This window comes from Binatus sp. (SeqCode) (assembly GCF_049584895.1).
In the GTDB taxonomy this organism is placed as follows: domain Bacteria; phylum Desulfobacterota; class Binatia; order Binatales; family Binataceae; genus Binatus.
Map to the genome: position 1 here is coordinate 1 of NZ_JBAUYR010000106.1, position 41,122 is coordinate 41,122.

33 protein-coding genes and 1 tRNA gene are annotated in these 41,122 nt (G+C 58.8%); 24 read left to right on the plus strand and 10 right to left on the minus strand.

What is annotated here, in order from left to right; genetic code table 11:
• The 5 genes from WB650_RS18670 to WB650_RS18690 all read left to right on the plus strand — a co-directional run.
• Positions 1 to 1,241 (plus strand): acyl-CoA dehydrogenase family protein (locus WB650_RS18670; RefSeq protein ID WP_422301398.1); only part of this gene is annotated, 1,241 nt, incomplete at its 5' end.
• 30 nt (positions 1,242 to 1,271) lie between these two features.
• Positions 1,272 to 2,276: a phosphotransferase family protein gene (locus WB650_RS18675; RefSeq protein ID WP_422301400.1), complete on the plus strand. Its 1,005-nt coding sequence runs from the start codon at positions 1,272 to 1,274 to the stop codon at positions 2,274 to 2,276.
• Positions 2,277 to 2,303: 27 nt separating this feature from the next.
• The gene (locus WB650_RS18680) at positions 2,304 to 2,660 is read left to right on the plus strand and encodes a DUF6285 domain-containing protein (protein WP_422301401.1); all 357 of its coding nucleotides are present in this window, start codon (positions 2,304 to 2,306) and stop codon (positions 2,658 to 2,660) included.
• Complete coding sequence (locus tag WB650_RS18685; protein WP_422301403.1) at positions 2,645 to 3,079, plus strand: hypothetical protein; 435 nt, start codon at positions 2,645 to 2,647, stop codon at positions 3,077 to 3,079. Before WB650_RS18680 ends, WB650_RS18685 begins: the two co-directional genes overlap by 16 nt.
• Before the next feature lie 48 nt (positions 3,080 to 3,127).
• Positions 3,128 to 3,505: a YidH family protein gene (locus WB650_RS18690; RefSeq protein ID WP_422301405.1), complete on the plus strand. Its 378-nt coding sequence runs from the start codon at positions 3,128 to 3,130 to the stop codon at positions 3,503 to 3,505.
• Between the two features lie 498 nt (positions 3,506 to 4,003).
• Here WB650_RS18690 and WB650_RS18695 read toward each other — a convergent pair whose 3' ends face one another.
• Together WB650_RS18695 and WB650_RS18700 are read right to left on the minus strand one after the other, a co-directional pair.
• Positions 4,004 to 5,260 carry a DUF4034 domain-containing protein gene (locus WB650_RS18695; RefSeq protein WP_423961580.1) on the minus strand — a complete coding sequence of 419 codons (1,257 nt, stop codon included), beginning with the start codon at positions 5,258 to 5,260 and terminating at the stop codon, positions 4,004 to 4,006.
• On the minus strand, positions 5,190 to 6,005 hold the full coding sequence (locus WB650_RS18700) for a YbhB/YbcL family Raf kinase inhibitor-like protein (RefSeq protein ID WP_423961582.1): 816 nt from the start codon (positions 6,003 to 6,005) through the stop codon (positions 5,190 to 5,192). The genes WB650_RS18695 and WB650_RS18700 overlap by 71 nt, the downstream gene beginning before the upstream one ends.
• Positions 6,006 to 6,138: 133 nt before the next feature.
• On the opposite strand from WB650_RS18700, the gene WB650_RS18705 reads away from it, so the two are divergent.
• From WB650_RS18705 to WB650_RS18715, 3 genes are read left to right on the plus strand one after another with little or no spacing between them, the layout of a single operon-like run.
• Positions 6,139 to 6,963 (plus strand): FAD binding domain-containing protein, encoded by an 825-nt coding sequence (locus WB650_RS18705; protein WP_422301411.1) that lies wholly within the window; start codon positions 6,139 to 6,141, stop codon positions 6,961 to 6,963.
• Positions 6,960 to 9,689 (plus strand): molybdopterin-dependent oxidoreductase, encoded by a 2,730-nt coding sequence (locus WB650_RS18710; protein ID WP_423961584.1) that lies wholly within the window; start codon positions 6,960 to 6,962, stop codon positions 9,687 to 9,689. The genes WB650_RS18705 and WB650_RS18710 overlap by 4 nt, the downstream gene beginning before the upstream one ends.
• A 7-nt stretch (positions 9,690 to 9,696) precedes the next feature.
• The gene (locus tag WB650_RS18715) at positions 9,697 to 11,076 is read left to right on the plus strand and encodes a carbohydrate porin (protein ID WP_422303350.1); all 1,380 of its coding nucleotides are present in this window, start codon (positions 9,697 to 9,699) and stop codon (positions 11,074 to 11,076) included.
• 9 nt (positions 11,077 to 11,085) lie between these two features.
• Here WB650_RS18715 and WB650_RS18720 read toward each other — a convergent pair whose 3' ends face one another.
• Positions 11,086 to 12,210 carry a hypothetical protein gene (locus WB650_RS18720; protein ID WP_422303351.1) on the minus strand — a complete coding sequence of 375 codons (1,125 nt, stop codon included), beginning with the start codon at positions 12,208 to 12,210 and terminating at the stop codon, positions 11,086 to 11,088.
• An 83-nt stretch (positions 12,211 to 12,293) separates the two neighbouring features.
• Positions 12,294 to 13,256, minus strand: coding sequence for an antibiotic biosynthesis monooxygenase (locus WB650_RS18725; RefSeq protein ID WP_422303352.1), 963 nt, complete (start codon positions 13,254 to 13,256; stop codon positions 12,294 to 12,296).
• 1,158 nt (positions 13,257 to 14,414) lie between these two features.
• Between WB650_RS18725 and WB650_RS18730 the strand changes: the two genes are divergently transcribed.
• Entirely contained in the window at positions 14,415 to 15,380 is a 966-nt protein-coding gene (locus WB650_RS18730) for an LLM class flavin-dependent oxidoreductase (protein WP_422306142.1), read from the plus strand.
• Between the two features lie 50 nt (positions 15,381 to 15,430).
• Here the strand turns inward: WB650_RS18730 and WB650_RS18735 are convergent, their stop codons facing one another.
• The gene (locus WB650_RS18735; protein ID WP_423961587.1) at positions 15,431 to 15,832 is read right to left on the minus strand and encodes a hypothetical protein; all 402 of its coding nucleotides are present in this window, start codon (positions 15,830 to 15,832) and stop codon (positions 15,431 to 15,433) included.
• 43 nt (positions 15,833 to 15,875) lie between these two features.
• Entirely contained in the window at positions 15,876 to 16,280 is a 405-nt protein-coding gene (locus WB650_RS18740; RefSeq protein WP_422306146.1) for a hypothetical protein, read from the minus strand.
• A gap of 765 nt (positions 16,281 to 17,045) precedes the next feature.
• Here WB650_RS18740 and WB650_RS18745 point away from each other — a divergent pair.
• From WB650_RS18745 to WB650_RS18780, 8 genes are all read left to right on the plus strand, one after another.
• Entirely contained in the window at positions 17,046 to 18,329 is a 1,284-nt protein-coding gene (locus WB650_RS18745; RefSeq protein ID WP_422306148.1) for an outer membrane lipoprotein-sorting protein, read from the plus strand.
• A gap of 136 nt (positions 18,330 to 18,465) precedes the next feature.
• Positions 18,466 to 20,940, plus strand: a complete 2,475-nt coding sequence (locus WB650_RS18750) for an efflux RND transporter permease subunit (RefSeq protein ID WP_423961589.1) — start codon at positions 18,466 to 18,468, stop codon at positions 20,938 to 20,940.
• 131 nt (positions 20,941 to 21,071) lie between these two features.
• Entirely contained in the window at positions 21,072 to 22,568 is a 1,497-nt protein-coding gene (locus WB650_RS18755; protein WP_423961591.1) for a DUF1302 family protein, read from the plus strand.
• A 739-nt stretch (positions 22,569 to 23,307) separates the two neighbouring features.
• Positions 23,308 to 23,670 carry a hypothetical protein gene (locus tag WB650_RS18760; RefSeq protein ID WP_422306154.1) on the plus strand — a complete coding sequence of 121 codons (363 nt, stop codon included), beginning with the start codon at positions 23,308 to 23,310 and terminating at the stop codon, positions 23,668 to 23,670.
• A gap of 254 nt (positions 23,671 to 23,924) precedes the next feature.
• Entirely contained in the window at positions 23,925 to 24,380 is a 456-nt protein-coding gene (locus WB650_RS18765) for an alpha/beta fold hydrolase (RefSeq protein ID WP_422306155.1), read from the plus strand.
• Positions 24,352 to 24,891, plus strand: a complete 540-nt coding sequence (locus WB650_RS18770; protein ID WP_422306157.1) for an alpha/beta fold hydrolase — start codon at positions 24,352 to 24,354, stop codon at positions 24,889 to 24,891. Before WB650_RS18765 ends, WB650_RS18770 begins: the two co-directional genes overlap by 29 nt.
• Positions 24,892 to 25,277: 386 nt before the next feature.
• The gene (locus WB650_RS18775; protein ID WP_422306159.1) at positions 25,278 to 26,504 is read left to right on the plus strand and encodes a CaiB/BaiF CoA transferase family protein; all 1,227 of its coding nucleotides are present in this window, start codon (positions 25,278 to 25,280) and stop codon (positions 26,502 to 26,504) included.
• Positions 26,505 to 26,532: 28 nt separating this feature from the next.
• A complete protein-coding gene (locus WB650_RS18780) occupies positions 26,533 to 26,991 on the plus strand; it encodes a nuclear transport factor 2 family protein (protein WP_422306161.1) in 459 nt (152 codons plus the stop codon).
• Positions 26,992 to 28,381: 1,390 nt separating this feature from the next.
• Here the strand turns inward: WB650_RS18780 and WB650_RS18785 are convergent.
• Both WB650_RS18785 and WB650_RS18790 read right to left on the minus strand, forming a co-directional pair.
• Positions 28,382 to 28,456, minus strand: a tRNA-Val gene (locus WB650_RS18785).
• Between the two features lie 241 nt (positions 28,457 to 28,697).
• Positions 28,698 to 30,185 (minus strand): CHASE3 domain-containing protein, encoded by a 1,488-nt coding sequence (locus WB650_RS18790; protein WP_422301597.1) that lies wholly within the window; start codon positions 30,183 to 30,185, stop codon positions 28,698 to 28,700.
• Positions 30,186 to 30,480: 295 nt separating this feature from the next.
• On the opposite strand from WB650_RS18790, the gene WB650_RS18795 reads away from it, so the two are divergent.
• From WB650_RS18795 to WB650_RS18825, 7 genes are read left to right on the plus strand one after another with little or no spacing between them, the layout of a single operon-like run.
• Entirely contained in the window at positions 30,481 to 30,960 is a 480-nt protein-coding gene (locus tag WB650_RS18795; RefSeq protein WP_423961593.1) for a chemotaxis protein CheW, read from the plus strand.
• Positions 30,957 to 32,135 carry a CheR family methyltransferase gene (locus WB650_RS18800; protein ID WP_422301601.1) on the plus strand — a complete coding sequence of 393 codons (1,179 nt, stop codon included), beginning with the start codon at positions 30,957 to 30,959 and terminating at the stop codon, positions 32,133 to 32,135. The genes WB650_RS18795 and WB650_RS18800 overlap by 4 nt, the downstream gene beginning before the upstream one ends.
• A gap of 39 nt (positions 32,136 to 32,174) precedes the next feature.
• Positions 32,175 to 32,501 (plus strand): hypothetical protein, encoded by a 327-nt coding sequence (locus WB650_RS18805; RefSeq protein ID WP_422301603.1) that lies wholly within the window; start codon positions 32,175 to 32,177, stop codon positions 32,499 to 32,501.
• The gene (locus WB650_RS18810; RefSeq protein WP_422301605.1) at positions 32,498 to 33,043 is read left to right on the plus strand and encodes a chemotaxis protein CheW; all 546 of its coding nucleotides are present in this window, start codon (positions 32,498 to 32,500) and stop codon (positions 33,041 to 33,043) included. The genes WB650_RS18805 and WB650_RS18810 overlap by 4 nt, the downstream gene beginning before the upstream one ends.
• A 6-nt stretch (positions 33,044 to 33,049) precedes the next feature.
• The gene (locus tag WB650_RS18815) at positions 33,050 to 35,074 is read left to right on the plus strand and encodes a hybrid sensor histidine kinase/response regulator (RefSeq protein WP_423961595.1); all 2,025 of its coding nucleotides are present in this window, start codon (positions 33,050 to 33,052) and stop codon (positions 35,072 to 35,074) included.
• 5 nt (positions 35,075 to 35,079) lie between these two features.
• On the plus strand, positions 35,080 to 36,162 hold the full coding sequence (cheB, locus tag WB650_RS18820; RefSeq protein ID WP_422301609.1) for a chemotaxis-specific protein-glutamate methyltransferase CheB: 1,083 nt from the start codon (positions 35,080 to 35,082) through the stop codon (positions 36,160 to 36,162).
• 2 nt (positions 36,163 to 36,164) lie between these two features.
• Entirely contained in the window at positions 36,165 to 39,104 is a 2,940-nt protein-coding gene (locus tag WB650_RS18825; RefSeq protein WP_422301611.1) for a response regulator, read from the plus strand.
• Between the two features lie 150 nt (positions 39,105 to 39,254).
• On the opposite strand, the gene WB650_RS18830 is transcribed toward WB650_RS18825, so the two are convergent.
• Positions 39,255 to 39,575 (minus strand): HU family DNA-binding protein, encoded by a 321-nt coding sequence (locus WB650_RS18830; protein ID WP_422292564.1) that lies wholly within the window; start codon positions 39,573 to 39,575, stop codon positions 39,255 to 39,257.
• 92 nt (positions 39,576 to 39,667) lie between these two features.
• The coding region (gene lon / locus WB650_RS18835) for an endopeptidase La (protein WP_423961598.1) at positions 39,668 to 41,122 on the minus strand (1,455 nt) is incomplete at its 5' end.

Here is a 41,122-nt window from a genome sequence, read left to right on the forward strand (position 1 = left end):
ATTTAAAAGAGCTCGACGCGTTCATCGAGAAAGAAATCAAACCGCTCGAGCGCGAGAACGACAACATCCGCTTTTTCGACCATCGTCGCGAATGGGCGCGCACCGACTTCGAGCGTGACGGTCTGCCGCGTCACGAATGGGAAGCCCTGCTCGGCGAGATGCGCCGGCGCGCCGACAAGGCCGGCCACTATCGCTACGCGCTGCCGAAAGAATACGGCGGCAAGGACGGCACCAACCTCGCGATGGCGATCATCCGCGAATACCTCGCGGCCAAGGGCCTCGGCCTGCACAATGATTTGCAGAACGAAAGCTCAATCGTCGGCAATCTGCCGACCGTGCTGATGTTCCGCGACTTCGGCAACGAGCAGCAGAAAAAAGAATTCATTCCAAAGCTGCTCGACGGCTCGATGCGAATCGCGTTCGGACTAACCGAGCCCAATCACGGCTCCGACGCGACCTGGATGGAGACGCGCGGCGTGCGCGACGGCGATCACTGGCGAATCACCGGCGCAAAAATGTGGAACACCGGCCTGCACGTCGCCACCCACGATTTCGTTTTCGCGCGCACCAGCGGCAACGACGGCAGCCCGCGCGGCATCACCTGCTTCATCGTCCCGACCAAAAGCGCGGGCTTCAAGGTTGAGGAGTACTTGTGGACGTTCAACATGCCGACTGACCATCCGCGCGTCTCGCTGACTGACGTCGCGGTTCCCGCCGACTCGATTCTAGGCGATCCGGAAAACGGACTCGCGGTCGCGCAGCATTTCGTCCACGAGAATCGCATCCGGCAGGCGGCCGGCTCGCTGGGCGCGGCCCAATATTGCATCAACGAGAGCGTGAAGTACTCCAAGCAGCGCAAGCCGTTCGGTAAACCGCTCGCGAGCAACCAGGCCGTTCAATGGCCGCTGGTCGAGCTGCACACCGAAGCCGAGATGATTCGAAATCTCATTCACAAGACCGCGTGGCAGATGGATCAGATGTCGAAGCCGGAGGTCGCGCTCAAACTCTCCGACAAGGTCGCGATGTGCAACTATCGCGCGAACCGGCTTGTGTGCGAAGCGGCGGATCGCGCGATGCAGGTGCACGGCGCAATTGGCTACTCGCGGCACAAGCCGTTCGAGCACATTTTCCGGCATCACCGGCGCTACCGCATCACAGAGGGCTCGGAAGAAATCCAGATGCGGCGCGTCGCGCAATACCTGTTCGGATTTTTCAAGGACCGAAAGGTGGCGGAGGAATAGAGCAGTGAAAAACCAGCGCGCGACACAAACATGAGCAGTGAAGATTTCGCCGCGCGCCTGCAAGCGGCAATCGCGCGTCACGTCGGGACGCCGGGAACAATCCACGATCTTCAACGACTGACCGGAGGCGCCAACAAAACCACGTGGTCGTTCGACGCCGACGTCGCGAACACTCGCGCGCAGCTCATTCTGCAACTCGCCAGCCCGCGCGCCAACGACGAGAGCAATCCGCTGGCTGGCGTCTCGCCGCATCTGATCGCAGACGAAGACGCGCGCCTGATGATCGCGGCGGTCAAAGCCGGCGTCCCCGCTCCTCGCGTCCGCGCGATTCTCAAGCCCGACGACGGCCTCGGCGCAGGCTACGTAACCGAGAGAGTCGCTGGCGAGACGCTCGCGACGAAAATCCTGCGCGAAGAGCGCTTCGCCACCGCGCGCGCGTCGATGGCAAAACAGTGCGGCACAATCTTAGCGGCCATCCATCGCATCCCCCTCGCCGAAGTTCCGTTTCTGATGAAGCTGACGCCCGCGGAGCATATCGCGGCCCAGCGGCGCATTATCGAGTTCTACGGATTTCATTCGCCGGCCCTCGAGCTCGGTCTAAAATGGGCGGAGCAGCACGCTCCCCGAAACACCCGCCACACCGTCGTACACGGCGATTTTCGCGCGGGCAATTTCATCATTGGCGAGGAAGGAATCCGCTGCGTGCTGGATTGGGAAATAGGACAGAGCGGCGACCCGATGCAGGATCTCGGCTGGGTATGCGTCAAAACGTGGCGCTTCGGCGGTAAGAAACCGGTCGGCGGCTTCGGCACGCGCGACGACCTGTTCGAAGCCTACGAGAAAGCCAGCGGACACTCCGTCGATCCCGCACACGTGCGCTTCTGGGAGGCCTACGGCAGCGTGCGCTGGGGAATAGGATGCTTCAGCATGGGCACTCGCGGCACCGAAGAAGTGGGAATCGAGCGATGCGCGATCGGTCGCCGAGTCGAGGAGCCGCTGTGGGACTTTCTGAATCTAATCGAAGGCCGTGACTGACTATTCGATTGAGTATAGGACTGACTAATGCCACAAAGCACTCCGAAGGCCACAACTCTGCTCGAGGCAGCCGTCAAATACCTGGAAACCGAACTGATGCCGACGCTCGACGGCTACCATCGTTTCCAGACCCGCGTCACCGTCAACGTGCTTAATACGGTTCGCCGCGAGCTTGAACTGCGCGGCGCGCAGGCGGAAGTCGAGCACGGGCGCCTGGTCGCGATCCTCGGCCACGACGGCGAGGTCGAGGCATTGAGTGTTGAACTTGCGGAAAAGATTCGTGCGGGCGTGATTTCGATCGACGATCCCGCGCTGCGCGCTCACGTACGCCAGTCACTTGCCGATGCGGTCGCGATCAACAATCCCAAATGGCTGACCCGCTGATGGCCGCGGACGTCGTCCGCTGGCCGCGCGACCTTCAGATCTTCGCCGGCCTCTGCGTCGTGTGGTCAGCAGTTCTGCTGGCGCGCGCGCTCTTCAACCTGTCCGCCGGAGGTGTCCCGATCGAGGACGTGATTTTCGGCGTGAAGTTCCATGGCGACCGGGCGCGCGTCACGATGGCTCTGCAAGCGGTCGTCATTGCCGCCTTCGGAATCGGAATCCTGATGCGTCGGAGCTGGGGACTAATCCTCGCGCTGCTCTACATGGCGCAAGTCGTCGCAGGGCACATAATCTTCATCACGTCGAATCTCGGTATCGAGTCCCAGCGCATTCACGTAAAGATCGCATCAATCGAGAGTCCCGTCGTCCTGTTGATCGCGCTGTACGTATTGTACCGGGCCCGCCCGCTCCTGGTCACCTGAGCCCGGGCGTTTCACCAGGACAGCCGCGAGCGAGGACGAATCAAAGCGATGCCGGAGAACCGCAGCGCCTCTCCCAGTGACTACCTGGCCGCGGAACGAACTTTTCTCGCGTGGATCCGGACCGGTCTTGCGCTGATGGGTTTCGGCTTCGTTGTCGCGCGCTTCGGCCTGTTTTTGCGCGAGATCGCGACGACCACCCACTCGCACTCGCCCGAGTCCACCGGCGTCTCGCTCTGGATCGGAACCACGCTTCTGATTGTCGGAGCAGCCGTCAACGTAGCCGCATCGATCAATCACGTCCGCTTAATCAGAAAGCTCAACCGCGGGGAGGATATCGGGCAACCGTCCTCTGTCGCGATCGCAGTGGCGCTGATCCTGGCAACCATTGGATTAGCTCTCGCCGTGTACCTCGTACTGATGAGATAGCGAGGCGCCATGGGGTGCCTGATAGCGACGCCGGCTTAATCGTTACCGGTTCTGTTCTGCCCGCGCTCCCGGTCAAGGAACGTTGATGTGGGCTTGAGCGGCAGGAGCTATTGCTTCTGCTCGCGAGCCCGTCGCCGTGCCCGCCCGATCATAATCGCTGCCACGACCATTAATGTGGTTGCGATCACTGTCTGCAAAATCTGCATAGTCTGGTTCATCGGTGGTCGTTGTGCGCCTCTGATTTATAACGCCATCATCGCTAACGTTGCCGCCAGCGCTTCTTCACTAAAGCATAGGGTCCCGGCGTTCTCCTTGACCCTTATCGGAGCGGCTCTTCAATTGACACTAGACGGTCCTGATGGAAAAGCGACCCGTGACTCAAGCTTGAGACGATCCGGTCGCTCGCGCGGCACGTCAGTTGAATCAAGAAGCTCGACCGCGGCGAGTCCACACTGATCCCGCCCGCTTTTGTGCCGGACCCTATACCCATAGGCCTTTCTAGTGCTGCTCCCTGCTCGCCTTAACAGCCCAGTCGTGAAGCTGATTTGAGTCGGCGTTTGGCGCCTCGAAAACGTTGACAAATTGCAGGTCTGCGAGAACCTCTTTCGGCCTGCCAAGTCGCGCCAGCACGTCGGCGCGCAGAATCAGCAGTTCAGGATCTTGTGGAAACAGTTCGTTGGCACGATTGAAATCCTCGAGTCCTTTCTCAAATGAACTGGAATGCACGTAGCTCTCGCCGCGGATGAAATAGAACCCTGAGTAGTCGCCGCCTTTCTGGATTGCCCGCGTTAAAGTGACGATCGACTGATCTAGTTGACCGCTAATTCCCTGGGTCTCTCCCTCGTCCGCGTCGATGAAGCCAAGCAGCCAATGCAAGAGGGGGTTTTCCTTCACGAAGGCCTGCGACTGTTGAGCGAAGTCTGCCATCGTTTCGTGGTCTCCACCCCAGCGGGGGTATCGGGATTTCATAACCTCCTCCCGGATCACGAAACTGGCGGGCAGCTCTCGAAGCGCGTCGCCTTCCAACGATTGGTGAATCGCGTGATTGCTCTCTCCGCGTGCCTCACCCAGCAGGACGGCGTACGCAATGCTGAGTCTCGGCTTAATCTTCAGCGCCAACCGGGTTTCGGTATCGCTCTGGGCGAAAAATTTGTTCATTTTTTCGAACTGCGCGGCTTGAGTGTCATCCGCAAACGCGGGTCCTCGTGTATGCCAACCTCTCCACGAAAAATAGGAACCCATCGCCATGTGCGCGGCAAATGAATTTGGCCGGGCTATTATCCACTCTTCGATCAGATCGCCGACTGACGGGTCGTCCGTAGCAAACGAATCGAACGCCAGCTTTTCGTTGAGCTCTGCGGCCGGAGTCTTCTCAAACGCCTGCTGGTACTGATCGAATTCCGAATCCAGTCCCGTGAAGTTTTTTTGACGCAAGCTTGCGAGGATTGAAAGTTTGTTAGCGGTAAAGGGTGGGGCAAGCCGCACCAGTGGCGCGAGGTTCGGTGCCAGCGTCTGCGCCCGCAATGACGACCCCACCGTGGTTGCCAGCGCCATGCAGAATGCGGCCAGAATTACGCACTCCTTCATCTTGTCTATGAGTGGGCGGTGCAGGTTTTCGAGCCTGCGAGCCCGGCTATCGCTTCGGTATCCACTTGGGGGTTCGACGTATCGACAACGTCCAAAATCATTGCTGAGACGGTGCAAGTTTCCCTTTCCCGTAGCCTTGATGCCAAACCCCGGAAACATCATTCCCATGGAAGGGCTTTCCAGAAAATGGCGACTCAGACGTGTATATCGCTATAAAGAAGTTGGAAGCTTTAGGATCTCCTAACTGATAAGTGTCGAGGAAGGTCGCGTAGTCGAAATTCGTTATAGGTCCCATCACCGCCGCGAAGTCGATCCTCCTGGTCTGTTCGAACAAGTAGATGCCGTATCGATCCGAAACCACTGGAATGTGGGGCGCGCGATACGGTTGCAGGACTGAGATCTTATCAGTTCCTGGATCGCCGGTGGACTCCATGTAGCCAATGCCGCGGAGTAGATCGCCGGGAATGTTGCCGACCATCCAATGCCGCACGGTGGCGTTCTCGCCAGCAGGGACCGGGTCCGGCCATGATCCGGTGGCGTTCCCGTCGAAGTCCAACATCAACAGGGTGTAGAGCCTGGTCGGGTCCGCGCCTTTCCATCGGACCATCGGAGCGGTGGGTATGTCCGATTGCAAAAATAAATTTCCGCAACTCACCGCACCATTGTAATGATGATCAGTGACCGCGAAGGTCAGCTCGATTGGCGGCGTCGAGCAGGCATAGTCCAATTCTCTTGCGGAAGCGCGATGAGTGATTCCGATCAGCGCGCAAAGAACAACGGTTGCTAGTAGCGATGCTTGCCTGTTCATCTGAGTTGCGGGCGACTGCGATTCCCTGTGATAATCATCTCGATTCTGGAGCGAATCCTCTGTCGCATCAACCGTTGGACCTCTCCGACTGTTTCTGAGCTTCATTCTCGCTTCCTCAATCGCGCCTCGTTGATTGCGACGACAGGGCGCTGTACTTAAAGATGACGCGCCGTCAACTCACTGGGACTAAATCCTGACAGGAAGTTAGCGCGCTCGAAACGGCCTTAGAGGGGATTGCGTGGATTTAAACACCATCGGGGAGATTGCGCGTCCGAAACCTGGCGACGGAATGATCGATTGGCGCGACGGCGACGCATGGCTCGCCGGAGGCACGTGGCTGTTCTCGGAGCCGCAGCCGCAATTGCGCCGGCTGATCGATCTGCACGGCCTCGGTTGGGCGCCATTGACCGTGAGCGCTCGAGGCCTGGAAATAGCGGCGACTTGCGAGATTGCCAAGCTGGTAGAGTTATCCGCGCCCGCGGATTGGACCGCAGCGCCGCTGATTGGCGAGTGCTGCCGCGCCTTTCTCTCGTCATTCAAAATCTGGAACACGGCAACCGTCGGCGGCAACGTATGCATGTCGTTGCCGGCGGGTCCGATGATTTCATTAACGGTCGCGCTCGAAGGCATCTGCAGGATTCTGAATCGCGACGGCAGCGAGCGACGCCTGCCGGTCGAGGACTTCGTCACCGGCAACCATAAGAACGTGTTGCAGCCGGGCGATTTGCTCAGAACTATCGAGTTGCCGGCTTCGGCGTTGCGCAAGCGGGCGAGCTTCCGCCGAATGTCGCTGACACACCTCGGGCGATCGAGTGCGCTACTGGCCGGGACGCTCGATCCGCGCGACGGAGTCTTCATGCTGATGGTCTCCGCGTCGACCGAGCGGCCGCATCGGCTCCAGTTTACGAAACTTCCCAATCCCGGCGATCTGCGCGCGCGCCTCGAGCGCGAAATTCCGAAATTTTTCGACGACGTTCATGGCACGCCGGAGTATCGCCGCCACATGACTTTTCATTTCGCCGAAGAGATCAGGCGCGAACTATCGGGCAAGGTGCAGTCGTGAGTTACCTGGTCAACGGCAAAACTTTCTCGGAAGAGCCGCGCCCGGGACAGTGCCTGCGAACTTTCCTGCGCGAGATGGGATGGTTCGGGGTCAAGAAAGGTTGCGACGCGGGCGATTGCGGCGCGTGCACGGTGTGGCTCGACGGAGTCCCGGTTCATAGCTGTCTGATTCCTGCCTTTCGCGCCGACGGTCATAAGGTCACGACTATCGAAGGCCTCGCACAGAATGGCGATCTGCATCCGATGCAAAACGCGTTCATGCAGGCGGCGGGCTTTCAGTGCGGTTTCTGCACGGCCGGCATGATCATGACCGCAGCGACGTTGAGCGAAAAACAGATTGAGAACCTGCCGCGGTACCTTAAGGGCAATCTTTGTCGATGCACCGGATATCACTCGATCGAAAACGCGATTCACGGCGTCACGTCGATCGAGGAAGATCAGCCGGGTAATTCTTGCGGCGCTGGACTGCTGGCGCCCGCTGCCGAAGCTATCGTAACCGGCAAGGTCCGCTACACCCTCGACACTGCGATGGACGGCATGCTGCATCTGAAACTGCTCAGGTCGCCGCACGCCCATGCGCGCATCAAGGCGATACGCAAGGATGCCGCCCTGGCGGTTGCGGGCGTCCGCGGCGTTTACACCTGGGAAGACGTTCCGCGGATACTGTACACGTCCGCGACGCACGATGACTATCACGTAGATCCCAATGACACTTACCTGCTCGACAACGTCGTGCGGTTTGTCGGGCAACGGGTCGCGGCAGTCGTCGCGGAAACCGAAGGCGCGGCGGAAGAAGGGTGCCGCAAGATCGAAATCGATTACGAGATACTGCCCGCGGTGTTTGATCCCGAAGAAGCCATGAGCAAGGGCGCGCCCGTCATTCACGACAAGGGCGCGGAGTCACGCATCCGGCGCCCCGGACAGAATATCCTGCTCGAAATTCACGGCAACGTCGGCGACGTCGAGACCGGCTTCAAAGCGGCCGACGTAATCCACGAGGCCAGCTACACCACGCATCGCGTCCAACACGCGCATCTCGAAACGCATTGCTCGATTACATGGCTCGACAACGGTCGCCTCAACGTTCGCACCAGCAGCCAGACGCCGCACATCACCAAGCAAAAGCTTTGTTACATCTTCGACCTGATGCCCGAGAGCGTTCGGGTCTTTTGCGAGCGCGTGGGCGGCGGCTTCGGCGGCAAGCAGGAGGTGCTGACCGAGGACATCTGCGCGTTCGCCACTTTGAAGACCGGCCGTCCGGTGATGATCGAATTCACTCGCGAAGAGGAATTTATCGCGGCGACCACGCGCCATCCGATGAACGTCAGGATGAAGGTCGGCGCCAGGCGCGACGGCACTCTGACGGCGATGGAGGTGCGGGTCGTTTCCAATACCGGCGCCTACGGCAATCACGGCGGCGAAACTTTGTACGCGGCGTGCGGCGAGGCGGTCGCGGTCTACAAATGCGCCAACAAGAAAGTCGACGGTTACACGGTTTACACCAACATGGTGCCGGCCGGCGCGATTCGCGGCTACGGAATGACGCAGACGATTTTCGCGGTCGAGTGCGCGATGGACGAACTCGCGCGCAGCCTCAAGATGGACCCGTACGAATTTCGCCGCATCAATGTCGTCAAGCCGGACGATCAGATGATTGCCGAGAGCACCGACGCGACCGACACCGAGTTCGGCAGCTACGGCCTCGATCAGTGTATCGACCTGGTGGAGACGGCAATGAAGCGCGGCAACGGCGTCAAGCGTCCGCCGGGGGCGGACTGGCTCGAAGGTCAAGGCATGGCGATTTCGATGCATGGATCGGTGCCGCCGACGGAGCATCGTTCGGAAGCGCGGATCGCCCTCGGCGAGGACGGCAACTATCACCTCGCGATCGGCACCGCCGAATTCGGCAACGGGACGACGACGGTTCATCAGCAAATCGTGTCGAGCGTGCTCAACAGCACTGCGTCGCGCGTGCGGGTGGTCCAATCCGACACCGACAAAACCGGCTATGACACCGGAGCGTTTGCCAGCGCGGGCACCGTTGTGTCTGGGAACGCAGTGCGGCTCGCGGCCGAAGCGCTGCGAGACAGGATGCTGACCTTCGCTTCCAAAAACTACGCCGTCGGCCGTGACGCCTGCCGGATCGAGCACGACGCCATCTTCTACAACGACACGCGCGTTCCGCTGGCGGATTTTTTCGCGGCGTCGCGCCAGGCTGGACGTCAGCTCGAAACTGTGCGCAAGGCCTACGGCACTCCGCGCAGCGTCACGTTCCAAGTGCAGGCATTTCGCATCGCAGTTAATCGCATCACCGGCGAGATCGTCATTCTGCAGAGCGTCCACGGCTGTGACGGCGGCGTGATCATCAATCCGATGCAGTGTCGCGCGCAGGTTGAGGGCGCGGTCGCGCAGGGAGTCGGCTGGACGCTTCAGGAAAAGATGGTCTTCGACGAGACCGGCCGCATGATCAATCCGACCTTTCGCAACTATCGCATTCCGGCATATGCCGACGTGCTCGAGCGCACCGAGATCTACTTCGCCGACACGCACGACGCGTTCGGTCCGCTCGGCGCCAAGTCGATGAGCGAGGCGCCGATCTATCCAATCGCGCCGGCGCTCGCCAACGCGCTGACCAACGCCACCGGCATCCGCTTCCACGATTCATCGCTTACACCCGATCGCATTTACCGGCGGATTTTCGAGAGTACTGAGAAGAAGAGCGCGTGAGTGTCAGATGAAGCGGTATCTCAGCCGGCGTGTTCTCGCCACGGCGGCGATGCTGTGCGCGATCGGCGTGCTGTCGTCATTGCCGAATGATGTGTCCTGCGCCGACCCTGTCCCGCAGCCTGTTTCGTCATTGACTCCGTCGGCTTCCAGCACGCCGTCGTCGCCGATCGCACAAGTGCTAAGCGCGAACGTCCAGCCGATCAGTGCGAACCCCGGCGCCTCGAACCTCATTCCCGGCACAGGTTTGCTCGGTCATCTGATCGGACTCGAGCACCTTCCGGGCGTTCGCGTCGGCGGTTTGTGGATCGGCAACGCCGACTACCTGTTCACCGGCGGAGTGAAGCCGCGGACGTGGGGCTTCAACAGCGCGCTCTTTCTGAACTTGAACATCGACTTGCAAAAGCTGGCGAGCATTCCCGGCGCTTCGATGGACGCGGAACTGATGCAATTCAACGGCGAGGACAGCAACGGCAAGGCCGGTGTCATCACCGCATACGACGGCTTGTCAGGACCGAAGCCGTTCGTTCGCACCGAACTGTACGAGCTTTGGTGGCGGCAGACTCTGTTCGCCGACAAGCTCATCATTCGAGCCGGCAAGACTACGCCGACCGCCGACTTCAACAACGTCATTCGCGCGGTTCCCACCTCGGACACCAGTCTCCAGGTTCCTGCCGTCTCGGGACTCATCTACACCCCGATCTTCAAAAACCCGACGCTGATTGGCGTCTCCCCAGGATACTACAACACTGCGTATGGAATCACCGCGAATTTCGCGCCGACCAGGAATTTCTATCTTACTTACGCCTTCTATGACGGCGCGTTGGGTACAGGCATACAGACCGGCCTGCGCGAGGGCCCGGTCTTCAATGGACACTATTTCACGATCGGCGAGGCCGGCTACGCCTGGACTTTCGGTGAGCACAAATTGATCGGAATAATGGCCGCAGGCGGATGGGCGCAAACCGGCGAACTGTACGCTCCCGGAACCAGTCAAAATGGATCCGAGGGCTTCTACACGTTCGGATCGCAGCGTCTATGGAGGCGTCACGAAGGCATCGACAATAGCGGCATCTCGGGCTTCTTCCAGTTCGGCATCAACGACTCGCGCACGATGATCGCCAACGAATATTTCGGCGCCGGATTCACCGGCTTCGGCCTGGTTCCACACCGGCCGGTGGATTCAATCGGCACCGGCCTCGCGTGGTCATGGCTGAATCGTGCATACGGCTTCCGCAGCAACGAGGCCATCATCCAGACCTACTATCAGATGCATCTGATAAGTACGTCATTCTTCGAACCCGTCCTCAGCTACATCCCCAATCCCGGCGAGAGTCGTCGCACGCAAGGCGCCGTCGCGATGACCGCGCAGGTCACGGTCCTGTTCTAGACCCGACGCCTACTTGATCTCCTGGATGGTCGCCGGACCTTCGCCCTGGCTTGGATCGATTCTGAAGGGCCACTCGTTGGAATGGAACGGCACCGCGGGCGGCAGGAACACCGGTATGCCATATTTCTTATCTTCTTCTGCTATCGCCGTGCGCCCATCACCACCCATCAGCTCGTAATCCATCAGATAGTAGTTACCGAAAAACACCTGACCTACCGAGCGATCGGCGACCGTCCGAATGAGCACGTCCAACATCTGATCGGGAGTGGTGACGAACTGCGACGTCTCGAACAGGAACAGGCGCGTATTCATCGCGTCCTTGCCGAAGAACTGCGCCATCGTGCTGAAGATGACGTTATTCTGACGCGCGACGTAGAGTGTATTACTGACACCGTAAGTCTTGTCCCAATCCGGACCCAGCATCTCCTTCCAACCCTTGAGCACTCCCATCCAGTGCTCGACCTGGGTTGATGCGCCCAGCCAGACATTGCGCGCCAGGAAAGGTTTCACTTGGTTTGCGTATTGCTGGATGTCCGCGAACGTATAGCTGCCGTTGCTGAGGCACGCGTCCATGAACTTGTTATTGCTCGAGAGGATTTTGCGTTGATTCTCACGCGCGTCGGTATCCAGATCGAGCGCGTCAAGGCTGTCGATTGCGCTCTGACTGGTCGTGCGAAAAGCGCGCATCGGGCCGACCCACGATTGGTCGGAAACGGTGCCGAGGTGAGATCCCACTAGCTCGAACAGCGCCAGGGCCGAGTGTCCCACGGACTTATAGATCTGGTAGCGAATCGGAACTTGCGGAGCTTCCAACGGAGCCTTGCCCGGCCGATAGAGCGTGAGCTTGCCGCCCTGGTTGCTGAACAGACCCATGATCACAGGGTGCTCGGCGAGGAAATTTTTCTGAAATTTCGCCTGCGCCTCGTCGTACAGACCGAACATTGCGATGTCGAGGGCGAGCACATTTTGTTCGGCGACCTGCGACTTCGACGCGGGCGCGCCCTTGCCGACGATCACATCCATGTAGTCGGGCAGGTCGCCTCCGCTTTGGGCGTTGGCGCGAGCACAGACCGCGAAGTTGACAACCAGTGAACTTACGAGCAGGACCGAAAAGCGAAATTTAGTTTTGCGCATCGATATTTCATACAGTGAAAACCGGCGAGTTCACAACCGAACGCCGTAATAAATGTTACGCCGGTGACAAATTTCAAAATCGTTCACAGCACCTGGAATATAAGAACGAAGAGGATCAGCCCGATCGCGACCGTCGACAAGCCGAGCGCCTCCTTTTTCCAGTCGCGCGTCGGAGCCTCGAGCCAGAAACTCAGAAATTGGCTCACCCGTGGCATGACCAGGTACGTAAGCAGGCTCACCGAAAGAAAATTGCCAATCAGCATCGATTCAGCGAGCGACAAATTGTGCCAAAGTGGATTGAGAAACGTCAGAACCATCACCGTCGGATAAAGCGCGAACAGTACCGCCAACGCCTGCTTCCATCGTGGCGGTACGCCGACCGTCGCGCCGGGCTCGCGATTCAGCGCGAACCACCCCTCGAGCCCAGTCAACGGATGCGCGTGCATGCTCTCGACGATCGGCTCGAGTTCCTTGAGCAGCGACTGCCGCTCTTCCGATTCCATCCAACGATTGAGATCGTCGACGCTGCGGTAGCGCACGATATCCACCCACTCGTTCTGAAACGTGCCGTGCGGCCTGAAAAATTCCGTCGCGAGATAGCCGGGGTAATGCGCTTGCGCTGCGATCGCCTTGCGCCGCCACTCGAGATAGTCCTCGACTTTGCCCTTGGCGACGCGATGCGTGAAAACCATCGCGACCGGCGGCTCGGCGTTGTCGTCGCTGGCGAGCAGCAACAAATGCGGCGGCTCGGAGAGACAGGCCTCGATTCGCGCCGCTAGCTCCGCATGTTCCCGACTGTCCAGCCATCGCCTCATCGCGTCGTTGGATTCGAGACGAAAAATCGCCACCCACTCCGCCTGCATTCCAGGTATTGGGCCAAGGACTTCCGTGCCGACGAAGCCGGGGAACTTTCGCGCCGCATCAGTAATAGCAGTCTGCGCCCTTTGGTATTCATCGGCTTTGTCAGCGCGCACCAGGTGAGATGCGATCGCGGTGGCAGGCTGCGGAACGTGCGCGTCGCCCCGAACGGTCGAGTCAGCAATCATAGAAACCCCCATTTGGTGACGCTGGTGCTGTCAAGCATCCAGTTATTCCAGAAACCCCGCTCACCCAATCGTCACGCCACTAGCCCGTCGACGCATTCCACGCTAGCGCCATTTGCTTCCTCTATGCCACCCCACTTTGTCATAGGGATTTCTTCGCCGGTGGCCCGGCGGACGATATTGACGTCGTACCTGACGAACTCGCCATGAGCTGCTCGCTCAATCGCTTCCTTGAGCCGTCGCGGTGCTTCGGGAGAGCTTTGCCACCAGCGCACCTTGCGGTGGCAGCTGGAGGTATCGATTCCCAACGGCAAGACGATACTGCCAGGCATGCCGAGAGAATGCCTCACCGAGCAGACCTATTCGCCGGGTGATGGCGGGATCGTGCTCTCCACCTTCCGCACTCTTCGCATTCGGACGACTTCGGCCACATGGACGACGAAGGATATCTTTATTTTCAGAGACGCGGCGACGACGTAATAAAGAGATCGGGTTACCGGATTGGGCCTCCGGAGATTGAGGCGAAGATCATGGAGTACAAGTCGGTCGCTTCGTGCGCTGCGATTGGCGTACCGGACGCGCCGGTAAGGACTAGGGGCGTCGTCGCTGAATCCAGCGCCCCGATTTTTCTGAGTTTTCGCGGAGTAGGACATCGCGTTCCGACAGATCGTGAGTACTGATTCACGATTTATCGTGCCACTCGCGATAATCGCGAGAGCTATGGAAAGCACGACAACTCCGACATTCGAAAGCCCAACATTTCAAACTCTTTTTAAGAGGGCTCCAATGTCCGATCCATCGAGGGCTGGCATATGCCTTGCTGTTCTTCAGCACTCCCAATGCTCCGATGACGAACTGAATGTCAAATGAGTGGAGGGTGTGATTGTAGTCAACGCAAAATGCGCTGCGACGATTAGGGGTGCGCGGTCGCATGATGCAGACACCGCTCACACCCGACCGGGTATGGCAATTCATTCAGACCAGGAGCAACTGAGTCGAAACAAAGGTCTAGTACCGCATTGGTAGGGGAGCAGTAAAATGGTTCCTCAGGCGTGCAACCTACAATGCATATGCAGGCGGAGTTAGCCGCCTGAGAGGAAGTGGATGAGGCGTCAGAGTAAGCGGAAATGGGCTGTCCTCCTGGGCGGCGAGAATCTTTCGATGCAGGATCTGATCTCGTACGCGAGGATGGCGCAAGACGCAGGTGCAGATAGCGTCTGGTCGTGCGAGCTTTGGCGTGACGGGTTCGTGCCGCTGGCGGCGATGGCCGCAGCAGCACCGAATTTGCGGGTAGGAACCGGAGTCGCTCACTTCGCTCGGCCACCGATGCTCACCGAGATGAGCGCTATGTCCATGGCTGAGTACACGCAAGGGAAATTCGTGCTGGGACTCGGGACAGCACCCAAAGTCTGGAATGAGAACTGGCATGGCATGGAGTATCGAAAGCCCGTCACACGCATGCGAGAGTACATCGAATGCATTCGGACAATGTGGATGTCCACACCGACACGCCCGGTTAGCTATAATGGCGAGTTTTACAACATAAAAGACTACCGTCGATTTATCCCGGCCGCCTACGATCGTATTCCGATTTTTCTGGCGGCGGTGCAGCCGGGAATGCTGAAGCTGGCCGGCACTCATGCCGACGGCATCATCGTAAACACACTGAACACCGTGAAATACCTGACTGAGGTCGTGCACCCAAATCTCAAGCGCGGCCTGGATTCATCGGGACGTTCTCTGGAAGATGTTGAAATCTGCGCTATTAAGTGCTGCGCGGTGAACAAGGATGCTCGTCAGGCGCGTCAGCTCAGCCGCCACATTATAGCGTTCTACGCAACCCTGCCGTATTTCGACATTGTCCTCGACCCGATGGGATTTACCGAAGCGAAGCTAGCGATACAAGACGCGATGAGTCGCGGCGACATCCCGGCGATGCTTGCCGCTGTAACCGAGGAAATGATTGACGCTTTGGTATTGGCCGGCACGCCAGACGACGTGCGTCGCCAACTGCGGGCGTTTGATGGACTGTTTGAGACCACACTTCTGTTTTGCCCATTTTTCGCGGTCGAACCCGATGTAACCCGAGCTAATCATGAAGCGATGATCGAGGCATTCGCCGAATGATTCAGGCCGGACGTCCTTGAAGTCCCTTGGCTCAACGCGTGATGCCCCGCTCAAGGCATATCGCCGTCGCTCTGATGGTCGATGAGGTCCGCACAAGGCTCGAAACACTTCGGAGATTTCCCGTTCTCGAGGGCGACGGCCTTTGCAGCGTCGGATAACTCAGTGGCCGCGGCGCTAGAGTCCACAAAGGCCTCCCGGTATCGATCGATGTTTTCGACGCTCGAATCGCGCTCGACGTCCTTCTTCGCACTCAGGTAGGCCGCGTCGTATCGCCTGGCCCGGGCGCATACCTCGAGCACGTACTTGCATTTCGCTTCCGTGCTGGGCAACTGCGCGATATGCTGCCCCGCTTCTCCCGCGGCACTGACACAGCCACCAGGTGCAACGATTTCCACCAGTCCTAGTACCACCGCGCAAGCGATGACAGCACGCTGCAACCCGTTCTTCGCCATCAATTAGACTCCTCGCGACCGCCAGCAGCGACCAGTCGTCTGCTCACGACCCGGAACCGGCTAACGCTGTCGGCGTGGTCATCATAGCGCCCGGTAACGATGACGTGTCGGCCCCAACCTGAGGTCGTATCTTAATGTCCATTATGCGCAGCTGCTGAAGACCTACGCGGATGGTCCCGGTAATTTCGATGTGCTCACCCGGCTTGGCCCAATCGAGCTGACGAAGCTCGTCTTCAGGGCCTTGGAGTATGAAATTCGGGTAATAGGGCGCAACGTCGGCCAGAATGTCTGACGGGTCTTCTTCTCCGGCTAACACCCGCAATCGTTGCAGTTGGAGATGATAGATTTTTGTTCCGTAGCCCAAGGTGACGTCAGTGGTGCCGCGGTGGGGCTGCCACGTTCCGAGATAACCGATGAGCCTGATATTCACGATCTCAGGTACCGACATGTGCACCGGCCACTGCGCCTGCACAGGTCCGGAGCAAAGCATCATAAGAGCTGCGCACTTGCTGACTCTCAACAGTTCCCGACTGCGGATTGCGATCCAGCTAGAGAACATGGGTCACCGGCGGACAAGGATTAAAGAATATTAACTTCCGAGAAGTTTCGGAGCAATCTGTGTGCCTAAGCCGACTCACATCGGCGATTGCTAGCCGCATCGAAGCATCGAGAATCCATAGGGGCGGAAACTGCGTAAGTCCGAACAGGCGTGAGAATGATCACGATTTCTCGTGAGATAGACTTGTAGAGAAGCGAAAGGCGTTCCCAACATCGCTAATATCTTTAAATCTTGGGCGTTTCTGCTAAGACCCGAATGGCACACGCATTGCTTGATGCAGCAGCGCAACGGTCACTTAATGTAACAGCATTGCGATCTGCGAGGCTTCGGAACGAAAGCGAGCTAAATGCGCATCCCGACTACCCCAAGCAAAGTGATGCTGCTGGTCAGCGTCTTCGATATTCGATTTCCCCAAGATTATTTCTCCACGGCAGGTCATGCGCCTAATGAACCTGCGTTCGGCGTCAATCTCCCGCCACGCGGTGCGCCAGATGCGGTCAGTACGCGCACTGTTTGGGCTGTGCTAAGGCCTAGAACTGAAGTCCGAGACTTACACGAGGGCAACAACCTTGGAGATGAACAATGGCGCGCGGTCGATCGCTAGCTGTGTGAGAACCCCGCAACATAACCAATAACGATAGAGGAAGGTGCACTATGCGATGGCAATGGGGATTGGCTGCAGCTGTATTGATTGGATCGATCGTCGTGCCCGCCCTCGCCGCGGACGATAATCCCGCTGCCCCTGGCGGTGTCTTCTCGAAGATGATCGGTGGAAAAGAATGGCGCGTCGAGCCTATCGCCGGAACCAATAATTTCAAGGTCACTTGGGGGGACAAGACTGTCACCTGGAGTCCTAAACCGTGGCAACCCAGGGAGCTGCAACAACAGGGCCCGTCCTACTACTGGAAAATTTTCGGCGAAAAAACGCCCTACTATCCGATGGATAAGACGATGGATGAGCGTGCCAAGTTGGATGGTCAAGATGTCGAGCGTGGATGGGTCTTAGTTGAGGACACATCTCAGATGCTCGACTGGAAAGGCGGGTTTTGCTTCGACATCATCTCGGCGGGCGGTGAGGTCCGAACACGGTGCGGAATCGAGTGGAAACGAGCGTACCTACGGCCTGAGTACAAGGCAGTCCGCAATTCAACAACTCCCCCGCTTCTGAACAAACGTTTCATTGTGCTTACGGCGCCGAGGTCGGTACGAGGCATCGGCTTTTTGACGTTCGTCTACGATGATCCGGTCAAAGAACAGGACGGATGGCTCTACCTGCCCTCCGTCCGCAAAGTAAGACGCCTCGCAACGGCGAGCAAGCAGGACTATTTCGCCGGTACTCCGCTTCGAAACGAAGACCTGCCACAAACCTCACCGTACAACCACAACTACAAAGTGCTGCGTCTCGAATTGATGGATGATCCCGGTCCGAAGCAGTGGGGTTTTGGAGACTCAGGGTGGGAGAAGAAGGAGGAACGTCTCGACGGGATCGGCTGTCCTCATTGGGTGGTCGAAGTGACACCAAAAGAGTCGGACTACTGGTTCGCAAAAAAGATCCAGTGGGTCAACATGTTCACATTCGGAGTCGACCAGGAATTTGCGTATGACAAGAATGGGGAAGTGATTCGCGTCGGTTGGTACAATCACCGTCCGGCGACGCTAATCGATCCGAATGTCCCGCCAAGCTACCTGATTTTCAGTACCGACAGTTTTTTCGATACGCGGACCGGCTATAAAAGCGTGTTCTGGGGTGCGCATCGTCGGAAAAACGTTCCTTGGGAAGAGTCCTTCTTCGATACGAAGTTTTCCGAGGATCTCTTCAATCCTGATCTGCTAACCAACGAGTATACGAGCACTACGCAGTATGGGCCGACACCGGCAAATTGGGTTCTGTCAGAAGATCCATGGCCTCAGGATCCTGCTGTAGTGACTAAGCCGTAAAGAACCGATCGGGAAACATACAGTTTGCTCGGAAATGGTGTGGCAAAGGATCGCGGGCGCAAAGCCTTTGTAAGTTTCCCGTTAGTTCGAACGACGACCTTAAAGCTGAACGCTAAGGGCAGAGAGATACAGGTGGATGGAAAATAGCGGAGCGACTCAAGAGAAATGGCTGAGAGAAATCGGCCGATTCATTCTCTGCCACTCGTACCTGTTTCTCGCAATTGGTGCAGTTTGCCTCGCGCTGAGTATCTACTCGACGCTGCAGTTCAAACTCTACGACGAGCCTGGACGGTGGGCGCCTCAGAACGATCCATTGGTGAAGCGCGCCAAGGTGATCGAGGAGCGCTTCGGCGGTGCGAACCACGTGGTCATTATGGTCACCGCCAGAAATGGAGACATCTACAATCATGCAACGCTGGAGAAGGTCAAGAAAATCACGGCCGACTTGCTAAGCATGAAAGGCGTGATTCCATACACGGTGCGCTCGATTGGAGATGTGACCGCGCGATACATGAAGTTCGAGAACCGCAATGGCGAGGACTTCATAGTAAATAAGCCGTTGATGGACAGGGTGCCGGACGAGGGTGATCAAACCGCCTTGGACCGCATCCGCTGGGGCGCTGAGCACAACCCTCTCATCAAGGGACCACTAGTGTCAGTCTCGCCGGATGCCAAGGCGACCGTGATCGCGGCTGATTTCCGGACGACTCCGGTCAAAGACTCCATGGGGCACTTGTTGCCGTACACGGACCCGGTAGAGATCTACAAACAGGTCAATTCTCTGAGAGAGAGATATACCGACAGCCATGACTTAATCGAAGCCGGCGGTACCCCGATCATTATCGGCTGGGTAAACAGTGAAGGACTGACGTACGTTGGCATCGCTTTCCTGTTCTTTTTGGTCGTAATGGCGATCATCCTATACCTATTCCTTGGACGGCTCGCGGGAGCCATCATGCCCATATTGGTAGGTCTGTTCGCTTCGCTATGCGGGTTCGCGATCTACCGTCTCTTTTTCGGAAGCGTGTTGGGATCCGCCGCTGTTCTGATTGCACCATTCATCGTGGTGGCGGCGGGTTCGTGTCACGCGGTGCAGTTTCTGCGGCGGCTCTTCGATGACTCTACCCTCCAGGGGGTGAGCGACGAGGACGCCTTTGTAGATACGTTCGCGATGCGCTTCAAACCCATGGTGATCTCGCTGCTGGCTGATGTGATGGCGTTCGTCGTGCTCTCGTTCGTTCCCTTCGAGAATGTTTCGTTACTAGGCCGAGTTACCACGTTCGGTCTGATTTCAGTGACAGTCGCGGAATTCTTCATATTGATGCCGGGCCTCTACCTGGTAATGAGGGGCCGCTTGATTCGCCGGGTGGCGAAGCAGAAGCGCACGAAGATGGATGGCATTACTGAAGCCATCGTTCGCACGATGGTAAAGAAGCGTTGGGCGCATGTCACGGTTTTTGGGGTCGTGCTTGTCGCGTTCATCTGGTCCGCTGCTGTCGTATCCCAGCTTCAATTTTCGCAGGACAACACCTACGCGATCCACAACGCTCTTACTCGTTCGTGGCGGAACAATGAGATCTACAAGATGGAGATGCATATTCGCGAATATTTTGGCGGAGTGTACCCTCTGGTAGTTTTGGCAAAGACCAAGGGCGACGCGCTGGTGAACGCCGACCTGGATGTCCTTCAGGGTATGGATCGATTCGAGAACGACATGAAGAAAGTTCCTGGTGTTGCGGGAACCTTAGGGCTGCCTGATTTTCTCAAAGTGATGAACCGGTTGATGTATGGCGACAAGCCCGAAGCGCTAGCCTTACCTTCAAGCGAACGCGGAGTCGCTGAGTACGTCTTCATGTATGAGGACGGAGAACCCGGTGTGTTTGATGCGGTTGTAAGTCCCGACCATCAGACCGCAGCGATCGACATCCTGGTACGTGACACCAGCAAGGATACGGTGTCGCGCGTTATGACGGCAGCGTACGCCGCGGCGGACAAGGACCTTAGTAGCGCAAAGCTTGAGCCTATCATAGGAGGAGGATCCATCGCCATCGCCAGTGCTTTCAATGACAGTATCGGCAAGTGGCTGGTGCTGGGCACCGTACTCTCGATGGCGGCCACCTTCGTGCTCGTCGTTGTCCTGTTGCGCTCGATTGTAATGCCATTGTTTCTAGTCCTGCCTCTTGTCGTTGGAATCTTTATCACAATGGCAATCATGCACGTCGTCGGCGTGCCGATGGACTCGAATATGACAACGGCATTAGCCATCGCGAGCGGCGTGGGCATTGATTCGGAAGTCTATCTTCTGTTCCGTTTCAGAGAAGAGTATGCGTTGCTCGGCGACTTCGACGAAGCGTTGATCCAGTCGTTTACCAAGATCCGGCGTGCGCTGGTGACCTCGAATCTGGCTCTTATTATAGGGTGTTGGGCGCTGATTCCGATCGCATTGTACGTGGGAACCGTCGGCTTCGGTATGGGTCTTATTCTGGCGCTGTGCTTTATCCTCGGATATTTCGCAACGCCGGCGCTATGGGCAGTCCTGCGCCCTTCCTATCTCACTCGTTCTACAGAAGAGGAGATGGCACCTGCGGAACCAGTGAGATCCGTGTCCTAGATTAACTCAACTAAGTTGGTGATTGTTTTTGTAATGTGAGGGCTAAAACCGGCGCCGGATCAAAGGGATAACGAGAGGGAAAAGCTATGAGGGCTCAGTTGATACCGGGGGATAAGCGTATAGCGACCGTCGTGACCGCTTTGGTCCTGTTTCTGGTTCTGTCCTGTGCTTCAGGACACACACTAGAAATACCAGATTACAATACTTCGATACAGGTGACCGCAGGCAACCGGACCGGAGTATTTCTCGACGGTGGCAGGAATTTCCTGGGTCAGAATAGTGTCGTGGACCGGTTCGAACAATTCTTGCTGGCTGACGGTAAGACCCAATTTTACAAAGATCTGTCTATGACTATTAAGCTGCGAGGATTCATCGACAACGTCTTCGATGTGCAGGGTGGTAACCACTGGAGCGCGGACCCAAAAGCGATTCATGCACTGAGCAATTCATTCGCCTTAAAATACGATGATGTATTGCGGGAAGCTTACTTTGACTACAACCTTGGCCAGTTGCCGGACGAGGACGGAAAGCTATTTGCCCGGATAGGTAAACAACAGGTTGTCTGGGGAAAAGCGGACGGATTTCGCCTATTGGACCTTATCAATCCCTTCGATTATCGGGAGCCATTCTATCCCAATTTCGAAGATGTGCGGATTCCGCTGTGGATGATAAATGTTAACTACACCTTACCGCGGCAGGTGCTGCAGAACGCGAGTTTGCAGCTGATTGGCGACCCCTTTTACCAACAGGACACTTTTGCTCCGCCGCTGGTCTCGCCATGGTCATTCAGGGGATTTGATGAATTCCAGCACACGGCGAATACCGTGGGTTTCCGTGTGCTACCTAACTTGTATGACAGAGACTTCGAACCCGCGACAACATTGAAGAACTGGTCAGCCGGGGCGCGTTGGTCGCATACGATCCAAAACTTCTCATATACCGTGAATTACTTCTACGGCTGGACAAGTCTGCCCCACGCGAAACCTGAATTCGTGCCGGTTTCGCCGCTGGATCCTCTCGGGTTCCTGTACAACGTTTCGCCAGATCGGGTGCACAAGATTGGAGGTTCCTTCGACTACAACGCCTATAAGATACCGCTGTTGAATATTGAAAATGTCGTCTTTCGCGGTGAATTCCTTGGGACTATCAACAATCAATTCTACGGCAACGTGCAACCGAACCTGGTGGCTAACTACAAGAGAAACACCGCCGACTACGTGCTGGGGATAGACAAATACGTGTATGGCATCCCGTTCCTTGCTCCGGAAACGAATACTCAGACCCTGGTCAGTGGGCAGATTCTTCAGGATTTCATTCCGGGCTCGAATCCGCAAAAGGAAGGGCTCACAAATCCTGGCGATGCCGAGCTGAACGCGGTCAAGACGAGCCTCACTCTATTCCTGCAGAACACATCTATGGAGCAACGACTAACTTCCGAGTGTCTGTTTTTCTACTCGGATGCGGGCGAATGGTGGTTTCGGCCGCGCGCAATCTACGACGTCTCGGACAATATTACGGCGGAATTGGGCGGCCAATTCTTCATCGGACATTCAAATGACTTGGTCGGAGAGTTTGCCCGCAAAGGTATGCAGGAAATATTTATTCAGTTGAAGTATCAAATCCTTTAGCCGCTGCGGTTTGGAATATCTGAGAAAAGGAGTAGCGCAATGAGTCGGAATGTTTGGCGGTTAATATTCCTAACAGCAGTCATGGTTTGGGCTACTTGTCTGGCGCAACAGATGCCGTCGTTCACGAATTGTACAGTCGCCGCCGCGAACGCAGCCACAAGCGCCGGTGGTTTCACCGGCGAATGGGCTGGAACGACCACAACAGGTCCCCAAGCTAATAAGATCGCCGGCAAAATTCGAAGCATCAGATTCCATATCAAACAGGGCGCCGACGGGCAGATTGAGGGGACATATACTTGCAAGTCAGGCAGGAAATCGAACTCTTTCTGTCGTAATTTCGAGGAAACCGGAACTATTGCAGGCGGCAGAATAGGCGACGGTCGGTGGGAGCTGACAGTTATCGTACAACCAGACTCATCTAGCTGCGACTATCAAGGCAAGGTTATCGATCATACCGCGCACGGTGAGTATACCTGTACTCTGCAGGGGTCAAAGGTGGAGCAGGGTACCTGGCAAGCTAAGATGCGCACGGCACCCTAGATAGATACCTCACTGCTTTACAATCAAAGGGACCGCTAGTCTTGTGCGTCGCCTTACGACCAGAGTCTTCGCAGCTTTCACCGCCGTTGCGATAGCATGCCTGGCAGCGGCGGGCTGCGCCTGGCAGCTCCCCCCACCGAAAGCCTCGTTTACACAGACAGCAAGCTTCGATCGACCGCCCAAGCCGGAGGACTGCGTCATGTCGATTTTAAACAGGGAGCCTCTCACTGCCCATCGAAGGATAGCAATTGTCGAAGCTTGGGGAGCTGACGATCAACAGGACCAGGTGTGGGCGGCGCTGAAGAGCAAAGGATGCGAGACCGGTGCCGACGCACTAGTGATTGTCGAGGACCAGTCCCAAGTCAATCCGGACATCGCTAAGACCGGCCTGCCGCTGACGCTTCAAGACAGTGATGGGAATACGGGTACAGCCAAGGCGCAGGGACGCAAGAAAGAACTTGCTCCTGAGATTGGCGAGGCCGGCCACCCTGGTTACTATCTCGACTCGATTGCTATCGTTTATGACAACATAAAAGCCGACCGTGTGCACGCCAGCCATTGATGGTCGAGGAGAACCCGACAGGAATCAACCTTGCCGCGTCTGGCCGTCGCGCAATGGATCACCCGCCCGGCGCGCGGCGTTGCTGACGAGTTCGAGCTCTCAGGCTTATGAGATGGTGTACCAGACTGACGACTCCCGAATAGTCCGAGAACAAGGGAGCTCAGACCACACCCAAGGTCTTCGATGGGCGCCACCATACAAATGCGCCCTGACCTGAGATAGAGTTCGGCCAATTCGGTGAGGAGTCTACACAGATGGCTGAACTCAAGCACCGCGTCGTAATGACCAACGGTATTCGCATCCACCTCGTCGAAGCGGGCAAGGGTCCGCTAGTCCTAATGGTCCACGGCTTTCCGGAATCCTGGTACTCGTGGCGGCATCAGCTTCATGCGCTTGCCGCCGCGGGCTACCGCGCGGCGGCGATCGACGTGCGCGGTTACGGTCGCTCGTCGGCGCCAGCGGGGATTGACGAGTACCGGATGACAAAGCATGTCGCCGACAACTTGGGCGTGGTCGAGGCGCTCGGTGAGACGAGCGCGACTATTGTCGGCCACTTACTGGGGCGCGCCGATCGCAGCAAACTCCGCGCTGTTGCGCCCCGACGTCTTCCGCGCGCTGGCGCTCCTGAGCGTCCCATATTCACCCCGAGGATCGCGCCGGCCAAGCGAGGCATTCCGCGCGATGGGTGGCAAGGAGGAATTCTACATTGAGTACTTTCAGCAGCCGGGTCGCGCCGAAGCCGAGATCGAGCCCGACGTCAGAGGGTGGCTGCTGGGCTTTTACTACTGCGCTTCGGGCGATGCGCCCGCACCGCCCGCCGGCAGCACTATGGCTACGATTCCTCACGGCGGGATGATGCGCGACCGGCTCACGGTCCCGGAAAAGTTGCCCGGTTGGTTGACAGCCGAAGACCTCGACTTCTACGTCAGCGAATTTGAGCGCGCCGGTCTCACCGGCGGACTCAATCGGTACCGCAATGTGGACCGCGACTGGGAAGATCTGGCTGCGTTCGCGGGACAGCCGATCACCGTGCCGTCGCTGTTCGTCGGCGGCGAGAAGGACGGGCCGACACGATGGGGTGGGGCCGCGATCGCTAACTTCAGCAAGACGCTGCCCGGATTGCGTGGCTCGCACGTACTCAGCGGATGCGGCCATTGGGTGCAGCAGGAGCGGCCTCGCGAGGTCAACGAGCTGCTGGTCAACTTCGTGAAAGGGCTCTGAGCCGGATACATGGTCCGATTCGAGGACTTGACCGGTTACATCCTGTTGTGCAGTTCGCATCAGGCTGCAACCTCCGTCAGCCGGTCCAGATCTTAACCGAGTGCCCACGCATCACAGAGAAGAGATAGTTCGCCAGGACATCGCCTTTCTAACGAGATGCCGCACCGCCGCTGCCATACTTTCCTGTTCACGTTATTCCAAAACACAGTCCAGACACTTGGCAGTCGGCGCGTCATCCGACTATGGATAAAAGATACCGGCGTCGAGCAGGCGAGCTTCAAACCAATGCGGAGAGCGATTGGAGGAACTTGAAGCGGCCGTCGTCGAGAGTTACGCGATGCTTATTGACTGACCGCCCAAATCTCGCGGGTTTTGGAGAGATGGTCATGACCGACAATCGACCTCGACACGTGTTGGACGGCTACAAGGTCCTCGACTTCACGCAGATCGTGGCAGGCCCCACCTGCACTCTGATGCTGGCCGAAATGGGCGCCGACGTGATCAAGGTCGAGATGGCGCCAACGGGCGATCCTTCGCGCGGGGCCCAAGTCCTGATCAACGGCCGCAGCGGCTATTTCGTGCAGCACAATCGCGGCAAGAAAGGCCTTTGCGTCGATCTCAAGACGCCCGAAGGTCTTGCGATAATCAAGGAGCTGATTCGCCAGACGGACGTGCTGGTCGAGAATTTCGCGCCCGGAGTGATCGGCAGACTCGGCCTCGATTACGACTCGGTGAAGATGCTGAATCCGAAAGTCGTAATGTGTTCGATTTCTGCATTCGGTCAAACCGGACCTCTGGCCAACGAGCCGGGCTTTGATTACCTCGGCGCGGCGTACGCGGGAATTGTTTCGATGGGCGGCGAGCCCGAGGGCGCGCCTTATGTGATTATGACGGCTATCGGAGACGTGAGTACCGGGGCACATGCGATGGGCGCGATCTGCGCCGCCTTGCTCTATCGCGAGCGAACCGGACGCGGGCAGTATCTGGATTTGTCGTTGCTCGATACCTATTTCCATTACCACGAGGCAGGAGTCGAGACGCTCAGTCTCAGCAAAGGCGCAATCAAGCCGACCCGTTCCGGCTTGCACTCCTGGTATGCGGTACCGGCCGGGATATTCAAGGCCAAGGATCGGTACATAATAATTATCGCGCCACTCGAACATCAGTTTGCGGGCCTGTGCCGCGCGATGAACCGTCCCGAACTAGCGGACGATCCACGCTTCAAGACGAACGCTGACCGACTGATAAATCTGACGCAACTTGTCGCCACGGTCGAAGGGTGGCTCGACTCGATGCCGAGTGACGACGTTTCGATGGCGGCGATGAAGGAATATCGCGTGCCGCACGCGCCTGTTCTGTCGCTGGAGGAGGCCGTCAAGCATCCGCACCTCCGTGAGCGGGGAACAGTTCGCACGGTCCATGATCGCATTCTGGGAGACTTCGACGTTCCCGGTTTCGCGCTTCGCTTCTCGGAGTTTCCACAACGCCTCGAATTGGATGCTCCATTGCTCGGCGAGCACAACGAGGAAGTTCTAACAAATTACTTGGGATACGCGCCCGCTCGCGTGAATGCGCTGTACGAGAAAGGAGTTATTCGCAAAGGCCTGGCCTGAAACAAGAAAACTAGTCGAGGATGAAATCATGAAAACGACTGATGAACTGGTAATCGAACTTGCCAATCGCGAAGCGATTCGTGAACTGCCCGTACGTTACTGCGACTGCGTCTGGCAAAACGATCTCAAGACCTTGGTCGAGCTTTTCGTCGAGGACGGGATATTTGTGATTAAAGGACGCGAGCGAGAGGCAACGACCAAAGGCCGCGCCGAGCTTCGCAGGATGTACGAGCGGGCGCTCGGCGAGACGTCGCCGCGTCCTTACATCCACAACCATGTCGTAACTCTGCACAGCAAGACCAAGGCGACTGGCAGATGTTACGTGGAACTGCGCAGCGCGGCGCGGGAGATGGAGTGGATTGGGACGGGCTTCTACGACGACGAGTATATGAAAGTCGGCGATCAGTGGAAGTTCGCCTCGCGACGCTTCACGAGTATTAGACTTCCGACCCCGCCTCCGGACTTGGAAAAGAGAACCCAGCCCTAGTTTTTTGGTGGCTCCAGAATCGGAGTGTGTATGCCGCGAACTAAAGAGGTTTCAGACGAATCCGGCGAGTACCGTTAGAATGGAAAAGTGTAATCGAGTTGGCTCGCGGGCGACGTTCTCAGATAGCTGAGGCATTCGCAGTTGAATCGGAATCGAGTGCGGCAGTTCTCGCTCAGCGGCGCACTATCCCGCGATCAACGTCGTCGTCGGGTAGACGCATTCTTGGGCATTGCTCACTCAGCCATCGCTGGCTCGCCTCTTTGCCTAGGGCGTCAACCTTAAGGGTTACATCAGGGGCGCTGCTGGATTTGCCCCCTCCAAGTAACGTGGGTGAGTCTCAGACAACCGATGGAACTTTCGCGGTACTTTAGTAGGAGGCCTGGGAGGGGCGGGGCTTCAACGGGTGGCGAAAACTGCGAAACCATTCCCAAGCTCTTGCGTCCGTTCCTGCCAGAGTCGTAGCACGGACGAAAGCTCGTCGTTGCGAGCGGGTCGAATGACTATTTCAGACGACATTATTATGGCCAAGGCGAGCGCGGCGGCGTGTCGAAGACTCATTCTACTTTTCCTTGAGGCGGGATCCTCGGTGGCAATGCATTGCATAGAGTCTATCGGCTGGAAGTTGCCGAAAGGCGAAAATGCGTTTTCATCCGGGCGCGTAACTGCCATCTGTTAATGTGAAAGCGTTCGCTCCGTGGGAGGGTTCGCGATGAAGCAGCTTTGCGGTCTCATGATGACATGTGCGATTTTACTCGCGAGCTCGAGTTGTTCTCTTTGGCAACACAAAGAAGAAAAGCCTGAATACGTCCTTTGTCACGCAAATTCCGAATGCGAACCTCCGCAGATCTGTAACAAGGATATCGGGTACTGGCGGCCTCCCTATGCTCCTGCTGACGCTGGTGTATGCATCGAAGCAGCCGTCGCTACCTGTCCGAATGGAAGTGTACTAACTCGGGGATACGATCCGCACAGAGGATGGAACACCAGCTTCTGTGTCGAGGGACCGACTTATTGCCACTCCGATCAGGAATGTAAGCTGCCCGACAAGTGCGACAAGCATACCGAGACCTTCATCCCGACCAGCGAAGGTCCGGGGGCCGGGGTATGTATGGTAGGTAACTGAGCGCGTCCCACTCACTCGTCAGTGTCGCCATCATCAGCGACTTCAAGATTGATCGGGCGAGAGCTTGGGGCGTGACCGAGATCGGCGGAGAGAGCCAGCTACGAGAGACACGCTTTTCCAAGCGGGCTCTATTTCTAAACCAGTTGCCGAGTTCTTATCGCATCGATCGTCGACTTGGTGGGTGATAACCTTCTTCGTCAACCGGCCCCAAAACCGGCACCAGATGATCGGGCGAAATGCAGAAATCCCGTAAGTGCACGATTTCATTGGTGGGCGGTGCAGGTTTCGAACCTGCGACCCCCGGCTTGTAAGGCCGATGCTCTACCACTGAGCTAACCGCCCGAAGCCTTATATCTCGCACACTTAGCGGTTTTTCGGAAACGCTGACTTTATTCGTTTCCGGCCTTCGTCAGCAGCCCACGCTGCGTGAGCAGATGCCGACGTCGCAACTCGGCGAAGCGTATGACCGGTTGCTGACGCGCATGGCTTCATCGGGCTCCGGATGCGCTGTTCGAGGCGACGCGCTCCAGCGATGTTGTCGGAGCGGGCCGCGCTCCTGGTAGTTGGTCGGCGAATGCAAGCCCTAGTGTGAGGTCGCTGATACATGGCCGTTGGAGCGGACCATCATGACCAGTTCTCTGGAGAGGCCTGCCAGCTCGGACGAAGTCTTCAACACTTGCTTGGAGCTGGTATCGGTCTCATGCGCGGTCTGCACCAGGTCTGATGCTCCCACGCGGACCTGATCGACCGCACTTGCCTGCTGTTCGGTACTTAATTCGATCTCGCGCGCCGCCTCGCTGGCGGTGCTGACCAGCGCGGCGATCTGCCTGAATAGTACCGCCGCTTCGGCGAACTCGCGCACGCCCGCGTCGACCAGCTTCGAACCGTCCTGTGTCGCCGCAATAGTTGAACTGGCCGAGGCCCGGATGTTATCCAACAGCTGTCGAATCTCGCTTGACGAAACACTGACCCGATCCGCGAGCTTGCGAATCTCGTCCGCTACGACGGCGAATCGCTTGCCCCATTCTCCCGCACCCGCCGCTTCTATCGTCGCATTTATCGCGAGGATATTGGTCTGCTCGGCCAGTTCGTTGATCATCTCGGTGATACTCCCAATCAGCTGCGACTTCTTTCCGAGTTCGAGCACGTGAACGACTACCACGTCGACCTGGGTTTTTATCCCTGCGATGGATTGCGTAGTGCGCTGAACAGTCTCGTCGCCGCGACTGGCAGTCAGTGAAGTCTCCTGTGCGACTTTGGCGACGCGTTGCGCGTTTTCCGCGATTAGACGCGAGGTCGAAAGAAGTTCGTTGATAGTGGTGGCAATTTCATTAACTGCCGTTGCCTGACCGGTTGAGCCCGAAGACTGCAAATTGGCCGCCGCCTGGAGCTGGCTGGACGAGTTCTGCAAAAGCGCCGCTGCCGATCCGATCTGTCGGGTCAATGAACTCGTAAGATACCAGCCGATCAGGCCAATAAGGACAAAGGCGAGTAGCGAAGCCGAGATTATCGTCGTCTCCGAGAAACCCGCCGCAAAGTCAGTCCGAGTCTTTTCCTCGTGCAGCGAAGTTCGTTGCTGGTTATCCATTTCGGCGACGACTTGCCTGATCTTGTCCATGTAGGCCTTTCCCTGGCCCGTAGTCACCACTTTCAACGCAGCATCTAAACCTTGGCTGCGCCGAAGCTCGATGGTCTGCTTGAGTTCCGCCATCTTGGATTGAATCAGAGGCACGGCTTGCTCGAGGCGACGCGCCTGAACGGGATCGTCGGCGGTCGAATCACGCAGTTGCTTTAAGGCATCGTCAATCGAAGCGTCGGCCAATCGGTAGGGCTCCAGATAGGTGTCATCGCCGGTCAGCAGGTAGCCGCGTTGGCCGGTCTCCGCGTCCTTCAAGGCCGATATCAACTCGGACAGCTGATCGATCACGGCATAGGTCGCGCCCAGTTCATGGGTGTTGTTCCAGACTTTCGCGATACTGAAGTAGCCGACCGCGCCGATGACTATCAGCATCACGAAGGAAATCGTGAACCCAAGCGCGATCAAAGCACCAAAGGACCTTGACCGATTCATAAACTGCACCCGCCTCCATGGCCGCGCTGCTCGCGTTTGGGGAGCACAGATCATGCCGTGGATCGGGACCCCTGAACGCCGCTTCGCACGTGAGTAAACCGCCAACAGATGGGAAATGCTGCGACACTTAATTGGCGAATGGCGCCAATCGGTCGCCGCGCGAAGACGCGTAGGTGCCGGGCAGCACACCTGATCCGCTGCTGAAAGCTTTCATAGCGCGTCAACTTACCATGCGATCGCTTGGTTGAGTTGGAGCGGAAATTGCACCTCCACCAAGGACTGACCGCGTGTTCAATTGACGACAATCGCAACCCCGGCAAGCTTATCCTCCACGCGCCTGGCCGTGGTGCTGGTGAGATCGGGCAATCTGTTCTGCGCGCTGCCGCTTGAGAGCGTCATCGAGACCCTCCGCAGCCCGCCGGTCACAGTTATCGCTGGCGCTCCCGGATGGGTGCAGGGAGTGGCCGTGATTCGCGGCGCTACGGTGGTGGTGGTTGATCTCGGAATCCTGCTTGGAGCGGGTTCGGCTGAACTCAAGCAGGCGCGCGTCGTTACCTTGCGGGTCGGAGCGCGGGTGGTAGGCCTTGCGGTCGAGTCGATAGTAGGCGTACGCGACTTTGAGCGCACCATGCTGGCCGAAGTTCCGCCGCTGCTGCTGCAAGCTCATCCCGAGGTATTGACCGCGATAGGACTGCTGGACGGTGAGCTCATGCTGGTGCTCGACGGCTCGCGAATCATCACCGAGGACGAACTGGCCAGATTAGAGAACTCATGAGGACCAAGCCGGTTATAGGTGACGCGAACGTGATACGGTTCGCCGAATTGATCGAAGAACACCTCGGCCTTCAGTACGGCAGCTCGTCGATTATCGAGTTGGAGACAATCCTGGCGGCCCGAATGCGCGCGCTGCAGTGCCGCAGCTTCGACGCCTACCTTAAGGGCCTCGAGTCTGTCGTAACGATGTACGACGAGATGCGCGAGCTGGCCGCCAAGTTGACCATCGGCGAGACCTATTTCTTCCGCAGCCCCGATCAGCTTCACGTCTTTTCCGAAAAAGCGCTGCCGCGGCTGACCCGAACCAATCCGGCCCGGCAGATTCGGATATTGTCCGCCGGATGCTCCACCGGTGAAGAGCCGTACACGCTCGCGATGACGCTGCGTGAGCTTGGCAAATCGGCGCCCGCCGAAGTCTCGATTCTCGGCCTCGACATCAATCCCGAGGCTATCGCGAAGGCACAGCGCGGGCGCTATTCGGCCTGGGCGATGCGCGCGACGCCGCCGGAATGCATTGAGAAGTACTTCCGGCGCGAACATAGCCAGTTTGTGCTCGACCAAAGCGTGCAGACGATGGTGCGGTTCGAGGAACGCAGTATCGCTCGGGAAGACTACCAATTCTGGCAGTCGCTCCACTTCGACATTATCTTTTGCCGCAACGTAACCATGTACCTGTCCGCTCGGGTGCTGGGCGAAGTGATCGCGCGATTCGCCCGCGTGCTCGCGCCCGACGGATTCCTGTTTCTAAGCCACGCCGAGCCGTTGCGCGGTATCTCCCAGGCTTTCCATGTCGAGCATGCTCAAGACTCCTACTATTACGTGCTGCGCAAAGCCGCCGAATCGCCCGCGCTACCGAGATCGGCCGCCTTGCCCTTCCGTTTCCGCAACGATGCCCCGCGGGCGCTCGCGCCCTCGATGTCCGCTACGTCACCGATCTCAGCTTCGTATCAGACTTCCAGCTTGATCGCATCGAATCGCGCCGGCGTAAAGCCTGCGCCGGTCGAACCGGCTCCGCCTCGGCTCGAAGCCGCCGCACCTCGTCCGAGCCTCAGTCTCGGCGCAGCTCTCATGAAGGCGGAACAGTACGACGAGGCGCTGGCCACCCTCGAGGCGCTTGCGCCCGCCGACCGGCTCGATCCCGACGTGCTGCTGCTGATGGCAATTATCCAGGTGTAACGAGGCCAGCTCGACCAGGCTGCCCAGCTATGTACCTCGTTGCTGGCCCTCGACGATCTCAACGCGGCGGCGCACTACCTGACTGCACTTTGTCATGAGCATGGCGGCAGGCGCGCGGCGGCGCTCGACAGCTACCGGGTCGGGGTTTACCTCGATCCGGCATTCGCGATGCCGCATTTGCGGCTCGGCCTCATGTTCAAGCGCGAGGGCGACCTGCCGGGTGCGCGGCGCGAGCTTCAGAATGCCTCGATGCTGTTTGCGCAGGAAGATCCGGCCCGCGTTCTGCTGTTCGGCGGCGGCTTCAGCCGCAAGACGCTCATCGATCTATGCGGCTCCGAATTGCGCCTGTGTGGGGAATCAAATTGATCGAAACCGACGTCGCATTGAAGTTCGAGGATCTGAAGCGGTCGTTTGATCTGACCTTCCAGCAAGCCCTGGTCGAGCGCACTCAGGAACTCGTGCACTTGCTGATCGTGCGGATCGGCGCCACCCGGTTCGCCCTGAAGGTGGCCGACCTCGCCGGACTCGTGCGCGCCCGGACCGTGGTGCCTATCCCCGTCGCCGGCTCGGGGCTCCTTGGCCTGGCCGGGCTCAAAGGCCGGATGGTAGCGGTTTACAGTCTCGCCGCCGTGATCGGCTGTCCCGAATTGAGCATCGAGCAGAATCGATGGATGGTGCTGTGCCGCAGCGAGAAGGAGATTGCACTCGCGTTCACCGCGGTGACCGGCACCGTGATGGTGCCACGGGCCGAGCTTAGCCCGGTAAGTCCGGGCGCGCCGCCTAACGCGACTGACGCGGTCGGCTCCGGCGCCTCGCAGCTGTGGCTGCTGAACGTGAGCTCAATCGCCGAGACCATCCTGAAAAAGACCGCAGTGCCGCCATCCGCCGAAAACGGATTGGCTGGATAGCGACTTATGGCCGACGAAGATCTCTACCAGTATTTCAAGATCGAAGCGCGCGAGATCGTTGCCGATCTCAGCCGCGATATCCTCGGCCTGGAAAAGGACGGTGCCGGCGCGGAACCGCTGGCGCGCCTGCTGCGCCAGGCACATACCCTCAAGGGCGCCGCGCGCGTCGTCCGATTGCCCCGTATCGCCGAGATTGCGCATGCGATGGAGGACGCGCTGGCGCCGCATCGCGGGTCTCTCGACGCAGTCAGCAAGGATCAGATCGGCCGGCTCCTGCAGCAGGTGGATATAATCTCGTCGGAGATAAGCGCGCTCGACCCGCCGCCGCAGCCCGGTACCCAATCGCGCCCGGCCGCGCTCGAGCCGTTCGAGCGGGTCCGCGTCGGTGTGGCCGAAATGGACGCGCTGCTCAGCGGAGTTTCCGAAACCGCCGTGCAGCTCGACGGCATTCGCCGGGGCATCGAGGTAGTCAGGGAGGTCGAAGACCGGCTCGCGGCCCTTCAGCAACAATTGACCGACGCCAAACCCGGGGCACGCTTGCACGAGACCGTCGAGGAGATGAGGCTCGCGCTCCAACACGCGCGCCAAGGCCTCGGGATGCGCGCCGACAGCACCGAGCGCGAGGTTGCCGAAGTCCGCGGGAACATCGACCGGCTCCGATTGCTGCCCACCAGCCTGCTGTTCCCGGCCCTCGAGCGCGCGGTCCGCGACGCCGCCGAGATGCTTGGGCGGCAGGTCGTCTTTCACACCTCGGGCCGTGAGCAGCGCTTGGAAAGTCACGTGCTCTCGGCGCTCGGAGAGGCGCTGTCGCATCTGGTGCGCAACGCTGTGGCGCACGGAATCGAGAATCCGCAAGACCGCCTCGCGCGCGGCAAGCCGGCCTGCGGCGAGGTGAGTCTCAAGATCGAACGGGGTGCCGATCGAATCATCTTCACCTGTTCCGACGACGGCTCCGGCATCGATGTTGACGCTGTTCGCCGCGCGGCGGTCGATCGTGGAGTCATGTCAGCGGCCAGCGCCGCCGCGCTCACTCCTGCCGACGCCCTCGAACTTATTTTCACCCCCGGCGTGACCACTAGTCCCTCGCTCAACGAAGTCGCCGGCCGCGGCATCGGGCTCGAAGTGGTTCGCGAGGTCGTGGGCCGCTTCAAAGGCCAGGTAAGGGTCCGCAGCGACCTCGGCATCGGCACCAGTGTCGAGATTGAAGTGCCGGTCTCGCTCTCTTCGGTCAGGGCGATCCTGCTGGCCGCCGGCGATTTGCTCATCTGGATTCCGCTGGACGCAGTTCATTCGGCGTTGCGGCTCGGGGTCGATGCGATTGTGTCGCTGGCCGGGCAATCTTCATTGATCTTTGAAGGCCGCGCGATTCCTTTTATCCGGCTCGCCGAAACCATGGGGCGTCCGCTCACATCCGGTGTCGATTCGCGACCGCATTTGGCCACGATTGTTCAAGCCGGAGCCGAGTTGCTCGCAGTCGGGGTGGACCGCGTGATTCACGCAAGCGAGGTGATCGTGCATCCGCTGCCTACAGCTGCGGGCCGCGTAGCCATGCTCGCGGGCGCGGTGTTCGACGCTCAGGGAAATCCGCAACTCGTGCTCAATCCGGACGCGCTGCTCGAAGCGGCTCACGCGGTCTCATCGCAACCGATGGCGGCGGCCACGCCTGCTCCGCACATTCTGGTCATCGACGATTCGCTCACTAGTCGCGTGCTGCTGAAGAGCATCCTGGAGACCGGCGGCTTCAAGGTTGATCTGGCCGTGAGCGGCGAAGACGCGATGGCGAAGGCCAGCGAACGTCACTACAGCCTCTTCGTCTGCGACGTCGAGATGCCCGGGATGAATGGGTTCGAGTTCGTCGCGCGGACCCGCGAGTACGACTATCTGCAGGGGATTCCGACGGTCCTGGTTACCACTCGGGGCGGCGCCGATGATCGCAGGCGCGGTGCCGAAGCCGGCGCCCGCGCCTACATCGTCAAGGGCGAGTTCAGCAAGGACTCGCTGCTGGAAACCGTTCGGATGCTGGTGGGATAGGGCGTATGGCAGCAATTCGCGTGCTGGTCGCAGACGACTCGATGACGGTGCGCAAACGTCTCGTGCAAGCGTTATCCACCGATGCGGGAATCCAGGTCATCGCTGAGGCTGCCGACGGCCGTACCGCGACTGAACTATGCCGCCGGATTCGTCCCGACGTCGTCACCATGGACGTGATGATGCCGGTGATGGACGGCGTCACCGCCACTGAATACATCATGGCCAATTGCCCCACACCCATCCTGATGGTTTCGGCTTCGTCCAATCGCGGACAGGTCTTGCAAACTTTCGACGCGCTTGCGGCCGGAGCCGTCGACGTCCTCGATAAACCCGCCGCCGACACGCCTGACGGGGTCTGGGAACGAGAATTGGTCGGGGCGGTGATGGTTTCGCGCATCAAGGCGATTCGGCGGCCGTCGGTCAATCGACGTTCACGAGTGGTCGGGGCCGCCGCAGGGGTCGCGGCTCCTGTGGTCCTTCCCCTCCTCGAAAGCGATGAAGCGGTGATTGTCGCGATCGGAGCGTCAATCGGCGGCCCGTCGGCAATCGCAAAAATCCTGTCGCAAATACCCGCCGGCTTCCCGCTGCCAATTTTGCTCGTCATCCACATCGCGCCGGAGTTCGCGCAGAGTCTGGTTGAATGGATCGCAACCCGCTCGAACAAGCTCCCGGTGCGGGTTGCGGTGGATGGCGAGCCGATACCCCGGCCTGGCCTTGCGGAGATATTAATGGCGCCGCCCGACCGTCACTTGGTAGTCCGCGGAGGCCGCCTGCGGGTGACCGATACTCCGCCGCGCCACCTATGCCGACCCTCGATCGACGAGCTGTTCGAGTCCGTCGCTCGTGAATGCGGCTCGCAGGCTATCGCCTGCCTGCTGACTGGTATGGGTAAAGACGGCGCTGCCGGTCTGCTCGCGGTCCGGCAGAAGGGCGGCCACACAATCGCGCAGGATGAAGCCAGCTCGACCGTGTTCGGAATGCCGCGTGAAGCTATCGCCCTGGACGCCGCACAGATCGTTGCTCCCCTGGCCGACGTGGCCGGTACCCTCTGCCTGATGGCGCGGCGACGCAATGGAGACGCACTATAGTCATGATCTCAAGCGTACTCGTAATCGACGACAGCCTGACTGTCCGGATGGACCTGAAACGCGCCTTCGAGGCGGGAGGTTATGTCTGCACTCTCGCTGCTTCGCTGGCGGAGGGGCGCGCCGTACTGCATAAGGCCGTTTTCGATTTGATCGTGCTCGATGTCCAGTTGCCCGACGGTGATGGCGTTGGGTTCCTCTCGGAGTTGAAGGCTACCCTCGAAACTCGGCCGATTCCTGTAATCCTGCTCTCGCTCGAGGCAGACGTTCGCGCGCGGGTGCGGGGACTCACGACTGGCGCCGATGAATACGTGGGCAAACCATATGATAAACGCTACCTGCTGAGTTGTGCGAACGAACTGATAAGCGCGCGACGCTCGAACGCCGCCGCCCATCATCTCCCTAACCTGCTGGTAATCGATCCCAGCGAAGCCTTTCGTCAATGGCTCAAGCAGCTCGTCGAGCCTAATGGATATCGCCTGGTCGAGGGCCAGAGTGGCGCTCAGGGATTGCGCCTGACGGCGGAGATTCAGCCGGCCGCGATCGTGGTCGACGGTCAGATGGCTGGTATCGACGGTCTGACCTTCATCAGCAGGATCAAGTCCAACACCGTGCTGCGCGAGATCCCCTGCGTCTTCTTCACGGATTCGGACGATCGCGACATCGAGATCGGAGCGCTCGAAGCGGGCGCCGACGCGTTCATGCGCAAGCGCGAAGACCCGGCTATGTTACTGGTTCGGCTCGGCGCGCTTACTCACTCGCGTGAAGCGATGCGAGCAACCGACAGCGCGAAGAGCCTTTTCGGAAACAAGAAACTGTTGGGCATCGGCCGCGACTCGTCCTATCTGCGCGATCTGGGGTCTGAGTTGCTCAGCGACGATTACGAAATGGCGATCGCGCAATCGGTGGCCGAGGCGCTCGAGCTGCTGGTAGTCCGCCGAGCCGACTGCATACTGATCGAATGCTCTTGCGCCGCTCCGTCGTTTTTCAGACAAATACGCGATTCTCCCGACTGGCGGACGATTCCGTTGATAGTACTTACCGACGATCCAACCAGCGCTATAGTCCGCGAAGCGCTGAGCGCCGGGGTCGACGATTGCGTCGTAAAGTCGCCCGACTTCGCCATCGCCAAGGCGCAGCTACGCAATCTGCTGCGCCGCAAACAGGTCGCCGATCGCAACCGTCAAGCCCGCGAACTTCAACTGCGCGATGAAACCCGCGCCGCCGCCGCCGAGGCGTTGGTCATGGGACAGCTCGCCGAAACTCGCGCCCGCCTGCTCGCGGAACTCGAAGCCAAGAACATCGAGCTGGTGGCCGCGCGCGAGACCGCGCTGGAAGCCTTGCGAATCAAGTCCGAGTTCATGACCAACATGAGCCACGAAATTCGCACCCCCCTCAACGGCATCATCGGCTTTACCGAATTGTTGCTCGAATCGGAACTGACCCCCGATCAAACAGAATTCGCGCGCACCGTCTCGGAGAGCGGCAATCTGCTGCTCAACATCGTCAACGACATCCTCGACTTCTCCAAGCTCGACGAAGGCAAGGTGGTTTTCGAACGAATCGATTTCGATCTGGCAGGTGTGCTCGAAAGTACGGTCGAGTTGTTCGCCGAAAAGGCCCACCGCAAGGGACTCGAACTGATGCTGGCGTATGCCATCGAGGCGTCGATCACGATCTCGGGCGATCCGACTCGATTGCGCCAGGTCCTGAACAATCTGCTCGTAAACGCGTTGAAATTCACCCACTCCGGCGAGGTCATCCTCCGCGTTACCTTGTACGCGGAAACCTCCGACGAGATCGTCTTTCGCTTCGACGTTCGCGATACCGGAATCGGCATCCCGCGGGCGGTGCAGCCCGGCCTTTTCGATCCTTTCGCGCAGGCCGACGCATCCACTACTCGCAAATATGGCGGAACCGGCCTCGGACTGACAATTTCAAAGAAGCTGGTTGAAATGATGCAGGGGAAAATTGAAATTGAAAGCGAACCGGGAAAGGGCTCGACCTTTTCTTTCACCGCGAGGTTCGGACGGCCGGCGACTTCTCCGGCCCTCGAATCCACCGGCGCTCAACTGGCAGGCGTGCGCGCACTCGTCGTCGACGACAACGCGACCAATTGCGCCGTGGTCGCCAACACTTTGAAATCCGCGGCGATGATCGCCGATACCGCCGCCAGCGGAGACCTGGCGTTGGCCGCGATGCGCCACCAGGTCGCAGAGAATCGCTCCTATCAGGTAGCTATCGTGGACGCCGATATGTCCGGGATGGACGGTTCCGCGCTGGCTTGCGCTATCCGGTCCGATCCGACGCTCTCAAAAACGCGACTCCTGTTGATGAGCCCGGTCGGTGAAAGCGCAGGTTTGGCGGCTCGCCGCCGCAAGAATTTCGACGGTTGGCTGACCAAACCGGTCCGGCCGTCGCATCTCTTCAAGCGGCTCGCAGCGGCGCTCGACTCGGGCTCGCCGAATGGCGGACCTTCGATTCGCGAACCGGTCTCGCCCGCGTTTCAACTTGCGCTCCCTTCGGCAAACCCGTCGCACGACCCGGTGCGCGTCCTGGTGGTCGATGACAATCTGGTGAATTTGAAAGTGGCCGAGAAGCAACTACAGAGGATGGGCTATCGGGTCGATCTGGCTGGCGGCGGCAAGGCCGCGATTGAAGCGCTGGTCGGCACGCACTATGGGGTCGTGCTGCTCGACTGCGAGATGCCCGAGATGGACGGATACGCTACCGTTGCGGAAATCCGCCGGCGCGAAAATGATCAGCGGCACACGACGGTAATCGCGATGACCGCGCGTGCCCTCGAAGGCGCACGGCAGCGATGCCTCGATGCCGGCATGGACGAGTACGTCGCCAAGCCGGTCAGCCTGAATGCATTAGCCGCAGTCCTCGAGCGCTGCGCCCTGTTGGAGAAGAATGTGGCCGGACGGCAGGTTGCCGACTGAGTTGGCGCCGTAATCGGACCCTTCACCAGGAACCGGCCGCCCGACTGCGCTAAAAGTTCAGGTCGAAATCAGAAAAAAGGGCGGCCGCGTGTGTTATCGACACAGCGGCCGCCTGGTTGAACTGAGTTGATCTCGAAGGTGCCGATCCGGTTACGAACCAGTCGACGGTGACGACGACGCCGGCGCTGCGCCGACGCCTTCATTCAGCGAGTCCTTCAACTGCTTGCCCGGCTTGAACTTTGCCGATCGGCTCGCAGCTATCTCGATCGATTCTCCGGTCTTCGGATTGCGTCCGGTGCGCGCCTGCCGTTCCGATACTGAAAACGTGCCGAAGCCTGAGATGTTCACGCGCTCGCCCTGCCGCAACGCCGCGATGACGTCGTCGAGCAAAATGTTTATTGCGCGTTCGGCGTCTGCCTTGTTGAGGGGAAGCTTGTTGGACAACGCCTCTATGAGTTCAGCCTTCGTCATATGTACCTTCGGCGGTCTTCCCATCCCCGACCGCGCATTTGAGTTCGCGCATTCCGGGTCTGCCGGAACGTGCGAAGTCCCCCGCTCAGAACCTACGACAGGTTCGTCGATACAGTCGTGTCGTCCTCGTCCCCTGGCGGCATCTCCGGTACCTTGGGTTCCGGCTCGCGCAGGAACGCCAAGTCACTCTCACCTTTACCCGCCTTGAAGAAATTGTCCGGATCAGTCAGCACCAACGCGTGCTTTAGCACTTCATCCATATGCTCGATCTGAATCAAGGTGATGCCCTTCATGATCTGAGGAGGGATCTCCTCGATGTCCTTGGCGTTGTCCCGAGGTATCAGGATCGTCTTGATACCGCCGCGATGCGCCGCGAGCACCTTCTCCTTCAGTCCGCCAATCGGCAGCACGCGTCCGCGCAGCGTGATCTCACCCGTCATCGCAAGGTCGTTGCGAATCGGTGAGCGCGTGAGCGCCGACACCAGCGCCGTCGCCAGCGTGATTCCCGCCGACGGCCCGTCCTTCGGAATCGCGCCTTCGGGAATATGAATATGGATGTCGATACGATGATAGAAGCCGCGATCGAGACCGAGCACTTCGGCCCGCGATCGCACATATGAAAGCGCGGCCTGCGCCGACTCCTGCATCACGTCGCCAAGCTGTCCGGTGATAGTCAGCTTGCCGCGTCCCGGAACGATCGTCACCTCGACGCTCAGCAGCTCGCCGCCAAGCTCAGTCCACGCCAGCCCCGTCGCAACTCCAACCTGCGGCACCGTCTCCGCCGTACCGTAACGGAACTTCGGCACGCCGAGATACTTCTGGAGGCTCGAGCTCGAAACCTTGACGTGCGCATTGCGATCCGTCTTGACGACTTCGACCGCGACCTTGCGGCAGATCGAGGCGAGCTCGCGCTCTAGATTTCTGACGCCGGCTTCGCGCGTGTAATGCCGGATGATGCCTTGGATTGCGCCGTCGGACACCTCGATATTCTCCGGCCGCAGCCCATTGGCCTCCTGTTGCTTCTTCAGCAAGTACTTCTTCGCGATATTGAGCTTTTCGGTTTCCGTGTAGCCGGGGATACGGATGACTTCCATCCTGTCCTGCAGCGGCCGTGGAATCCGATCGAGCGTATTCGCCGTCGTGATGAACATCACTTTCGACAAATCGTAATCGCAGTCGAGATAGTGATCGTTGAACGTACAGTTCTGCTCAGGATCGAGCACTTCGAGCAGCGCCGACGACGGGTCGCCGCGGAAGTCGGTGGACATCTTGTCCACTTCGTCGAACAACAGCACGGGATTGGATGATCCCGCCTTGCGCACCGACTGAATCACCTTGCCGGGCAGGGCGCCGATGTAGGTTCGCCGATGCCCGCGAATCTCCGCCTCGTCACGCACGCCGCCAAGCGACACGCGCACGAACTTACGTCCGGTCGCGCGCGCCACGGACTTGCCGAGCGAGGTTTTGCCGACGCCCGGAGGTCCGACCAGGCATAGGATCGGTCCCTTCATCTGGCCGACCAGCGTCTCGACCGCCAGGTATTCCAG

What these genes read in the sequence shown, in the direction of transcription:
- WB650_RS18675 (WP_422301400.1), top strand. Translation starts at nt 1,272, where the DNA reads ATGAGCAGTGAAGATTTCGCCGCGCGCCTGCAAGCGGCAATCGCGCGT.
- WB650_RS18680 (WP_422301401.1), top strand. Translation starts at nt 2,304, where the DNA reads ATGCCACAAAGCACTCCGAAGGCCACAACTCTGCTCGAGGCAGCCGTC.
- WB650_RS18685 (WP_422301403.1), top strand. Translation starts at nt 2,645, where the DNA reads ATGGCTGACCCGCTGATGGCCGCGGACGTCGTCCGCTGGCCGCGCGAC.
- WB650_RS18690 (WP_422301405.1), top strand. Translation starts at nt 3,128, where the DNA reads ATGCCGGAGAACCGCAGCGCCTCTCCCAGTGACTACCTGGCCGCGGAA.
- WB650_RS18695 (WP_423961580.1), bottom strand. Translation starts at nt 5,260, where the DNA reads ATGGGAATGATGTTTCCGGGGTTTGGCATCAAGGCTACGGGAAAGGGA.
- WB650_RS18700 (WP_423961582.1), bottom strand. Translation starts at nt 6,005, where the DNA reads ATGAAGCTCAGAAACAGTCGGAGAGGTCCAACGGTTGATGCGACAGAG.
- WB650_RS18715 (WP_422303350.1), top strand. Translation starts at nt 9,697, where the DNA reads ATGAAGCGGTATCTCAGCCGGCGTGTTCTCGCCACGGCGGCGATGCTG.
- WB650_RS18720 (WP_422303351.1), bottom strand. Translation starts at nt 12,210, where the DNA reads ATGCGCAAAACTAAATTTCGCTTTTCGGTCCTGCTCGTAAGTTCACTG.
- WB650_RS18725 (WP_422303352.1), bottom strand. Translation starts at nt 13,256, where the DNA reads ATGATTGCTGACTCGACCGTTCGGGGCGACGCGCACGTTCCGCAGCCT.
- WB650_RS18730 (WP_422306142.1), top strand. Translation starts at nt 14,415, where the DNA reads ATGCAGGATCTGATCTCGTACGCGAGGATGGCGCAAGACGCAGGTGCA.
- WB650_RS18735 (WP_423961587.1), bottom strand. Translation starts at nt 15,832, where the DNA reads ATGGCGAAGAACGGGTTGCAGCGTGCTGTCATCGCTTGCGCGGTGGTA.
- WB650_RS18740 (WP_422306146.1), bottom strand. Translation starts at nt 16,280, where the DNA reads ATGTCGGTACCTGAGATCGTGAATATCAGGCTCATCGGTTATCTCGGA.
- WB650_RS18745 (WP_422306148.1), top strand. Translation starts at nt 17,046, where the DNA reads ATGCGATGGCAATGGGGATTGGCTGCAGCTGTATTGATTGGATCGATC.
- WB650_RS18750 (WP_423961589.1), top strand. Translation starts at nt 18,466, where the DNA reads ATGGAAAATAGCGGAGCGACTCAAGAGAAATGGCTGAGAGAAATCGGC.
- WB650_RS18760 (WP_422306154.1), top strand. Translation starts at nt 23,308, where the DNA reads ATGTCGATTTTAAACAGGGAGCCTCTCACTGCCCATCGAAGGATAGCA.
- WB650_RS18765 (WP_422306155.1), top strand. Translation starts at nt 23,925, where the DNA reads ATGGCTGAACTCAAGCACCGCGTCGTAATGACCAACGGTATTCGCATC.
- WB650_RS18770 (WP_422306157.1), top strand. Translation starts at nt 24,352, where the DNA reads ATGGGTGGCAAGGAGGAATTCTACATTGAGTACTTTCAGCAGCCGGGT.
- WB650_RS18775 (WP_422306159.1), top strand. Translation starts at nt 25,278, where the DNA reads ATGACCGACAATCGACCTCGACACGTGTTGGACGGCTACAAGGTCCTC.
- WB650_RS18780 (WP_422306161.1), top strand. Translation starts at nt 26,533, where the DNA reads ATGAAAACGACTGATGAACTGGTAATCGAACTTGCCAATCGCGAAGCG.
- WB650_RS18790 (WP_422301597.1), bottom strand. Translation starts at nt 30,185, where the DNA reads ATGAATCGGTCAAGGTCCTTTGGTGCTTTGATCGCGCTTGGGTTCACG.
- WB650_RS18800 (WP_422301601.1), top strand. Translation starts at nt 30,957, where the DNA reads ATGAGGACCAAGCCGGTTATAGGTGACGCGAACGTGATACGGTTCGCC.
- WB650_RS18815 (WP_423961595.1), top strand. Translation starts at nt 33,050, where the DNA reads ATGGCCGACGAAGATCTCTACCAGTATTTCAAGATCGAAGCGCGCGAG.
- cheB (WP_422301609.1), top strand. Translation starts at nt 35,080, where the DNA reads ATGGCAGCAATTCGCGTGCTGGTCGCAGACGACTCGATGACGGTGCGC.
- WB650_RS18825 (WP_422301611.1), top strand. Translation starts at nt 36,165, where the DNA reads ATGATCTCAAGCGTACTCGTAATCGACGACAGCCTGACTGTCCGGATG.
- WB650_RS18830 (WP_422292564.1), bottom strand. Translation starts at nt 39,575, where the DNA reads ATGACGAAGGCTGAACTCATAGAGGCGTTGTCCAACAAGCTTCCCCTC.